The sequence below is a fragment of the Puia sp. genome, from assembly GCF_035546395.1.
Classification (GTDB): Bacteria; Bacteroidota; Bacteroidia; order Chitinophagales; family Chitinophagaceae; genus Puia.
This window is the reverse complement of the sequence record NZ_DASZXR010000006.1, coordinates 459,192-516,862: the sequence shown is the minus strand read 5'-3', so window position 1 is coordinate 516,862 and position 57,671 is coordinate 459,192. Positions and strand designations below refer to the sequence as shown.

Here is a 57,671-nt window from a genome sequence, read left to right as displayed (position 1 = left end):
TGTATGATTTGGAGGCGGCTCAGAGTTTTGATGATAGTGTGAAGAGGGCGAAGAAGGCCGAGGCGGATAGTTTGGCGAAGGTCAAGCCTGATACTGCGAAGAAGAGTGATAGTACTAAAAAGAGTGATAGTGCCAAGGCCAAGAAGAAGGAACCGGCGTATGAGGCGATGGAGACGGCCGTAAAGGTGTATTACCAGCGTGATATACCGCAGGGAGTGGTGTTGCTGAAGGGGGCGAGGATCATTACGATGGAGGGCGACCAGGTGATCGAGAATGGGGATATACTTGTTGAAAATAACCGGATCAAGGGGGTCGGTGCGTCGGGGTCGTTGACGGTGCCGGCGGGCGCCAAGGTGGTCGATGTGGCGGGGAAGACGATCGTACCGGGTTTTGTGGATACCCATTCGCATATGTGGCCGCAGTGGGGGATCCATAAGAGCCAGGTTTGGAAGTATGCGATGAACCTCGCCTATGGCGTCACTACGACCCGTGATCCGCAGACGGCGACGACGGATGTGCTGACCTATGGCGACGAGGTGGATGCGGGGATGGTCGAGGGGCCGAGGATCTATAGCACGGGGCCGGGTGTGGGTTTCTGGGATTATAACGTGAAGGATTCCGCGCAGGCCGAGGACATTCTGCGCCAGTACAGCAAGTACTACAACACCCACTACATAAAGATGTACCTGACGGGTAACCGGCAGCAAAGGGAGTGGATCATCATGGCGGCGCGGAATCAAAAGCTGATGCCGACGACGGAAGGCGGGCTGAACACGAAGCTGAACATCACCAACCTGTTGGACGGGTATCCGGGTCATGAGCATGCCATACCGATCTATCCCTTGTATACCGATCTTGTGAAGTCGATCGCCGTTTCGCAGATGTGCGTCACCCCGACGCTGATCGTAGCCTATGGAGGGCCGTTTGCGGAGAATTACTGGTGGGAGACCGAGAACCCGTATCACGACGCCAAGGTGCAGTACTTCATGCCTTACCAGGAAATGGCGGCCAAGACGCGGCGGGACAAGGCGGGTTGGTTCATGCCGGAGGAGCAGGTGTTTCCCAAGCATGCCAAGTCGATGAAGGCGATGGTCGAGGCCGGCGCCCTGGCGGGGATCGGCAGTCATGGGGAGTTCAACGGAATCGGGTATCACTGGGAGATGTGGGCCATGGGTTCCGGCGGGATGAAGCCAATGGATGTGTTGCGTGCCGCTACCATCCTTGGCGCGACGGGGCTTGGGCTTGACCAGGACCTGGGTAGTCTGAAGGCCGGTAAGCTGGCCGACCTGGTGATCCTCGACAAGAATCCGCTGGAAAATCTGCGCAACACCAATACCGTGAAGTATGTGATGAAGAATGGCCGGTTGTACGACGGGAATAACGGCGGTGAGATCTATCCTGTGCAGCGGCCGCTGGACAGGAGTGACTGGCTGTTTGCGAAACCCAGTAATACCACGGGCGTAGTGGAATAATTGGAATTGTGGCCAGAATTGGTCTAAAATTCTCTTTTTGGGAATAAAGTATTCTTAAGAACTATAATAAAACACTTATTGTCAAATAGATAGAAATTGGAATAATAATAGATGCCCAGGTAGAAGTTAAAATTCAAATCCGATGAAAGGAATTGTACTTGCCTTCTGCCTGGGCATTGTCGTGCATGCCCAATCCCAAACCTCCTATACCTGGAAAGGGACGATATCCAGCGCCTGGGATGTAGCCGGTAACTGGCTGCCGAGCGGCGTGCCTGGACCGGCGGATAATGTTACGATCGTAACGGGCGGCAATATCTGCGTACTGCCTGCGGCAACCAGCATCAACAATCTTACGGTGACGAGCGGCGTGCTCGATCTTGGCGGCCTTCAGCTTACGGTCAGTGGCGCCACTGCGAGCTTTGGCGGCGGTACCGTGCAAAACGGCCGGCTGTGGATGAAGGATGTTGGCAATACGAACTTTGGGAGCGGTGCGACGACGCTGAATTGCAAAGTATATATCAATTCTTCGACGGTAAATGTGCGGAACGCTACGTTCCAGGATTCGCTGGTGCTGACCAAGACCGGGACCAGCAATGACGCCAGCGCCGGTGGGAATGTGTTCAATGGGCCGGTGGTGATGACCAATACGGGCGCCGGTTATCTCTTGATGGGTAATGGCAGCGCGGACCACTTCAATGCCAGTGCCCAATTCACCGATTCGGGGTCGGCCAATCTTTATGTCGCCTATAACAGCAGCAATAATGTATTTGCGGGACCGGTGACCTTCAACAGCTATTCGTCCGTCAATGGCGGAATTTTTGTAAGCTCCTATTCGGCGGGTACCAGTTTTGGGGGGAATATCACGGTGAACAGCAATGCCGGGCTGGGTGTGCAATTTTGTACCGGTAATTCGACGGCGACGGCGGCCCTTGCGGCGGGGATGACCCTGACCGTGGGTGCGGGTGGTTTTTCCGCGGGTTCCCTCGTGCTGCGGCAGTTTACCCAGGCAGGGGCTACCGCGCAGAATTTCCTGCTGACGGGTACTGCTTCCCTGTATTTCGGGCCTTCTTCTTCCTTTGACGGGAATATCGTGAGTTCGAGTCCGGGGCTGTTGCTTAACGGATGCACGTTCAATGGTTCGACGGATCTGACCAAGACCGGATCCAGCGGCGACTGGGGACAGGGCGGGAATGTGTATAACGGGGTGTGTAGCATTACCAATTCCGGCAGTAACTACCTTTTGATGGGAAGCACCAACCCCGACATCTGGAACAGTGATGTGACTTTTACCGATAACGGGTCCGAGCGACTGCTACCCGGATGGGGAAGTACCGGTAACCAATTCAACGGGAACATCTACATCAATACATCGGGTAGCGCCACGGGTGTGCAGTTCTGCGGCGGTAACACGACGGCAACGGCTGTGTTGGCGACGGGCAAGACCATCCAGGCCGGTAGCGGGGGCATCACGGCGGGCTATCTTTACCTGAAGCAGTTCACGCAGGTGGGCGCTACGCCGGTAACGCTGACGGGTAGTGGCAGCAGCAGTATCTATCTCGGTCCTTCGAGCAGCTTTGATGCTGCGGTCACTGTGACGGCGCCCAATATCTGGGCGCAGGGTGCGACCTATAACAGTCCCGTGGTGTTTACGAAGACGGGTGGCGGGAACAATCACAACAATCAATACCCAAATGTTTTCAATGCGAGCTGTACGATAAACCAACAGAGCAGTGGCGGTTATTTTATGCTGGGGTACAATTCGAATGATCTTTTTAATGACAATATTATCGTGAGTTCGACCGGTACCGGCGGGATTCTGCTTGGATATACTTCGGGCACGGGTACGCCGACCATGGCAGCGGGCAGGACCATCAGTGTCGGTGCGGCTGGTTTCAGCTCGGGGTATCTGCAGCTCAACACTTTTACCCAGCTGGGGAACGCGCCGATGAACTTTGCGTTTACGGGAACGAATACGTCGATCACGTTTGCCAGGGGGTCCGTGATTGGCGGGGATGTGACGGTGACCTCACCCGATATCCTGCTGAGCGGTTGTACGTTCAATGGGGCGTTGACGGCTACCAAGACTGGTGCGGGAGGGGACTGGGGCCAGGGTGGGAATGTGTTCAACGGGGTATGTAACCTGACCAATTCCGGTGCGGGCTATTTCTTATTGGGCGGCACCAACCCCGACACCTGGAACAACGATGTGACCTTTACCGACAATGGAACCGAGCGGCTGCTGCCTTGCTACTACAGTACGGGAAATCAATTCAACGGCAATATCTATGTGAATACAGCGGGCAGTGCGACGGGTATCCAGTTCTGCGGTGGTAACACTACGGCAACGGCTTCGCTGGCGGCGGGCATGACCATCCAGGCGGGGAGCGGCGGGCTTACGGCAGGGTATCTCTACCTGAAGCAGTTCAGCCAGGCGGGGAGTGCGCCGATTACGCTGACGGCGACGGGCACCAGTTCGGTGTACCTGGGTCCCTCCAGTAATTTTGGCGGTGCGGTCACGGTGACGGCCCCCAATATCTGGGCGCAGGGTGCGACCTACGCCAGTCCGGTTGTATTCACCAAGACGGGCGGTGGCAGCAACCACAACAATCAATACCAAAACATCTTCAACGGGACCTGTACGATCAACCAGCAGAGCAGTGGTGGTTATTTTATGCTGGGATATAATTCGAACGATCTGTTCAATGACGATATTATCCTGACATCGACCGGCACCGGGGGCATTTACCTTGGGTGGGTCTCGGGAACGGGAACCCCGACGTTGGCGGCGGGTAAGACCATCAGTGTCGGGGCGGCGGGCTTCAGCTCGGGTTATCTGCAGTTCAATACCTTTACTCAACTGGGGAATGCGCCGATTAACCTGCTGTTCACGGGTACAAACACTTCGATGACGTTTGCAAGGGCGTCGGTGTTTGGCGGAGATGTCACGGTGAGCACCCCCGATATCTATCTGAACGGCGCTACGTTCAATGGGCAGTTCAATGCGACCAAGACCGGCGCCAACGGTGATTACAGCCAGGGTGGGAATGTGTTCAACGGCCTCACTCTCCTGACGAATTCGGGAAGTGGCTACTTCCTGTTGGGAAATACCAGTCCGGATACCTGGAACAATGATGTGATCTTTGCTGATAATGGATCGGAACGGCTGTTGCCTTGTTGGGGGAGCGCCGGTAACCAATTCAACGGGAATATCTTTGTCAGTACCGGTGGGAGTGCGCAGGGCATCCAGTTCTGCGGTGGCAATGGAACTGCCACGGCGACGCTGGCGGCGGGTAAGACGATCCAGGCCGGGGCGGCGGGACTGAATGCCGGGTATCTTATCCTGCGGCAGTTTACTTCCCTGGGCACGGCCGCCATCAACCTGACATTGGCTTCGACGGCCACTTATCTTCAGTATGGACCGGCTTCCAGCTTTGCAGGAAATGTTACCAGTTCGAGCCCGGGTTTATATTTCAACGGCAGCACGTTTGGCGGCACGGTGAATTGTATAAAGACGGGGGCATCGAGTGATGCGTCGGTTGGCAACAACGTCTTTAATGGCGTAACCACCCTTACCAACAATGGCGCCGGTAATTTCTTCATGGGCAATGGGAACCTGGATCAGTTCAATGCCGATGCGACTTTTATCAATACCGGCGGAGCGAATATCTATGTGGCATACAACAGCGTGAACAATGTATTTGGCGGAACGACGACCTTTGTCAATCTGCCTACGGGCAATACCGGCATCTATGTGAGCCACTATTCCGCCGGGACCAGCTTTACGGGGAACATCGTCGTCAACAGCTCCGGCGGCCAGGGAGTTCAGTTCTGCGCCGGTAATTCGACGGCTACGGCGACCCTGGCCGGCGGCAGGACGATCGCAGTGGGTTCCGCGGGCTTCAGCGGGGGCACTCTTTTGTTGCGGCATTTTACGCAGACTGGTGCGACGGCTCAGAACCTGGTGTTGACGGGGAACGGCAATCTGACAATCGGCCCGTCGTCTTCTTTTGATGGGGACGTCACCGGTTCGAGCCCTGCTTTGTATCTGAACGGTGCGACCTTCAATGGGATAAGCAATTTTAGCAAGACGGGTGCGACGGGAGACCAGAGCCAGGGCGGAAATGTGTTCAACGGGGTGAGCAGTGTGACCAATTCGGGATCGGGATACCTGCTGCTGGGCGCCAGTCTCCCGGACATTTGGAACAACGATGTGACGTTTACCGACAACGGGTCCGAGCGATTGTTACCCGGTTGGTCGACCACGGGGAATCAATTTAACGGGAATGTCTATGTCAATACATCGGGTAGTGCGACCGGCATTCAGTTCTGTGGGGGGAACAATACGGCGACGGCATTGCTGGCAGCGGGCAAGACGATCCTGGCGGGTGGTGTGGGGCTTAACGCGGGTTATCTGCAATTGCGACAGATCATCCAGGCGGGGAGTGCACCGATCAACCTTACGGTGGCGAGCACCGGCTCTTATATTCAATATGGACCTTTGTCCACGTTCGGCGGGAATATCGTGTCGAGCAGTCCCGGGTTGTATTTTGTCAGCAGCACGTTCAATGGATCCGTGAACTGCACCAAGACGGGGAACAGCAATGACAACAGTGCCGGGGGGAATATCTTTAATGGCGCCTTGACGCTGACCAACAATGGGAGTGGTTATCTATTGCTGGCGAACACGGCGGGTGATGCATACAACAACAGTGTGCGGCTGGTCAAGAGCAGTTCCGGGTTGATCTATCCGAATTACAATGCTCCCTGTACTTATGCCGGCAATCTCAGTGTGAGCTCGGCTTCCACCATAACCTTCGGCAGCGCCGTGAATGGGGTGGCCAGCTTTACCGGTAGCGGTGCGCAGAGTATCGGCACCGATCCCGGGACTCCTGCGCCGGTGTTTACGAGATTTGTGATTGCCAATACGGGGAGTGGCGTCACGCTGAACAACCCGGTGAATGTGTCGAGCGTGATGACGTTGACCTCGGGTCTGTTGAATACCAGTACGGCGGGTTTGCTGACCTTGTTGAACGGGGCGAATACGGCGGCGGGGACGGCATTGTCGACAAGCTATGTCAACGGGCCGATGTGTTTCCAGAAATCCACATCGGGGGTAACGACCCTCAATTTCCCTGTCGGATCGTCGCCCGATTGCCGGCCTGTTGTACTGACGGTGAACCATTCCAACGGCACGCTGTACAACTACACGGTGCAGGTGTACAATATTGCTCCTGCGACCCTGGGATATACCCTGCCGCCGACAATCACCTCGCTTCCGACCTCTCACTATTATACTATCAGCCGGACCAATGCAGCCGGTACGAGCCAGCCCAATCAAAACCTCAACGGCAACCAGACGGTGCAGGTGTTCTTTGGGGCCAACGACAATATTGTGGATGGAACGGGGATATCGGTGGTAAAAAACACTTATACGGCTACAACCGCGTGGATCGATATCGGCGGAACGGGTGGGCCGAGCTATAGCGGCGGCACTAACCTGACGGGTAGCGTCACATCCACCTCTGCCCCGAGCTCCTTCAATTCCTTTTCGACCTTTGCATTGGGCATCAATCACTTCTATCTCTTGCCGACAAAGCTCCTGTACTTCAAGGCCCAGCCGGATGGCGGCAAGGTGGATTTGAGCTGGTCGACCTCGATGGAGGCCAATTGCAGCGGGTTTACGGTCGAGAAGAGCCGGGATGGGGCGGCTTTTGCGCCACTGACCTGGGTGGCGTCGCAGGCCGATGGAGGGAACAGCAGTGTTCCGCTGGACTATTCCGCGGTGGATCCTTCGCCGTATACCGGGGTTACTTATTACCGGCTTGCGCAAACCGATCGTGACGGGAAGGTCAATTATTCGCAAGTTGTAACCGTGCATTTCGATGTGGCTGCGGCTATCTCGGTGTATCCCAACCCTTCACGTGGGACGTTGTGGATCAGCGGGCTGGAGGGCAGCTTGTCTACGGTGGCCGTCACCCTTTATGATCTGGGTGGTAAGCCTGTGCTGGAGACCAATGCGGCGGTGCAGGGCGGGATGGTGCGGTTGGATACGCGGTTGAACAATGGGGTGTACGTGCTGAGATTGCAGTATACGGGTGGGGCGCCGGTTGTGCGAAATATCGTTATTTTGCGGTAGGTGCTGCTTTTTGCGATGGCTTCGGCTTGCGATGTTTCGTGACGGCGTAGCCTTGCGATGTTTTGCGGTAGCCTCTGATTGCGATGAGAACAATTGTGCTATTGTGCCTGCTAATGGCGGCCCGGATGGCGGCTGCGCAGACCTGTACCGGCGGGTTGGGTGACGCGATCGTGAATATCACGTTTGGCGCCGGGCCGGGTTTCGGCAAGCCGTTGCCGTGGGTGTCGGATTTGAATTATCAGGCGGCGGACTGTCCCGAAGATGGGTATTACACGATCACGAGTCATTCGGACGGCTGTTTCGGCCGGACCTGGTGGGATATTCCGCAGGATCATACCGGTGACCCGCAGGGTTATTTTATGCTGATCAATGCTTCCTATCAACCCAGTACTTTTTATTTTCAGACCATCAGCGGGCTTTGCGGTAGTACGAGCTACCAGTTTGCCGCGTGGGTGATGAATGTCGGGATCCGCACCGACCAGATAAAGCCCAATATTACCTTTACTATTTCGAGTGCCGACGGTACAGTCCTGAATTCCGGTACAACGGGAGATATTCCCGGGGGTATCCGGGATAACTGGCAGCAGTATGCCTTTTATTTTACCACACCGCCGGGGGTGAACTCGGTGGTACTCAAGATGGTCAATAATGCGCCGGGCGGGATCGGCAATGATATCGCCATCGATGATATCACGTTTCGGACCGCGGGATCGTCGGTGGGGCTAAGTGTCCAGGGATATACCGGCGACACCCTGCAGGTGTGTGACTATGCACAGACGAATATGTCTTTCAATGCCGCTGTGGAGAGCTGTTATCCTTCGCAGGAAGTGCAGTGGCAGACGAGCGCCGACAGTGGGGTCAGTTGGCAGGATATTGCCGGAGCGAGCACCGCCAGCCTAACCCGGGGTCCGACGGCGGCGGGTCAATATGAATACCGGTTGTTGGTCGCTCAGCGAGGTAATCTCGGCATCAGCAGCTGCGAGATCGCCTCCAAGCCGATTGTAGTGAATGTGGTAATGAAGCCGGCGCCGGCGGTTTCGATAGCCGGCCCCAGTTTGGAAGCCTGCATCGGGGTGCCGACCCATTTTACGGCTACGCCGGTCGATGGAGGGAAGATGCCGGCGTATCAGTGGAGGGTGAACGGTGCGCCGGCGGGGCAGGATTCGGCGGGGTTAACCGTTGTTTCGCCGCCCGGGGGGCTGGTCGTCAATTGTACGATGACCAGTGACGCGGTTTGTGTGCTGGGTCCGGTTGTGGTTTCGAATACGTTAACGTTGCCACCGGTGCCTGTGCCGGTGCAAAGCGTCGGGATCGATGCTTCGGCGACGGCGATCTGTAAGGACAGTCTTGTGCGGTTTGTCGCCAAGCCGGTGAATAGCGGGTCCGCCCCTGCCATTCAGTGGCAGGTGAATTGGTTGAATGTGGGCAGTGGCGATGCTTATAGTACGAGTGGTTTGAACGATGGGGACATGGTGAACTGTATCATGACCGGGAGTCTTGTCTGCAGTCAGCCGACGAGTGCCGATGCAGCGATCAGGATGACGGTGTATCCTTTGCCGGCGGTCGAATTGGATTCGGTGGTGGTCATAGTGTCCGGGTCTACGGTGCGGTTGCGGCCGACGGTCACGGGGAATATCCGGGATTTTTTCTGGACCCCTGTGACGGGGATCGATGCTCCGTCGGCGGCTGAACCGGTGGCGAGCCCGTCGGTTACGACGACCTACCGGTTGTATGTGGTGACGGATGATGGATGTCATGCTGAGGCCTCGGAGCGGGTGGAGGTGTATTATCCGTTGCAGATGCCGGAGGCTTTTACGCCGAATGGGGATGGGAGGAATGATGTGTTTCGGGTGCCGGCGGCGGCGCCGGTGACGATCCGGTCGCTGGCGGTTTTTAACCGGCACGGGGAACGGGTGTTTTATACGACGGATGTGGGGAAGGGGTGGGATGGAAGGTTCGGTGGGACGGATCAGCCTCCGGGCACTTATGTATGGGAGCTGGTGTTTGTGAACCCTGTTACACATAAGACTGAGGATCGAAAGGGCACGGTCATACTAATCAGGTGATCTAAGGTTTTCAACGGGGTTTTGGCGGGCGGCCTTTATGACGCGGGCGGCGACGGTCAGGCCGGTGATGCCCAGGAGGGTGATGGCAGCAAGCGCGAAAATCGATACCGAGAGGGTCGTTCGATAGGCGTAGTTCTCGAGCCAGCGGTGGAGGCCATAGGCGGCGATGGGTATGGCGATGCCGAAGGCGATGGTCAGCAGGAGAACGAATTCTTTTGTCAGCAGCAGTATTATATTGGATATCCCGGCGCCGAGCACTTTTCGGATGGCGATCTCTTTTTTTCTTTGTTCGGCGGTGAAGGCTGCGAGGCCGATCAATCCGATACAAGATATAAAGATGGCGATGGCTGTGGCGGCTTGTACGAGCCAGCCCAGTCGTTGGTCCTGTTGATAGAGTTTTGCGATGGACTCATCGAGGAAGGTATAGCTGAAGGGTTGGTTTTTGACGATGCTTTCCCAGGTGGATCCCAGGCGGGGCAGGGTTTGGAGGATGTTCGCGAGGTGGAGGGCGATGGTGTTCTCGAAGGTGGACCAATGGCCGATGAGGAGGGGAACGATGGCGTCGTGGAGGGAATTCTCGTGGTAATCGGCGATCACGCCGACAATGGGCCAGCTGGGTTGATCGACGATGTTGAGGGAGTGGCCGATGGCGTCGGCTGGGTTTTTGAAGCCAAGTCCCCGGCAATAGGTGGCGTTGATGAGGAATCCGTTGAGGCTGTCGCTGGGGGAGAGGTTGTGACCGGCGAGGAGTTTCAGGTGATAGAAAGGGAGGAAGTTTTCATCGGCGCCCTGCAGGCGGACGAACATATTTGTCCTTTCCTGGCCGTCGAGGCGGACCGGCCGTTCGACGGTGGCGGATCCGGCGGGGGCGTAGCTTTGAAGGGTCCACCCGGTTACGTCCGGGAGCTGTGCGGCTTTTTGAGCAAACTGGTGTAGCTCGCCTGGGGTTGCGCTGAAGGCGTTGACGGTGACGACTGCGTCGGTAGCGAAGCCCATGTCGGCGTCGAGCATGTAGTGGATCTGGCGGCTTGCGGTGATGGAACCGATGATAAAGATGCCGGAGATGACGAACTGGAAGACGATGAGGCCTTTCCGGATGGAGCCATGCCGGTCTTTTGGGTTGTTCTTAAGGGTCGTGGCCGGGTTGTATGAGGCGAGGACCCGGGCTGGATAGAAGCCGGCCAGCAGGGTGGTGGTAGTGATGACGGTAATGGTGAAGAGCAGGGTTTGGGTCGATAGGGGGTGAAACCGGATGCCTTCGAAGAGGTAGGACCGGAAGAGGTGCAAGACGGGTTGAACCAAGGCCATGCCCAGGAGGGCGGCGAGGGTGGTGATGAGGGCCGTTTCCGTGAGGAAGCGGAGGGTCAATTGGTTTTTGCTGCCGCCGAGGACCTTGCGAACGCCGATCTCTTTTGTGCGACGGAGGGAATGGGCGGTGGAGAGGTTGATAAAATTCACGATGGCCAGCAGCAGGATGAATGCGGCGATCCCTATCAGACCATAGAGGGCGGGGCGGTGCGCTTTTCGCAATCCGTCGTGGGAATAGGCTTCGTTGAAATGGATATCGGCCAGTGGTTGGAGGATGAGGTCGAGCCGGATGATGTTGCTCAGACCGCCCGTGGCGGCTTTGTCATAGCGGCCCCTGATGCCGGCAATCTGTTTTTGGATTTTTACCGGATCGCTGTGGGGTTTTATTTTTACCAGGGTAACGGGCCAGGGGTTGTTTGGGCCGGGCGCCCAATTATCGGGATGGAACCGGTTGTGCAGGAAGGTATGGGCGATGGTTGAGAACGAGATGAATTCGGTTTGCGGAAAATCGGTGTTGCCTGTCCAGTCTTTTAGGATACCGGTGACCTGGAGATGAAGGGAGTCGTCGAGGGTCAGTGGTTTGCCTATTACGGCGTCAGGAGTTTGGCGGCCAAACAGTTTGAGTGCCTGGGATTCGGTGAGGACGATGGAGCCCGGGGTGGTGAGGGCCGTCTTTTTGTTTCCGGCGAGCCAGTCATATTGAAGGATGTCGAAATAGTCGTTGGTGGTGAGGATGGCCGTGTCATTGTAGCGATAGGCAGGAGCGACAGTCTCGATACCGGGGATATCGGCACGGATGTGGCCGGGGGCGGGTGGGGGAATGTGTTCGACGAAGAATTCCGAAGCGAACTTTTGCGTACCAAAGTTTTGGGAGACCTTGCCACCGACGCGGTAAATGCGCTGTCGATCCGGGTGGAAGTCGTCGAAGCTGAACTCGTAGTGGGTTATCGTGTATATCGCGATGCAGGCGCAGAGGCCCAGGGCGAGGCCGAGGATATTGATGGCGGTGGTGGCCGGGTGGCGGGTGAGGGTCCGCCAGGCGAATTGGAGGTGATTTTTATCCATTTGTTTTTTTGGGATGCGGGACCGGGAGGATTCCATAAAAAATTGTAGATTAGGAACCATGAAAAAAATAACCTTTCCTGCTGTTTTATCCTTGCTGGTATTTGTGGCTGCCTTTGACGTGAGCGTCTTTGCGCAGACCGGCGGACTGCGTGTGGCGTCGGGAGTGCGATTGCCTGAGGGGGATTCCGTGCTTGTTGACGGCTTGCGTGGATGGCTGGAAGCGGTGAGCGGACCGGATAGTCTTAACCGGTATGTGGCCGAGGAAGACCGGCCGGCGATGGCGGTGTTGACGGGTCAGCTTCGGAGGTTAAAGGGACAGTGCTGGCTGGGTGGGGTGACGCCGTTAGACAGTGTGCACTGGCAGATCCAGTTGAATTATATGAGTATTCATAAGGATACGCCGTCCCTGGAGGCCTGTTGTACGGTGCTGGCGCGGCGGGAGGGGGGCCGGTGCCTTGTCTCGTCGCCGCTGGCGGAGCATACGGCGAGCTGGAAACAAAAGACGATCGGTTGCTGCACTTTTCATTACCCGTCGACCATCAATTTCCGGAAGGCGGCCGAGTTCGAGCGGTTGGTGGAGTCGTATGACCAGCGGCTGAAGATCGCGAAGCCGGTGATCGATTTTTATTGTTGCGGGAATTTCATGGAGGCGGCGAAGCTGGTGGGGATCGATTATATGTCCAGCTTTGGCGGGTTTGGGTATGCGGATGTTTCCAATGACTATGGTTTGCACCAGGTGATCGTTTGCGGGAATGTGTGGAAGGATGGGTTTTCCACGATCAGCATGCATGATATGTGGCATGGGGAGCTGCATCGGGCGGTGTCGACCAAGGTGATCAACCGGCCGGTGGATGAGGGGATGGCCTATTTGTATGGCGGGAGCTGGGTCACTTACGATTGGAAAGATATTTTGAAGCTGATGAAGGATTACCGGGCTTCTCATCCTGACGCGGACTGGCTGGCCTTATATAAGGACGGGACCAACGTGATCCCGCCGCCGAAGATCATCAAGATCTCCTATATCATCAATGCGCTCATCGTGCAGCGGCTGGAGAAGGAGCATGGGTTTGCTGCTTCACTTCCGCTGTTGTGTTGTGGGCCGAAACAGGCCGGGGATGCCAATTATTTCGCTGCGCTACGGACAGTCACGGGTGTCGATGAGGCACATTTTAACGCCTACATCGACGGTTTGGTCAAGGATGCTTTATGAGCCGCTGGAAGCGGCTCGCCCGAAGGGCAGACGTTAGCGGTTTGCGCGAAAAAGCCTAGTTTTTGAGGAAGGCTTTTTCGCGGCCATTTTGACGTTCGAGTTCGTTTATTTGTAACAGCAGCTGGTAGCTGGACAGGATATCCTGCGCGAATTCGATCTGTTTGTCCGATAAATTATTTTGTTTTCCTTGTAGCGCCTGTTGGGCGCTGATGGCCAGCCGTTCGTCGGTCATGCTTTCTCCTCTCGACTGGTAGTATCGCATTTGTTGCTGCAAATCTTTTTTGAGTTCACCTGCGACCTTTGCGGCGAGTGTTGGGTCATCGGCTGCATAGCAGGTCTGGAGGAAGTAGAGCGAGTAAGAGTTGTCGAGGTTTCCCGAGTTGCCGGTGATGCCATAGGGGAAATTCTTGCTATCTACATTGTGGTCATAGTGTTCGAGCACCTGGCGGGCTTCTGTTTTCCGGCCGGCGGCGACGAGGCTTCCGGCGATCTCCGCGTGGGTGAGCTTGATGAGATTTAGCTCGCGGCGGTTGTCGCCGTCAAAATAGACGCCGGGCGTGCCGGCGTGTCCGTATTGAAAGTTCGTCATGATGTGTTTGAAGGCGACGTCGTTATCGACGCGGCTGTTCTCCACGGGGGTCAGTTCGTAGGCGAGACCGCGGTTGCGGACGTATTTGCCGAGGCCGAGGGCGTTGATCTCTCCGGGCATGGTGAAGCAGATGGGCCGTTGCCAGCGGTTGGCGGCGATGATCGCCAGCATGGTCAATTCGTTCTTGAGGAGGTAGTTCTTTTGTGGAGAGACGTCGAGATGGAGCTCGGGAGAGATAGTCTCGCCGGGGTGGGCGGCGCCATTGGCCAGCGCGAGGCGGGCGTCGACGGGGACTGTGAATTTGCGGGTGGGCAGGGTGTTCAGCTGCATGCCGCTTTCGGCTTGAACCATATAACGGGGATCGTCGTTTGCGAGGACTGTTTTAAACGTATCGTAGAGATCGTAGTATTTGTCTTTATTGAATCCGGGATCGCGATCGGTGAAATAGACGATCTCCTTTTTTGAGCCTGCGATCTGGCCGGCGGTGAAGAGTGGGTCGACGGGCGCTGCGTTGTTGATCTTATACCGTAGGGAATTGATCAGCCAGTCGGTGCCGGAGAGCGTGTTGATGATCACGCGCACATCGGGGCGGACATGTTCCACCTCCTGGGCGTACCAGATGGGGTAGGTGTCGTTATCGGCGAAGGAAAAGAGGATGGCGTTGGGCGGGCAGGACTCGAGGTAGTCGACGGCGAGGTCGCGGGCGAGGGTCTTTTTGCTGCGGTCGTGGTCGTCCCATTCCTGGGAGGCCATGAGGACGGGAACGGCCATCCCGCAGAGGGCTGCGGCAGACCAGGCTGTTGCGGTATGGGGGAGACGGATTGCGAATTTTTTGATCAGCTGCTGGATGCCGATGACGCCGAGGCCGATCCACATGGCGAAGACGTAACAGCTGCCGGCGAAGGCATAGTCCCGTTCGCGGGGTTGAAGGCCTGCCTGGTTGAGGTAGAGGACGATGGCCCAGCCGGTGAAGAAGAAGAGGAGGCCGGTGACGATGGCGTCGCGGCGATTGCGGCGATATTGCATGAAGAGGCCGAGGAATCCCAGCAGGAGGGGCAACAGGAAGAGCCGGTTGTAGGATTTGTTGTTCTTGTGGATGGAGTCGGGCATCTTGCTTTGGTCGCCATAGAGGAGGTTGTCTACGAAACCGATGCCGCTGACCCAGTTGCTGTCGCGGGCGTTGCCGTAGCCCTGGACGTCGTTTTGTTTACCGGCGAAGTTCCACATAAAATACCGGAGATACATCCAGTTCGTCTGGTAGTTAAGGAAGTATTTGATATTATCCGCCATGGTGGGGTTGTCGCCGTCGCTCATGCCGGAGAAGCGTTTGTAGGTGTCGATCTCGTTGCGGGTGTTGTCGCTGCTGTACATGCGGGGGAAGAAGTGGGCGTTTGGAGCGTGGGACCAGTCCTGGGCATATTTCTTGCCGGCGATATCGTAATGGTGATCTCCTTTTTCGTACTGGTTACCGGCCTCTACGGTGGGGGCGGGGTCGGTGAAATCGGGGCCGTAGAGGATGGGCCAGTCGCCATAGGTTTCGCGGCCGAGATAGCCGGCGAGGGCGATGGGGTTGTCGACATTGTACATGTCGACGGGCGTGTCGGCGTTGCTGCGGATCATAGTGGTGATATAGGTGGAATAGCCGAGCAGCATAAAGGCGACGCCCCAGAGGCCAATTTTTATATAATATTTGTTTCTTTTCACGGCCCAGCGGATACCGAATACGATGCCGGCGGCGAGGAGGACGAAGAACGTGGTGAAGCCGCTGAAGAAGGGCAGGTTGAGCGAGTTGACGAAGAAGACGTCGAAGGCGCCGGCGCCTTTGATGGTATATTGGATGACGAATACCTGGACGAAGCCGGTGATGGTGCAGCCGATGAGGAAGGCTGCGATGGCGCCCCATAGGGTGGGCCGGTAGCGTTTGAAATAGTAGACCATGACGATGGCGGGGATGGTCAGGAGATTGAGCAGGTGGACGCCGATGGAGAGGCCCATCATATAGAAGATGAAGATGAGCCATTTGTCGGCTCCCGGCTTGCCCGCTTGTTGTTCCCATTTGAGGATGGCCCAGAAGACGATGGCGGTGAAGAAGGCGGAGGAGGCGTATACTTCGCCTTCGACGGCGCTGTACCAGAAGGAGTCGCAAAAGGTGTAGGCGAGGGCGCCGACGGCGCCGGCGCTGAGGATGGTGATGGTTTGGTGATTGTTGGGTTCTGCGGCAGTTGCATTTGGGTTGGCGGCGGTGTTTGCGGGTTGCATTACGAGTTTGCGGGCGAAGTGTGTGATGGTCCAGAAGAGGAAGAGGATGGAAAGGCCGCTGGCGAGCGCGCTCATGCAGTTAACGGCGCGGGCGGCGGTGTGGGGGTTATCGCCGAAGAGGATGATGAAGAAGCGGCCCATGAGGATGAAGAGTGGTGCGCCGGGGGGGTGAGGGATCTCGAGCCGGTTGCAACTGGTGATGAACTCGCCGCAGTCCCAAAGGCTGCCGGTGGGTTCCATGGTGAGGATGAATACGGTGCAGGCGATGAGGCCGACGATCCAGCCGGTGATGAGGTTTACCCGTTGGAAGTTGTTTCTGGCGATGAGTCCCTTCATAAGAATTTGTTGTGCAGAGATTTGCACCAAAGAAGGTGCCGGTTGCCAGTGGGTGGAGGATCAACGGTTTAGGATGCGCGCGGGTTGGGGGTTGTACGGTTTTGATACAGTGATTGTATTGAATGACTACAGGGTGATCAGTAGACGAACTTTACGATGTTGCTGGGTTTGCTGAGATTGGGGTAGACATATTTGCCGGTGGCAGGATCGATATAGTAACTGCTGCTGCCGTAACCGCCGAAGCCGTTGCTTTGTGGGTTATTCCGGTCGTGTACCCAGGGGTTGTAGGTGTATGCTACAGCATAGAGGGTATCCCCCGGCGTGACTGGAGTCGTAGGGGTTGGAACATTCGACTTATTAAAATTTATGGTGTAGCCGCCGATGCCGTCGGGATTGGCTATAATGAACTGATTCGCCATGGTAGTCATGTAGTCTGTAGGGCCGACCGTTTTGTTCTTACTGATGAATACGATCATATTCTCACTGAATTGCTGATAAGTCAGGGAGGAGGTGTCGAGGCGCAGGTCGAAGCCGGCGGTGGTAGGACTGTTTGAGACGAGGATAAAGGTATCGGGTGCTGTTTTTACCGGAATCTGCTCCAGGAGTACATATCCTGCCTGGGTGCCGAGCGTGCCGCCCCCAAAATGAGACAGCCCGAAAATTTTCATTGTGCCGTAACCGGGTTTTGCAAAGGAGAGATCATAGGTTCCCGTAGTTATCCCCGGAAAAATGTAATGGCCAGTTGCATCGGTCGTTTGTGTTTGTTGTTGTGAGCCGCTGCTGAGTGTAATCACGACGTGGGAGCCATCGTTTTGAAAAACAGAAAATTCGTCGACCAGATCCAGTTTTCCGAAGATGGAGGCTGTATCTGTGGCCGACCCTTTGCCGGTTGCGCCGGCTGGGCCTTGTAGTCCGGCGGGACCGGGTACGCCCTGGTCTTTTGTACAGGACAGGAAGGTAAGAAGAAGGACCGGGTAAAATATGTTGTTTTTCATTTTTCGTGGGTTATGGCATTTGAAACCAGTTTAATGTGGAATCCCCGAGAAAAGGGTATCGTACACCGATGTTGTTGGTATAATCGAAATAATAGGATTCGATGGAAAATGGGTGATAGATAATGCTTTTGAGCCAAACGGTGTCGCCCGTATGAAAGGGTTTGGTTGCATTTTGCGTGAGGTTGATGAGAGGATAGCTTTCCATGAGCTGGTTGCCGATGACCCCCTGACCCGATCCCGATGCATAATCGAAGTTCCTGCTGGACACGGTTTTGGAATGAGAGAAGTAGTAGAAGAAATCCCGTTCGTGGTACCCGCTGCTGGCGCCGGGATCAAGGGTGAAGCTGGTTGTGATCATGAGGTTGGTATTACCTTGAACGGTCAGGGTCTGGCCGGTGATCTTTGTGGAAAGGGTTTGGATGAGGTTTGTAGAGCCGATGAACTTGGCCTCGTCGCCGCCGCTGTGCTGGACGAAGATCTCCAGTGAGTCGAAGCCGGTTTTTGTCACGTGAATACTATAGTTGCCGGGAGGGAGTGCCGGGAGGGAGAATTTGCCGGTGCTGTCCGTGGTTGTTCTCAGGAAGGAATCGCCTTTTTGAACGGATATAGCGACGTTCGGAGAGTATGGGTAGGGATTTCCGTATGGGTCAAGCAGGGCGATATACCCGGTGATGGCGCTGGATTTGACACCTATGCCATTGGCGCCTGCCTGGCCTGCGGCTCCTGTGGCTCCGGGAATACCCTCGGCTTGTTTCGTACAACCTGCGGCTACAGCCAGGAGCAAAGTAAGGAAAAGGAGTTTGGGGAAAGGATTGCGGTGCATACTAGAATTTGTGTTGGGCGTTGTTTACGATCACTTCGGGCGATGCTTTGGCGGCGCTTGAGGCGACTGAATTACCCTGTTCATCGACGTAAATGTTGAATGCCGGATTTATTATTGCGACACTAAAATAGAGATTGGAGGTGTTTGTGAACTTTCCGGAGAGTTGGGCCAATTCCCATGGGTACGATGCGTATGTAAGGATAGAATCGTTGATTTGGGTCCATGTATCTATCCATGCGAATTTGTTGTGGCCGCTGGCGACGCCAGTGGAATCATTCATATAGATGATCAGCAGATCGCTGCCCAGGTGGCGGGGATTTGCGAGGAATGCCGTGAAGTTGAGGTAGGGCTGGCCGAATTGGATGCTGCTATCAATCTTCAGGGACTTGATGTCGTAGCCAGAGGGCATGAGTTGGGACGCCGAGATGGCGCCGAGCTTTGTTGGTGTTGGTGTGCCGGTGTTGAGGATGCGAAGATAACGCATGGTCCCAAACCCTTGCTTCTGGATGGAGAGATTGTAATAGCCTTCGTTGGCCACGATGGTGAAGCTGCCGTCGGCTGCGCTGGTGGCCTGAACAAGGGGATTGGTATTTTCGAGAGTTATGGTGGCGCCACTATTATCTGCCAGGGGTTTGCCCAGAGTATCGTACAGGATCACGGTTCCCTGGAGGGGGCCTTTTTGAAGATTATCGGCTCCGTTGGCGCCGGCGGGGCCCTGGGGGCCGGCGGGACCGGGGATATTCTTTTTTTGACAGCTAAGGGCAAACAGGATCAGGCAGCCCAGGGATAACCGGAATAGGGTCATAAGAGACAGGTTAGGGATTTGGCGAGGGAAGTTAAGGAGATGTGTGTGAAATGGGGGCGAGATTTAATAGGCGTGTGTATTCCCGGATAGGCGTGTTGTTAGCGGGTAAGATCGTGCAGGTGGAAGATGGGTTCGAGGTCGGCGAAGTTGGTCTCTTTGAGGATGCGGTTGATGGTTTCGAAGGGTTTTTGGTTGTCGGCGAGGTTTGAGAAGAAGACGATGCTGAGCTCATCGGCGGGGAGTTGGATGACGAAGTTGGAAAAGCCGCAGGTGCTGCCGGAGTGGAAGAGGATGAGGGGAGGGTTGGCGTATTCGAACCAGCCGGCGGCATAGTAGCTAGTCGGATTGATGGGGAAGCGGAGGCGTTTGAGGGTGGTTGGGAGGTTGATGAGTTTGTTTTGCTGTAGCGCCCGGGTCCATTTTGCATAGTCATTCAGAGACGTGTAGACGCCGCCGTCGCCTTTTGTGGCGCTGGTGACGCTTTGGTCATTGGGATATCCCATGGCGCGGCGGGGGATGTGGGCGCCGGGGATATAGACGGCGCTGCTGTCCATGTGCAGGGGGAGGAAGATATTTGTTGCGACGAAGTTGGAAAATGAGGTGTGGGCTACGCGTTGGATGATGAGAGCGAGGAGGCAGTAGCCGGAGTTGCTATAGCGGAAGCGGCTGCCTGGCGGGAAGAGGGTGGAGTCGTGGGTGGAGAGGAGGCGGAGGACATCGGCGTCGAGGACCTGGGTTGTTTGGGTTACGGGGATGAGGTTTTCATAGTCGAGCAGGCCGGAGGAATGGGTGAGCAGGTGGCGGATGAGGATGGTCTTGCCGACGTGGAGGGGAAGTTCGGGGAGCCAGCGGCCGATGGGATCGTCGACGCTGAGGGCACCTTGTTTTTCCAGCAGGAGGATGGCCATGGCGGTGAATTGTTTGGTCACTGAGGCCATGCGGAAGTTGGTGGTGGAATCGAGGCCATGCCCCGTGGTGTTGTAGTAGAGGGGTTGGCCGTGTTTTTCGATGGACAGGACGAAGCCGGGTTGTGCGGGGGACTGCTGGTGGAAAAACGAATCCAGCCGGCTTTCGAGGGCCGGCTGGGGGTATGCAAAATGTGTCGTAAGTAAGAGGATGAGGGCCGAAATGGTTCTCATACTCTGAAGATAGTACTATTTTATAATGCTTCGATCGAGAGGCGAGTGGTTTTTTCTTTTTTATTGAATTCGTAGACCATCACATAACCCTCTTTTGCCGGGAAGACCGCGACCCTATTGTTTCCTTCTTTATGGGGGATCGTGCGCGCCACTTTTTTCTCATTGATATTATAGATGTCGATATCCTTTGCCTTATCGATGATGAGGTATTGGGTGCGGGTGTCGGAGTTCTTTACCGTATAGTAGGTGTTCGGGTTGTAGGTGGAAACGGGGGAGGTGGCGAATCCGTAGCTGCTGCGGGGAGCGGGGACGGTCGTTGCAAGGTCGAGCTTTCCGGAGGCATCCTGTCTGAAGAGGAGGACATCGCGTGTAGCGAACTTATTCGTTCCTCCATACAGGAAGGCGGGAGCGCCATAGATCGTCCACACGGTGAGTACGGCGCCTGCAATCGAGCCCCAGCGGACCTGGCTTTTCAGACCGCAGGCGGCGAAGATCGTATTGCCCTGGTAGTCCTTAAAGGCCCGCTCGATGTACGCGTATTCATGGGCTTGCGGGAGGTAGCCCGTTTTGTCGATGAAGGATTGAGAGCCGTCGTTCCAGTAGGAGAAGGAGGCCTGGATATCTTTTCTTGTATGACCGTTGAGACTGATCGAGAAGACCCCCGTGTAGGGACCGTGCCTGACGGCGCGGCCGGTGCCATAGTGGTTGCCCCGCTGGGGATCGATCACGAGGCCGGCCAGGTAGGGTTTGCCGCTGACGGGGTCATTATCGAAGGCCAGGACCTTGAGGGCGTTCCCTTTTTTGTCTTTGAGCAAAAATTTGGGATAGGCGGTAGAGTCGACGGAGTTGTAGCTAAGGACCTGGAATCCGCCCTCTTTCATTTCCTCTTTCATTTTTACGAGGAGGGAGATCTCGGTCCCGGAGGTAAGCAGGGTGAAGTCATCGGCATTCTCCTTTACCTGTTTTTGCCAAAGGAGCTTTCCTGAGGCGCCAAAGACCAGCAGGTCGTTCTTGCTGTCGTCGCCATAGAAGCAGGCGAATCCTTTGCCGCTGATGTTGCGCAGTTGGATATTGTGTTTCAGCCGGCCGTTGCCGATCACCCTGCGGTTGCTGTTTGCGGCATAGGCGAAATCCGGCTCGATATTCATCGGCGTGCTGATGGAGCTGAGGATCTTGCCGTTGAGACCGAGGAACTGGCTGAAGAGGGCAGCCTTGCAATCATACCGGAAGTTGCGGAATTCCTTTTCATTCTTGAATTCCCTGCCGACGAAATTCGTCTTTACATAGGCCAGGAAAAGAACGTCCTGGTCGAAGGAGACGGCTTTGAGGTTAAGCTTCTCTTCGCGGAATTTGACCGAGCCGATGTCGTTGAGATTCTCGTCCATGATCTCGATGCGGTAGTTGAAGGAGTCGGCGCTGGCCCGTTCCAGCTGGGTGAAGACGAGGTAGCCGACGAGGTTGCCGTCCTGTATAATGGGTTCGAAGTCCTGGGACATGTCGTCCGTGACGGCTTTAAACACTTTTGTCTGGGCCTGTGCGGCCGTGGTGGTCAGCAGGGCCAGGGCCAGGATCCGGAGTAAGGGATTCATAGTTATTTCTTTTCGAAGTTTTGAGCGAGTTCGTTGTACATGCTGTTGGCGTTGCCGCTGGTGAAGAGATGGGCGGCGCGGGACTTGTTCTTGTCCGAGTCGTCGGGGTCGAGGGCGAGAGTGAACACAAAGGATTTAAGATCTTTCTCAACGGAAGGCATATTCTTCCAGAATCCACCGTCCTGTAGCGTCTGGCAGGCTTGTTTCAGGTTGTCGCGGGGGATCTGTTCGAGCAGGGTCTGGAGGGCGTAATATTGTTTCGAGATGACCTCTTTTGGGACGACGCCGATGGCGTTGAAGCGATTGAGCATACGATCGGAGTAGTAGAGGCCGGCGAAGATGTTGCTGAGCATGAAGTCGTACCAGAGGTCGGTGTTGCCTTTATCCTTTATCAGCAGGATGCGATAGAGGCAGGGCGTGAGGTCGACGTTGGAGTACATATTCCACAGGAGCATTTTGTTGGCCTTATCCTGGATGGCGGCTGGGATGGCGGTGTAATGCGCGTTGGGGGTGGTAAGGCTTTTTGTTTTTGCGTAGCGATCGACGCAGTCGGGGTGTGTCTTCAGGGAGTCGGCGAGCTTGCCCGTGTCCGAGAAGGAATAGGCTTTTGTCGAGAGACCGTGGCCCCGCCGCTGCGTCCAGGTCTCCTCATAGGGAAGATGATAGGCTGTGAAGAAGGCTGCGATGGGATGTTTCAGCGGCTGCTGGTATTCGAGGTCGGCGCTGTCGAGGTGGAGGAAATAGTTGGCCTGGAAAGCGATGTTGCTTTTCCTGAGCAGGATGATCGCCAGGGAATCGGCCTCGCTTTCGTGATAACGCTGGTGGCGGCTGCGGCTGAAAGTGTATCCTTCAAGGACCTTCTTCAGGCGGGAGAGGCGTTCGTATTTCGAATCCAGGACGGCGTTGAGCGACTGCCTGTAATCGTCGGAGCTGAGCCATTCCGCCTTTTGGTACATGGCGTTCTCCACATGATGGAGGATGTTATGGGACATCTCATGGGCGATGGCGAGGGCCAGTTCTTCGCGGGTGGTCGAGAAGGTGATCAGGCCGAGGTTGACGGCCAGGAGGTTGCCGCCGACGGCGTAGGCGTTGACCGAATAGCTGCGATCGATGAGGAGGAAGGGTTTTTCGGGAACGAGCTGGCGGTTGGCTTCGGCGATCTGGCGGACGATGGCATCGACGTAGTCATACACTTCGTTGTCATGGACATAATCGTCGTTGTTGATGGCGCCGGTGATGCCGTCGGTCCTGGCGTCCCAGATCTCCTTGTATTTTTTCTGGGCGGCTTTGTCCTTGAACGAGGAGGGGCATACCCAGGCCTTTTTGAGGGAGTCGCGTTGCTTGCCGTAGTAGAAGTGGGAGAGATCCTGATAGGAGTACAGGGATTGGGAATGGGCACCGATGGCCAGCAGCAGGGTGATGGCGCAGGCGGATAAGTGGATTTTGGCGCGGAACATCGAGTTTACAGATAGGTTCGATGGATAACGGCAAAATGGGGAAAATATTGAGCGTGGCTGCGGGAGGGGTGCGGGGATGCTGGCTAAATTGAGAAAACGTTTGCTTTATGACATTCAAAACTAAAATCCCGGGGATTTCCCGGGTAGGATTCTGCTTACTTTTGATCACAGGTATGATCGCCTGTAAGAAAAATTTGCGCTCATCTTCCGGCGACGCGGGGGTAGCCACGACCCAGCGGGCGACCACGTATTCCCTTGTGTGGGATGAGGAATTCAACGGTACCAGTGTGAATACGGCCAACTGGAACGTCGATGTCGGTAACCCGGGTGTCAATCATGAGCTGGAGTATTACCAGGCGTCCAATGCGACGGTAAGCAATGGGAGCCTGGCGATCACAGCCCGGCAGCAGTCGGTCGGCGGGCAGCCTTATACCTCGGCCAAACTGGAGACCTATGGAAAGTTCAGTATTACGTACGGCCGCGTGGAGGCCAGGATCCAACTTCCGATGGTGAACGGCACCTGGCCGGCTTTCTGGATGCTGGGGACCAGTATCAACCAGGGGACGCCCTGGCCGGATTGCGGGGAGATCGACATCATGGAGCATGTCAATACCACCAATACGATCCTTGGGACGATGCACTGGAATGGCGGGAGCGGGCATGTCCAATATGGCAGCAGCACCACCACCACGCCCGGCGTCTATCATGTATATGCCGTGGAGTGGGATGCCAACAGCATTCGCTGGTATGTGGATAACAGTCTTTATGTGACCGGTAATATCGCCAACAATATCAATAATACGGGGGCTTTCCATCATCCGTTCTACATCATCCTGAACCTGGCGATGGGCGGGGATCTTCCCGGGAATAATATCGACAACGGCAGTCTGCCGACGCAGATGCTGGTCGATTATGTCCGGGTATACAGCATGACCCCCAATTCGGGACCGCCCATTGGGCAGACCATTTCGATCATGGGGAACAATAACGACTTTGTGAGCAGCAATAATGGGGCAAGCGCCATTACCTGTGACCGGACGGTGGCCCAGGGCTGGGAGCAATGGACGGTTGTGGACGCCGGGAACGGGAAGATCGCGTTGCGGGGGAATAACGGCGACTATATGTCCTCGGAGAACGGGGTGCAGGCGATGACCTGTAACCGGGCGACGTTCCAGGCCTGGGAAACGTTTACCTGGATCGATAATGCGGACGGATCTTTCTCGCTGAAAGGTAATAATGGAGATTTTGTTTCTTCGGAAAATGGAGCGCAGGGGATGACCTGTAACCGAACTACGGCAAGCCTATGGGAAGATTTTCGGGTAGTGCATTAATATCCGCGTTGTTGCTGATCGGTCAGTGGGCCAGTGGTCAGGGACCGGAGGCTGCCGTCGCGGGTGGTTTTCAGTCGATGAACCTGCGCTGGTCCATTGCCGGCAACAGCGCCGGGCGATGGCCGAATGTGTATTCTGAGCTCAGGTGGCGGCGGGTTGGCGGGGTTTCTGCCGATGCTGTTTTGCGGTATGGGGTGGGGCGACGATGGGTGTTGTTTGGAGAAGGGTTGCGGTTGTTTACATCGACGGGGCGGGTTTCGGACCGGGATTATTCGCAGGACAACAGGAATGGTGTCCAATATTCGGGGGACTTTTCGGGTGGCGGTGGGTATGGGTATTCGATTGGGGCTGGGGCGGGTTACCGGTTGTGGCCGGGTTCGCGATTCGAGCTTGTTCCCGCGGTGGGCTACGGGGTTAGTGGCCAGCATCTCACTATTACCGACCCTGGTGGATTGTACGATTTTCTGAATAGTTATTATCAGACATCCTGGTATGGACCATTTTTTCGGGCATTGGCTTTGTGGAGCTCCGGCCGGTGGCGGGTGTCGGGGATGGTTACGTATCACCAGGTGAGCTACCGGGCGAAGGCCGATTGGAATCTGATCGCGGATTTTGATCATCCCGTCAGTTTCCGGCACCGGGCGGATGGATTTGGCATCGAGGGCGAGTGTCGTGCTGGTTACCGGGTTTGTACGGGGTTGGAGGTCTTTGCTGCGATGAGCGGGAATGTGTGGGAGACGGGGATTGGGATCGATGAACTTTATCGATCGGGCGGGGCGACGCAACAGACGCAATTAAATGAGGTGATCATGACGGGGTTCGGGCTTCGCGCCGGTGTTCGCGTTGGGCTTTCTTCCATTGCTGGTAAAGGGGCTTTTGATCGGCGGTGAGGAGGGCATTTATCTTTTGATCGGCGTCGTGGTTGATGCTGCGGCGGGCGTGGCTGTTGGAGCGGCGGTCGCCGGAGGGGTCATTGCGGAGGCTGTCGAGGGCGACATCGCGTTGGATGAGGATCACCTGCATTTGAGTCACCTGGTCTTCGGTGAGGTTCAGCTGTTGCTGCAACATTTTCAGCTGGCGGACGGCTTGTTTGTTGGGGTTCGGTTTTTTTACGGCTGACGTATCGGTGGACTGGGCGTGGAGGGTCAAGCCGAGGCTTAGCGTGAAAATGAGAAGGCTGAGCGATCGCTTCATGTGTATTGTTGGGTTTGGTGTTGGACTTCAATCCAGTGAAAAGGTTTAATATCCTTTTAAACCTTTTGCTGATGGCGGCTTCCAACCGGAAATTCCTTGTACATGAAATTTGTGATAAAAGTGATCGCTGTTGCTCTTGTTGTGACGGGGGGATGGGCATTCGTCGGGTCGGGTGTCGCGCCGGCGGCGCGGTTTCCATATGCAAAGGCGGGGTTAACGGAGCGGCAGGCGGCGGCGCATCTGATCAGCCGGTTTACGTTTGGCGCGAGGCCGGGGCAGGTGGACACCGTGGTGCGGATGGGGTTGGAGAACTGGTTTGCGAAGCAGCTCGTGGGGCTGTTGCCGGATGACTCACTGGAGGAAAGGCTCAGCCATTATGATGCGTTGGAGCTGAGCAACGAGCAGGTTGCCAATACTTATCCGCGAAACGGGCAGGTGGTGCGGATGGCGATCCAGGACGGGGTGATCAACAAGGATTCGGTCAAAACGGACCGCAAGGAATACCGGGAGATGTTACAGGCTTATATGGCGCAGAGGGGGTTGAAGCAGGAGCAGGACCTGTTCCGGCAGCTATTCTGTCAGAAGGTGTTGCGGGCGGCTTATTCCGAGAACCAGCTGCGGGAGGTGATGACCGATTTCTGGTTCAATCATTTCAATGTTTCCCTTACGAAGAATGACTGTTCGCCATTCATCCCGGCGTATGAGCGGGATGTGATACGGCCGAATGCGTTAGGGCGATTTACGGAGTTGTTGTTGAAGACGGCGAAATCGCCCGCGATGTTGTACTACCTTGATAATTTTCAAAGCAGTGGGCCGCCGAAGGGGTTGAACGAGAACTATGCGCGGGAGGTGATGGAGCTGCATACGCTTGGCGTAGACGGCGGCTATACTCAGCAGGATGTGACGGAGGCGGCGAGAGTGTTGACGGGATGGGGCGTCTACCCGATGGGGCAATTTGCGCGAGGTGGGATGGCACGGCTGGCGAAATTCACGGATGCGCAGATCGCGCAACGGGGTTTTGTGCATGATGGGGATTTCTTTTTCAACAGCAACCGGCATGATAAGGGAGAGAAGACGGTGTTGGGGCATGTTTTTCCGGCGGGTGGCGGGTATGAAGAAGGGGTGACCCTGTTGAGTCTGCTGGCGCATCAGCCGGCGACTGCGCGATTTGTGTGCCGGAAGATCGCAGTCCGGTTTGTCAGCGATGACCCGCCCGCGTCGCTGGTGGAGAAGATGGCCAAGACCTTTCTGGAAAAGAACGGGGATATCCGGCAGGTGCTGCTGACGATGGTGCAGTCGCCGGAGTTCTGGAGTCCTGTGGCGTTGAGGGAGAAGACCAAGTCGCCCTTTGAGTTGGCTATCGGCGCGGTGCGGGCATTGAATGGGGATATCCGGCAGCCGTTGCCGTTGTTCAACTGGGTGGCGAGGATGGGGGAGAAGAAATATTACTACCAGGCGCCGACGGGATTTCCGGATCGGGGAACCTATTGGATCAATACGGGTTCGTTGTTGAACCGCATGAATTTTGGATTGGCGTTGGCGGCGGGAAGGGTCGCGGGGGTGCAGATCGATCTTTTGGCGTTGAATAATGGGCATGAGCCGGAGAGTGCGATGGCGGCTTTGACTATTTATGGGAAGATACTATTACCGGAAAGAGACCTTGCGGCGACGGAGAAGCGGTTGACGCCGTTATTGACCGATCCAGGGCTTGTGCAAAAGGTTAATGCGGCGGCTGGAGATGGTTTTGCCATGGTGCAGGATCGTGGGATGTTGGCGCAGGCGGTTGGAATCATTATTGGGTCACCTGAATTTCAAAGGAGGTAAGCGATGGTTTCGAGAAGAGGTTTTTTGAAAGGGAGCGGGCTTGCGTTGTTTGGCGTGGGCCTGATGGGGGGTATCCCGGCCTTTATGGCGGAGGCTGCGGCGAGCGAGAAGCTGAGTCTGCCGTATAAGCGGAAGCGGGTGCTGGTATGTATCTTCCAGCGGGGGGCGATGGATGGGCTGATGGCCGTCACGCCATTTACGGACGAGTATCTGCAGGTTGCGCGGCCGAACCTACTGGTGCCGGCTGTCGCGAACGGGAAAGGGAATGTGCTGATCGACCTCGACGGCCGGTGGGGTTTGCATCCCAACATGAAGGCCTTCGAGCCGTTGTTCCGGGAGGGTAGACTGGCGGTGGTGCATGGGATCGGGAGTCCCAATACTACCCGCAGTCATTTCGATGCGCAGGACTATATGGAGTCGGGTACTCCTTTCAATAAGGGGACGGCCAGCGGTTGGCTGAACAGGGCCGTCGGGCTGCTTGGGCATGATGCCGTTACGCCTTTTACGGCGGTGAGTCTTACTTCGGCTTTGCCGCGATCGTTCTATGGGGATCATCCGTCGGTTGCGATCAGCAATCTACAGGATTTTGCGATCCAAATGCGGGGCAATCCGGCGGTGGTCAATACAACGGCGAAGAGTTTCGAAGAGCTGTATGACCAGACCTCGGCGGGACTGCTGCGTGATACGGGTAAGGAGAGCTTCGAGGCGATGAAGGTGTTGCAGCAGGCGGACCTCAGGGGCTACCGGCCCGCGGGCGGGGCAGTCTACCCGGGGAGCCCACTGGGTAATTCCCTGCGGCAGATCGCGCAGCTGATCAAGATGGATGTCGGGCTGGAGGTAGCCTTCACTGAGTCGAACGGCTGGGACACCCATTTCAACCAGGGCACGGATAACGGCATTTTTGCGCGGAATGTCGGGGACCTGAGCAATAGTATTGCTGCCTTTTGGACTGATCTGGACGCTTACCAGGACGATGTAACGGTGATGACTATGACCGAGTTTGGGCGGACGGTGCATCAGAATGGGACGGGAGGCACGGACCATGGGCGGGGAAGTTGTAACTTTATCCTTGGGAATAACGTCCTAGGGGGGAAGGTGCATGGAAATGTGGCCGAGCTGGCGGTGGAGAACCTGGAGGATGGAAGGGATCTGCCTGTGACGACGGATTTTCGGGGGGTGTTCAGTGCGGTGGCGGATGGGCATTTGAGGATCTCCGACGATAATACCCTTTTTCCCGAGTGGACGGGAACGAGGGCTGCCGTGATGAAAATTTAATACGATATGTTCCAAAACTACCTCAAAACGGCTCTCCGGAATCTCCGGATGAACAGCAAATTTTCCGCGATCAATATTGTGGGTCTTTCGCTTGGCATGGCTTGCAGCCTGCTGATACTGCTTTGGGTACTGGACGAGTGGAACCGGGATGTGCCTCCGGCAAATGCGGACCGGTTGTATGCGGCAGTGCTCCGGGTGACGGCCAATGGAAAGACCGATGCAGGGTATTCAACGCAGGGTTTGCTGGCGAGGGAGATCGCCCGCAAGATCCCCGATGTGGAGGCTACCAGCAGTTATTTCTGGACCATGCCGCAGACCTTTTCGGCCGGGGACAAGGTCCTGAAGATGCCTGCCAATTATGCGGGGGCGGACTATTTCCGGATGTTCGGCTATCCTTTGCTGGAAGGCAGTGTCATGGGGGCGCTTTCCGGGCCATTGAACCTGGCGATCTCGCGAAAGATGGCGGTGGAATTCTTTGGGAGTCCGGCTGCCGCGATGGGGAAGACGGTGCGCGTGGATAACCGGAAGGACCTGCGGGTAACGGCAGTCTTTGCCGATCTGCCGGCCAATGTCACCGATCGTTTCGAGTGCCTGATGAATTGGGATGGTTTTTTGGCGGAGAACGACTGGCTGCTGGGTTGGGGGAATACGACCCCGGTCACGCTGGTGTTGTTGCGGAAGGGTGCGGATGTGGCCAGGGTGAATCGTGAGCTCACTCATTTCCTGGAGGCTTATATCCCCTCCAGTCCTGATCTTAAGCGGGAGCTGGGCTTACAGCTGCAGCGTGACCGGTATCTGTATTCGCGTTTTGAAAATGGGATGCCTGCGGGCGGCAGGATCGAATATGTGCGGCTGTTCGGCCTGGTGGCCGCCTTTATCCTGCTGATCGCCTGTATCAATTTTATGAATTTGTCGACGGCCCGGTCTGCCCGGCGGGCCAAGGAGATCGGGGTGCGCAAGGTGCTTGGCGCCGAACGCCGGTCGCTGGTATTCCAGTTTATCGGGGAGTCGGTCCTGATGGCTTTTCTGGCGGGGGTGCTTGCGCTGGCGGTGGTGTTTATTGCGCTGCCTCCGTTCAATGGACTTACGGGTAAGGAGATCCACTTGCCTGTCGGGCACTATTATTTCTGGCTTGCCGCGGGCGGGCTGGTACTTGTGACCGGGGTGGTCAGCGGCAGTTATCCGGCTTTGTTCCTATCCGGTTTCCAGCCTATCCGCGTACTGAAGGGGATATTACCAGCGGGAGTTGGAACGGGCTGGCTTCGGAAGGGGCTTGTCGTCTTCCAGTTCACGCTTTCGATCATGCTGATCCTTGGAACCATCCTTATCTCGCAGCAGGTGAACTATGTACTTCATAAGAACCTTGGGTATGACCGGGAAAACCTGCTGTATGTTCAGCTGGAGGGCGATCTTCCCGCCAAATATGCGGTTTTCAAAACTTCGGCGTTGAATATGCCTGGGGTTGGGGCGGTCAGTGAGCTGTCCGAGCCCTTTACCAATCTCGGGAACGATTCGCGGGACCTGGACTGGGAAGGAAAGGCGAAAGGAGTATCTGTTCCCATCGCCGTGGAGAATGCCGGGTTGGATCTTGTCAAGACGATGCGGCTGCAAATGGCGATGGGGAGGGATTTCTCGGCTGATTTTCCTTCGGACAGCAATGCTTTTATTTTGAATGAGGCGGCTGTGGCGAAGATCGGTTTTACCGATCCGATCGGGAAGGTGCTTTCGTTTTGGGGAAAGAAGGGACCGATCGTCGGGGTGATGAAGGATTTTCATTTTCAGTCGCTGCATGAGGCGATCCGGCCGATCATTCTTCGGCGGGATGTTGCCGAGGCGTATGGGGTGGCGGTGATCCGGACCCGGCCGGGAAAGACGGCCGAAGTGCTTGCGGGGCTTGAGAAGCTGTGCAAGCAGTTGAATCCGAAATTCCCTTTTACGTATCAGTTCCCGGATGAGGAATATGCGAAACTGTATAAGAGCGAGCAGACGACGGGGAAGCTTGGGGTTGTTTTTGCATTCCTGGCTGTGTCGATCTCCTGTCTTGGATTGCTTGGTTTGTCGATGTTCGCTGCGGAGCAGCGGCTAAAAGAGGTGGGTATCCGAAAGGTGTTGGGTGCGGGGATGGGATCTTTATTTTCACTCCTATCGAGGGAGCTGTTGCTATTGGTTGGTCTCGCCTTTTTGATCGCGGCGCCGTTGGGGCGGTGGGTGATGCAATATTGGCGGGATCAGTTTGCGTATAAGGCGCCGGTGCCGTGGTGGGTTTTTGTGGCGACGGGGTTATTGGCGTTGGTGGTGAGTCTGCTGACGATCGGCTGGCAGGTTGGACGCGCCGTAAGGGCTAATCCTGCCGAGGTGTTGCGGACTGAATGATTTGCGCTTCGGGCTTAGAGGGGAGATACGCCCTTGCGCAAATCGGCTAATGATGGGCCTTCCGCCAGCCGGCCTGTGACCGTCTCGATGACAAAAGAATTGCTATATGAGCGGATGCGGACGCATCGGCTCGGGGTGTTGGCGACGGTGACCGATGCGGTGACGGGGCAGCCTGAGGCTGCGGTGGTGGGGATCGACGTTACGCCGGATTGTGAGATCGTCTTTGATACGGTGCGGTCGGCCCGTAAGTATCGTAATCTCGTGGATCGGCCGAGGGTGGCGCTGGTGATCGGCTGGAAGCAGGAGACGACGATCCAGTATGAGGGTGTTGCCCGGGAGCTGGGGGGGCCGGAGGACGATCGCTACCGGGAAGTGTATTATTCGATATATCCCGACGGGCGCGAGCGGGCCGCCAGCTGGGAGGGGTTGGTGCATTTTGTCGTCAAGCCCACCTGGGTCCGATACAGTAATTACAATGAGCCTGTAGAGATCTCCGAGTTGTGTTTTTAATTGAGCTTTCCCTTTTGTTTGTAGTGTTCTTCGCGTTGTTCCTTCTCGTCGTCCATGTCGGGTCCCTTCTCTATTTTCCGCCAATCGATCGTTTTATTGTACCGTTTCATGGCCATTTGCGGGTCGAAGACCTCTGTGGAGGGGAAGACCAGGTCGTAGGGGCGGAAGTCGGGCTTATCGGTAAAGAAGTCCTGTAAGAGGCTGGCCGTTGCGTCATATTGGTTGACGTAGGGGACATCGAGGATGGTATAGATCGTTTTCAGGATGGACCCGAAATTAGCGTGCACGTGCGAGGTATAGCCGTGTTTTACGTAGGGGCCTGCCATCAGCAGGATGCTGCGATGTGCGTCGATATGGTCTACGCCGCCCTGGGGGTCGTCCTCGGTGATGATCACCAACATCTTTTTCCAGTACGGTGTCCGGGAGAGGAAGTGGAGGATGCGGCCGATAGCGAGGTCGTTGTCGGCGACGTAGGAGTGGATGAACGGATAGCCATCGCCGGGCCGGGGATGGGCAGTATGATCGTTGGGTACCTGCATCGTGATGAGGTGTGGCATCTTATGCTTCCCATCGAGCCACATTTTTTTGAACTCCGATTCGAACTGTTCCATCCGGAACTGGTCGGGGACGTTGGTGTTGAAGCCTGCATAGTTGTGGCTGGTGCGGGGCCAGAGCGCTTTCTGCATCGGCACCATCACCGCGTGAGACGCGCCGGTGGCGGTGTCCATCCATTCTTCTCGAACGTGCGCCGTCTCATTCGCTTCCCCGAAATTATAAAAAGAGACATGGCTGCGTTCGAAGGCTTCCCAGAGTCCGCCGCGTTCCGCATAGTCTTCCGGGTCCATGCTGCCGGTGGAGCCGGGGAAGCGGCGGCCGGAAGCTTTGGAGAAGATCTTTGCCGTTTTGTCGACGCTGGAATTCGTCTCCACCCATTCGTTGGGGATGACCCCGAGCATCCAGTGGTGGCCGTGGATGGAGGCGTCGCTGTCACAATAATAATTATCGGAGTAGCTGAACTGACCCGCCATTTTAAGATGGTTGGGGGCGATGTTCATATGATATAGCGTCTTGTCCTTTGCGATGAGGTTGACCCCGACACCGAATCGGGCCAAAGTCGAATCGCCTTTGCCCGTGGGCATCTGGCCGAGCACCTCGTCATAGGTACGGTTCTCTTTTGTGATATAGACGATGTATTCGATGGGGCTTTTGCGGAGATGTTGCAGGGGTGGGAGCGGGTTGCGGCCATCGTCGGTGACGGTCGTTTCGGTGAAGGTATTGTTGATGGCTTTTTGCGTGTAGGTTGTCAGCTGTGCTGCATCGGGTACCGGGACCTTCTGGAAGGTGCCCAGCTGGATATCGCCGATATAGGTTCCCTGGACGGGGCTGACGAAGTGTGCGCCGCCGTTAGGGCCTGCGCCGTAGCCTCGGCAGGAGATGACATAGATATCCTGTTCGTCTTTGCTAAGAAGGACGCGGCTGGGTCCCCAGCCGGTTGGGATGAGGCCGGTCGTCGTGCCCGTGGGCAGGTGGATGACGGCGATAGCGTTGAAGCCCAGGAGGGCCACGTAGAGCGTTCTTTCATCTTTACTTAGCGTGAGGCCGAAGGGCAGGAGGCCGCGGTAGCGGTCTATTGCGGGATCGACTTTTATGGGGATGGTGTTGACGATACGGTGGTTGCGGTAGTCGATGACCGAGATATTATCGTTCGTCGCATTCGTGACATAGGCGTATTGACTGCCAACCGCCAGGGAGTTGGGACTTGCGCCGCCCACTACTTCGGCGCCTTCGACCATCTGGCCGATCTGGTGGCCCGGCTTGTAGCGATCCGTGACGGTGTTGGTGGACAGGTCGATCTCGTATACGCTCATTGCTTCGGGGGCGAGCGGATCGCCGACGCCGGGGATCTTCCGGCCGTTGAGCGTGTAACCATGTTTTGATTGCGGGGTATTGTCGCCGTAGGGGTGGAAGGGGATCACCTTGCTGTTGTAGTTCGCCGGGGTGATATCGGGAAGGAGGGGATAGTCATACAACCCTACGTTGGCTTCGAAAACGGTTTTGTGATCGGGGCTGATGGCGAGGCCGAAGGGCTGGCGGCCGGTGCGGATGGAGGCGGTGATCTTTTTCGTCGCCAGGTCGATGCGGACCAGGCGGAAATTGCCTCTGTCGAGGACCAGCAGCTCGTTCTTGTCGCCGTTATAGAGCAGGTCGGAAGTGAAGCTATCCTGGTAGTCGACGGTATCGGAGGGGTTGTGGCCGTCGAGGGAGATGGAATCGATGCGTTGGAGGGTAGCGATATCATAACCAATGACGGCGCCGTTGTCGCCGCCGCTGAGGTAGACCGTTTTTGAATCGGGGAGGAACGCCACTCCGAGGAAGGAGCCTTTCGAGAGGGGGGAGCGGATGGCGCCGTCGTAGGAGGGGACGCGGGTGTTGGTGAGGGTCTTATTATCGATGATGGTGAATACCCCGTCGTGGAGCGTTACGGTTGTGGCGCCGTCGGGGGAGACCGCCATGCCGAAGGGGTCGTGGGTGATCGTGATTGTCTGGCCCGCGGGTGTGCAGAGGCGGCCACTGGGGAGGACGCTGGTTCCCGCGGCGTCGATGTGGGTGTAATCGGCGGCGCCGGGCACGGAGAGGACGGGATAGGTGTGCTGTGACTGGGCGGTGAGGGCGAGCAACAGCGAGACAGGCAGTAGGAGGCGGGTGAACATTGCTATAATATTTAATTTTGGGTCTTCGGCCAAAGGGCCCGGGGCCCTTTTGAGGGTTAAAAGTAGTGTACAATTATTACCTTAGGATTAAATCGAAAAATTGGACGGCGTTTGGCAGGTATTGATCGACAATTTTACGGTGCTGCGGAAGCGGGACATGCGGGTGTATCTCACCGGCAACGGCGTCAGTCTTATCGGGGACTGGATGCAGCAGACGGCCCAGGCCTGGGTGGTCTGGCAGCTGACGCATAGCGCCACCGCATTGGGGGGCGTCGCATTTTATTCACAGCTCCCCTTTTTTCTTTTTGGGCCCTGGGTGGGAGTTCTTTCCGACCGGTATGACCGGCGGCGGATCCTGCTGGTGACGCAGGTGCTGATCATGGCCTGTGCATTTATCCTTGCTTTATTGGTGGAAAGCTCGTTGTTGCGGCTCTGGCATGTCTACGCGCTGGCTTTTTTTCTTGGCGTAGTATCCGCGTTCGATGTGACGGCCGAGCAGGCTTTTATTGCGGATATTGCCGGGGAGGGGAATATCCGGAAGGCGATCGCGCTGAACAATTCGCTGACCCAGCTGACCCGGCTGGTGGGGCCGGCGCTGTCGGGTTACCTGATCGCTACCGTGGGGGTGGCGACCTCGTTCTGGCTCAATGGGGTCAGTCTCATCGTGTGTATCATCTGCCTGCTGGCGGTGCATTCGAAGGCGACGAAGGAGCCGGTGACGGGGAAGGGGCTGCAGCAATTCAGGGAAGGGTGGAAATTCTTTACGCGGCATCCTTTTTTGCGGCTGATCGTCGTCTTTGCGGCGGTTCAGGCCTTTTTCGGGCTTTCCACGATCCAGCTGTTACCTGCTGTCTCGTCGGAAGTGCTAAAAGGCGATGCAAGAACTCTTGGACGGCTGCTGGGGGCTGCAGGGGGCGGGGCGTTGATCGGTATCTTAATCGTGTTGCCTTTTCTGCAACAGATGAAGCGCTCGTGCATCGCTATTGGGGGAGCGCTGATGTGGAGCGGAGCCTGGTATGCCGCCTTTTCCTTTACGCATAGTCTGTGGGTGGCGATGGTTTGTCAATGTATGACGAGTCTTGGGGCGGCGAATGTGGTGACTTTATCCATCGGGCTTGCGCAGGAGATGACCCCGCCGGGCATGCGGGCGCGGATCGTGAGCGTCTTTCTGATGATCATTTTTGGGTTGCAGCCTGTGGCATCCTACCTGATCGGCGCCGGGGCAGACCGGATCGGTCTGCAGACCATGATCCTGATCAATGGCGTGCTGATGGTGGTGATCCCGGCGCTGTTGTTAGCCGTTCCCCGGTTACGGCGGTACCGGCGTGGGGCCAATGACGCCTCGGTTAAGGAGCATTGTGTGGGTTTTTAGGGGAAATTGTCCTAAATTTTCGGCTAAAAAGATGCGGGAGCGGATCCAGCTCATTCTCAAATTCCTTCTTCTTGTTTTCCTGATAGCCTTTCTTGTTCTTATCTGGGAGAGCCTGCCTATCATCAGCGGTTATGCGGCGAAGGTAGCCTGCTCGGCGGTGTTTGCCGCGGGACGGCCTGCCAACCAGGTGTTGAAGCAGGACCTTGGCTCTTTTCCCGTGGATCTTGCTTCCTGCGCCATCGATGCGCAGGACAGCAGCGTGACGGCTTCCGTGCTGGGGCTTGCCAGCCGGAAGGCGATCTACCGGTGGAAGCTGGGGGCCACGCTGGTGACGGGGGATGTGAGTGAGGAGGCTTTGCGGGAGCAGCATATTCCGCGATGGGCCCCGCCGGCGATCAATCCCGATACGGTGGACTGGCCGATGGGCGACCGTGTGACGGCGGGTGGTGGGATGGAGGGGGTGGATACGGTGAAGCTGCGTACTGCGCTTGGGTTTGCGTTTGGTGAAGGGGGTGCGCCGGTGACGGGGACCAGGGCCGTGGTGATCGTTTATCATGGGCGATTGGTCGCCGAGGAATATGCCCCCGGTTTTGACCGGCATACCCGATTGACCGGCTGGTCGATGACGAAGGGGATCACCAGTGCGTTGGTCGGCATCCTTGTCGGGCAGAAGAAGTTTGCGCTCGATACGCCGGCGCCGGTTGCCGGATGGGTGCATGATGACCGGCATTCGATCACGCCGGCCGAGCTGATGCATATGAACAGCGGGCTGCGGTGGTGGGAATTCTATGCAGGCCCGAGCGATGCCACGCGAATGCTTTTCAAGGAATCCAATATGGGTGAGTATGCGATGCGGAGCAGTCTGCGGAATACGCCGGGTGCGGTCTTCAACTATTCCAGCGGTACGACGAATATCCTTTCCGTCCTCATTCGAAAGGCGGTGGGTGATGGGGAATACTATCATTTCCCCTATCAGCAGCTGTTCGAACGGGTGGGGATGTATAGCGCTTTGATGGAACTGGACGGATCGGGGACCTATGTGGGGTCGTCGTATTGTTATGCGAATGCCAGGGACTGGGCGCGGTTTGGCCTGTTATACCTGTATGACGGGGTTTGGAACGGGCAGCGGGTATTGCCGGAGGGGTGGGTGCGATGGACGACTACGGGGGAGAGTTATGGGGGGATGTGGTGGTTGAATCATGGTGTTGGCGGGAAAAGGCGGCATCCTGAGTTGCCGGAGGACTGTTTTGCCTGTGAGGGGTATGAGGGGCAGTATCTTTGGGTGATACCGTCGAAAGACCTGGTGATGGTACGGCTGGCTTGCGAGCAGGGGAGTAAGCTGAATCCTGATACGTTTGTTCCTGAAGTACTTAGAGCTTTACACTAGGCAAAAAAAACCGACCAGGACAGCAACGGAGATGGTCCGGAGCATCCCAGCCGGTATGGGTCGGGGTAAAATGCGTTCGGTTAGACCCTGGGGTCCAGGGGCAGAGGAAGCGATAAGAATGATAAGGAGAAAACACTTATTCGAGCGGACGTACTAAGATAGCTTTTTTTTTGAAATGCGAAGGTATCGTCATGAATTTTAATGTAGTTCGATCCGGCGGCCTTCTTTGGCGGATTGTGAGGCCGCTTCGAGGATGCGAACGACGATGAGGTTGTTGGGCAGAGAGGAGAGATCGTTGCCCGGATCGGTCTTGCCGGCGAGGACGTCGGCGAGGTAGGGGATATTGTCCCGATAGAGTGCGGGGTGGACTGCGACGCTGTCGTAAGAATTCTTTTCGCGTTTGACCAGCTGGCGGCCGTTCAGCGCATGCAGGTAGCCGGTAGTTCCGAACACTTCCCAGTCTTTTATGCTAAAGGGCCAGTTCCAGGAGGCTTCGATGATGCCGGTTGCGTCGGCGTATTCCAGCAGGATGGTGGCGTCGTCATCTACTTTTGGATAGATGGAGGGTTTTATGTGGTGGGTGACGGCGGTGACTGCGATGGGGGCTTTGCCGTGCATGAGCCAGGTCATGAGGTTGGCGCCATAGCAGCCGAAGTCACGGATGGCTCCGCCGCCGTTCTTAACCGGGTCGGTGAGCCAGTTCAGGAAGTCGGGGCTGCAGCCGATCTCTTTGGGGCCTTCGTGACCATCGTGGACGATGATTTTACGGGGGATGCCGATGGCGCCCTGGTTGACCATTTCGAAGATCTGCTGGTTGGTGTCGTACCAGGTGGTTTCGTAGTTTACGAGCACCTGGATGTGATATTGTGCGGCGAGGGCGGCGATGCGATCGGCGTCTTTTACCGTTGTGGCCAGCGGCTTTTCGACCATGACGGGGATGTGTTTGGGCGCGCAGCCTTCGACGACGGCGAGATGTTCGGAGATGGCGTTGTAGGCGAGCACTGCGTCGGGGTGGGTGTGGCTGAGGAGGGTTTGAAGATCGGGATAGAAGAGGGAATCGGGAAGCTGATATGACTTTTTATAACGGGCGATGAGTTGTGGGTCGGATTCGGCGATACCGGCGATGATGACTTCGCCGCGTTTGGATTGGTGCATGATATTGTGGACATGGTCGTGTGTGAGACCGACTACTCCTACGTGTAGAACTTTTTGCCCATAGACGGTAAACGTTGTGAGTATTAACATAAGGTTTACAACGTAGTACGAAATTTTCTTCATGTCTGGCTGTGTTATTGTATTAACTATTGTGGTTCAAATTTAAATATATGAAAAAGACCGTTCTATCACTCACTTTATTGTTAGCCGTCAGCTTGATGGCGATACAAGTGGATGCACAAGTAAGTGTCGGCATATCCGTACGGGTTGCGCCTCCTGCAATTCCGGTATACGTACAGCCACCTTGCCCGGTGGAGGGATATCTTTGGATACCCGGTTACTGGGCCTGGGATGAGGATGCCGGTGACTATTATTGGGTGCCGGGTTATTGGTCGGCGCCTCCCTCGGTTGGTTTGTATTGGACGCCTGGATACTGGGGTTGGAATGGTGGCGTGTATTCCTGGCATGTGGGATATTGGGGACCGCATGTGGGATATTACGGTGGCATCAATTATGGTTGCGGGTATGGCGGTACGGGATATTATGGCGGGGAATGGTATGGTGGTCGCTTCCGGTATAATACGGCGGTGACTCGTGTGAATACGACGGTGATCCATAATACTTATGTCAACCGGAGGGTGGTCAACAATGTCACGGTGAACCGCGTGAGTTATAATGGGGGACCTGGCGGGGTGAATTACCGGCCGAATTCGCGGGAGCAGGCGGCGATGAATGAGCGGCATGTTGAGCGGACGCCTGTGCAGATGCAGCATCAGCAGGCGGCGATGCGGGATCGGGGTGGATTTGCGAGTTTGAATCATGGGAGGCCGGCTACGCCGGCTGTGAGTCGGCCGGTGGTGAATCGACCGGTTGTGAATCGACCGGTGGTGAATCGACCGGCTGTGAATCGACCGGTGGTGAATCGGCCGACTGATAATCGCCCGGTGATGAATCGGCCTGGGGCTGCGCCCGGCAGGCCGGTCAATCGTCCGCAGCCGCAGATGAACAGACCGCAGGCGCGGCCGATGCCACAGCAAGCAAGGCCGATGCCGCAGCAGCGTCAGCAGCAGCCTCAGCCCAGGCCGATGCCGCAGGCCCGGCCGGGTGGGCAGCCGCATGGTGGGGGTGAGCGGGAGCATCATCATCGTTAACAGGCGCATGGCGCCTTTTTTTTGTGGTTGAATTATCTTTGAGTTAAGCCTAACGGAGGTGCGAGTGCTAAAATTGAAATGCCGCAATTTGCGGCGGTTATGGAAATTCCTGCTTCTTTCCGCGAAGGCGATCATGCTGTGTTCATTGAGGTGTATAAGTTGTTTCATGCGAGATTATTCCGATGGTTCCTCAAACGGGTGTATTTTCACGATACGGCGATGGATCTTACGCAACAGTCCTTTATGCGGCTTTGGCAATACCGGGAGTCCCTTTCTCTTGATCATGAGCTGGAGAAGCGAGTATTCATTGTTGGCCGTAGCGTGCTGATCAATCATTTGAAGAAGGAGGCTACGCAGAAGAAGCTGAAAGCGGAGGCGGGCCGGCATTTGCCCGTCGGGAGCGAACCGGTGAACGATTTGTACCAGGAGCGTGCCGGGGAAGTGAATGCAGCCATCCAGACCCTGCCCTCCGTCCGGAAACGGGTGATCACTTTAAAAGCCTTTCATGGGTTCTCCAATAAAGAGATCGCGCAGCAGCTGCATATTTCCGTCAAAACTGTCGAGGATCATGTGACGAAGGCCTTTCGTCATATCCGGCAGGTGGTCGCCCTTTTTTAATTTAAACCGGGGAGGTGGTTTGTGATGGACCAATTTATCTTATATTCGAAGGGTCCGTTTATGCGGATCCTTTTTTTATGCTTGACAGAAGAAGATTTATACGTAATGCGGGGATGGGTGCCCTTGGGCTACGGCTTCCGGCCCTTTCGCCGGCGGCTTCGCCGGCGTTGCCTTTGAAGCTTGGGATCGCAGGGTATAGTTTTTTGCATGTGCCGATGGACCAGGGGATTGCGATGATGAAGCGGGTGGGGATCGAGGCCTTGTCGATCAAGGATTTTTATTTGCCGCTGGATAGTTCTGCGGATGTGATCAAGGGGGTGGCGGCCAAATTTTCGGCGGCGGGCATCCGCATCTATGCCGCGGGCGTTATTTATATGAAGAGTCAGGCCCAGGTGGACAGGGCGTTCGAATATGCGAAGATGCTGGGGGTGGACCTGATCGTGGGGGTGCCGAACCCCGAGTTGCTGCCGTACGCCGAAGGGAAGGTGAAGACCCATAATATCCGGTTGGCGATACATAATCATGGGCCGGACGATGTGTTTCCGACGCCGGCGGAGGTCTATGAGCACATCAAGGGACTCGATCCGCGGATCGGGCTTTGCGTGGATATCGGGCATACGGCCCGGGCGGGCGGTGATCCGGTGAAGATGGTGCGGGATTATTCGACCCGGGTGTTGGACTTGCATATGAAGGACCTGTCGGTGATCGCTAAGGAGGAGCATGCGATCGACCTGGGGATGGGCGTATTGGACATCGTTGGACTTATAAAAGCACTTATGCATATCCGGTACAGTGGATATTGCAGTATCGAGCACGAGCTGGATATGAACGACCCGTTGCCGGGGATTGCCGAGTCGGCGGGGTATTTCCGGGGTGTGGTCCGGACCTTGCAGTAGGCCCCGGGCGATACAATAGTGGAAAATGGTGATTGTATTCTGACAGTTGCGGTACAGGCAACTGCCTTCAAGGAAATTCCGTTCGTTTTTTGTTTCCCACCGTAGAATGGGCCGGCCGGCCGGTTGACTGACTATCGCTACCGCGCGAAGGGATTCTTCGTGTATCAAATCCATTCTAACTTTAAAAAATTGCTGATTATGAAAAGCTTTCAAGGATTGCTGATCTTAACGCTGCTGTTTGGGATCTCCTGTCATAAAAGAGTGATCGACAAGGACGACCTGCGGAATTTCGAGCAGGTGAATCTCGTTGCCAATAAGGCTATGTACGGACCGAAGCTGGTGGACACGACCTTGCAAAACGCCTGGGGACTGGCCTGGTCGCCGACGGGTATTGCCTGGGTGAACTCCAATGGGTGTCATGTCAGTGAGTTGTATACGGCGGAAGGCGCTATTGTCCGGACGCCGGTGCGTATCCCGTCGCCTACCGACACGATGGGCGGTGAGCCGAGTGGGATCGTTTTTAGTGGTGGTAAGGGCTTTACGCTGGCCAATCGTGCGGGCTCCAATTTCCTGTTTGTCGGTGAGGATGGGGTATTATCGGGGTGGAATGGCGCGGCGGGGAATAACGCACTGCGGATCAAGGATGAATCGGCGAATGCGATCTATAAGGGGCTGGCGTTGGCTTCGACCGGCGGGGGCAACTTTATCTATGCCGCCAATTTCAAGAGTGGCAAGATCGATGTTTGGGACACCACTTTTACCCCGGTGTCGATGCCGTTCCATGATGGCGCGATCCCTGCGGGATATGCGCCTTTCAATATCCAGGCGATCGGGAGCTGGTTGTTCGTGAGTTTTGCCAAGCAGGGGCAGGATGGGGATGAAGCCGATGGTCCGGGTCTTGGGTTTGTGGATATTTTCAACCCGGATGGTTCCTTTGTCCGGCGGTTCGCCTCCCGTGGGACTTTGAATGCGCCCTGGGGTATGGCGATGGCGCCGGCCGGGTTCCTGGAAGAGAACGATATGGGTGATGACGGCGGCAAGGGGCATATGGGCAAGGGGGAAGGGAAGGATGATGTTTCCGCGCCGGTGATCCTGATCGGAAATTTTGGAGATGGGCGGATCAATGTGTTTGCGCAGGATGGGCAGTATTTGGGGCAGTTGAAGAGTCATAACAAAACGATTGTTATCGATGGGCTTTGGGCGATCGGGTTTGCGCCGACGACGGCGACGACTGTCGACCCGAAGCGGTTGTATTTTACTGCGGGGCCTGCGGGTGAAAGTGACGGATTGTTTGGGTATTTGTTAAAGCAGTAGAGTATAGGGGCCGCGGGCGGCCCCTATACTTTTTCGAGGAAGGTGCTTTTTATCTGGCTTGACTTGAGAACATAGGTGACGCAGATGGCTGCGTAGAGGATGGTGCGGATGAAATGGGCCGTCAATTCGTAGCGATAGGTGTTCAGGACCGAGGGAATGGGGATGAAGGTATAGAGGAGGATGAGCAGGAGGCGGCCTGAAAGCAGGATGCCAATGTACCAGAGGAACATGCGGGGGAAAATATCCCGTTTCTTTATAAACCAGAACAGGACCACGGCGCCGCCGGCGATGAAGGTGAGGTGCAGGGCCAGTTCCGAGAGGAAAAGATATTGAAGATTGAGTCCGCCGGTGTTTCCGAAGAGGACCCAATTGTCATTGCTGTAATAGTTCTCCCGGAAGAGGTTAAGTCCTTCGATGAAGAGATTTATCGCGATGCTGATCCCGAGCAGGACGATCCAGCCGCCGAGGGGGTAGCCGGTGCCGGGGGCATAGAGGGTTTCTTCCGCGCGGGCGTTGAGCCAGGCGAAGAGACGGAAGAAGAAGAGGGAGAAGAAGAAGGTGAGCCATATGGCGGGCCAGCCAACCTTCCATGTCCGGGAGACGGTGGCCGCTGCGGTTTCCTTTTGTGTGGACGTCTCTTCGGAAGCGGAGCCATCGGGTGTGCTGTTCTTGTACAGCTGGAAAGAGATCTTGGCGAGCATATTCTTGTAGTCCTCTTTATACTGGCCGATGGAGGCTGCAGGGATATTGTCTTTGAAAGTCCTGAGGGTATAGGTGAGGGTCATTTCATTGCCTTTGACGACAGGCGTGAAATCGAACTGGTAGGAGTCGTTCTTTATATGGAGCTCGCCGCCACCGAAGTCCCAGTCTTCGGGAAGGGTCAGGTGGAGCGTGTAATGTACATTGTAGGGATAGTCCAGTGCGAGGGGTTCGCCTTCGCCGGCATCGGCGGGATCGGGGAGGGCCTGATCCAGTATCCTGGCGGAAAATTCGAAATATTTCTTGCCCTTTTTATCGGTGTTCCAGAGCTGTGGGATCGCGTACTGCTTGTGGACCGAAAATTTGTTCCCGGTACTGTCATCATCGAAGGTGATGGGCGTGGTCTGGCGAATGCCTTCGAAAAGGGATGCATAATATTTGCGGTATCTGTCTTCGATATCCTTAAGACTGCTCTCCGCATAAGAGCCGCGGACATCGTCGGCTGCGCCGCCGGTGTAGACGGAAGTGACGTCGAACCGCGACGTGTCATAGTATTTTGCGACGAGGCGTTCGGTGATGGTATAGTCGTTGGTCCGGCCCGGGGTAACGGGTTCGAGGCCGGTCTCGCCGTCTTCCAGCACGAGAGCGTAGCCGTAGGCGGGGATGAAAAGGTCGGCAAGTTCTCCGCGCTGTCCCGAGTTTGTCGGATCGACATAGGTATATACCCCTTTTGCCCGGCGGATGGCGACGATGGCGTGATCGAAGTCGCGGGGTGAGGGGGCGATATCGGTGAGTTTGCCGCGGGTGTCGGTGCTGACGAGGGCGACGGAGGCGGGGATGCCTTCCTGCCGGAGGATCGCGGTGAGGAGGAAGGCCTTGTCCTTACAGTCCCCAAAACGCTGGTTGAATACATCGGCCGGATCGTGGGGTTGGTGGGTATTGACGCCGATCTCCATGGCGAGATAGCGAATCTCGTTCTGTACGAAGCGATTGGCTATATTGGCAAAGAGGTCTTTGTCGCCCTTTGCCTGTCCGCGCCAGGCGTCGATCTTTTGATGGAGAGAGGCGGGGAGAGAGAACCGATAATTCTTGAATGTTTTGATGCCCCAATCGATGACTTCTGCCCAATTTTTGTACTCTGTAATATAGATGGCAGGCGACTTATCAAACCAGGAGGGAACATCCGCGTCGGTATCATAGGACCGGAGTGAAGGGTTGGTCCAGACGTAGGAGATGGTGTTTCCCTGGCGCTGTTCGACGGGTGCGGGGGCGTTATTGACCGGCAAGATATGAAGGGGACGGTCAGCGGGGGTGAGAATAGTCTTATAGTAGTTACAAACGGCGGTGGATGTGCTGAACGAAAAGTCGTCGGAATATTTGTTCCCAAAAACGGGGTTGAAGCCAATAACCGAGTAAGCCACATCGATCCGGTCTCCTTTGCGAACATCTTTCAGGGTAAGGAATGCCCTTTTTAATCCGTTGTATTCAAATTCGTCCGATCCTTTTTCTTCTTCGATGACCTTGATGCGGGAGAGGTTCAGCTGATCGAGGGTGGCTCCTTCGCGGATAATAGCGACGCGGTGGAAAACGACGTGCTGGAATTCGGGGGCGAAGGTGACGGACACCTCGGATGCATTCTGGATGCCGGATTCATTGGCGATAGTAATAATATAGTGGGTATACCTGGTCTTGTTGAGGAGATTGGTTTGGAGATCGAAGAGCTGATAATAATAACCGTCGCCGATGTCATCGGAAGCCGGAGCTTTGGCCAGGTCGGGGTGTATGGTGTATAGCCATGTGGGGAGCGGGCCGGATGTAACGGCGGGGTGGGCGGATAAAGGGAGAAAGAAGAACGAGCTTAGGATGATGGACAATGCGATACGCATCATGTAAAATAATAAAAAGGGGGGCAATAAAAAAGGGCCAGGATAGAAATCCAGCCCCGTTTTTAAATCCAATATCCTATGAAAAACCGAAGTATATAAGGCAACCCGCGTGCCGGAAGGCGTGTCAGGACCCCGGGGTTAAAAAAAGTTTTTTACCCGTTTGATTTTTAGGCATTTATGGGTTCAATTACAACCTTATGCGAAATCGTAAAAATGAAACGATGGCTGTTTTTCTCCCAAGAAAGGAAATTTTTTCCCAATGCAGGAACGGTGCTTGGGCATATTAAAAATATTGTTAACTTCAAAAAGAAGGAGTTGGTATGGGATGGCGCATGACGATAACACTACACACTTATTTCTTACTGAGTTGTCTTTCACTTTCTGCACAAACGGTGTCGTATTGTGAGCCTTACAGTGACCGGTTCACCCTGCGACAGGAAATGCTGGGAAAGGTAGGGGATTACTATTGGGTGTCTGCGATCAATCGCAAGAAGGCGGTTCGTCATGCGGATGCGTTTACCAGTACAGAAGAACGTGATTTCGTGGTCTATGATTCGAAAATGGGGATGAGGAGCGTGATCGAGGACCCGTTGTATACCATGAATTCCGTGCGGGAGTATCTCGTGGTGGCCGATGAGCATTTCGACCGGATCAACCTGTTAAGGAGTGGGAAGGAGACGGAGGTGCGGCTTCAGCGATACGAGGCGACGGGTGAAGCGCCGGAGCCGGATCATACGATCGGCGTCTTTCCTTTTGCGGAGCCGGGGACGAGCTTTATGCTGGTTCGCAGTCTGGACCGGCGGCGGAGCCTCCTGCTGGGTTTTGAATTCATGCCGTCGGGTTCGCCGTGGTTGCATGCCTTTTTATATGACCAGGACTGGCATGTCCTTTCCAAGCGGGTTTACCGGCATCCCTACCTGACGCAGCCGATCATCCAGGACGACTATTCCACCTATCCGCTGGAGGATTTTACGAAGGCGCCGATCAAGCTGGCCGATGACGGGCAATGGTTGATGTTGAGTCCGTCGCGGGTGAATAGTAATTTCCTGCTTTTTCATTTTGGTGCGGTAGATACGGTTGTTTCCTGCCGGGAGGTGATGCTTCCGGGGACGGCGCTGATGGAAGATGTCTGTTTGTCGATCGACAATTCCACGGGGGAAGCGGTCGGCGGGATCCTGTCGACCTTTCATTATTCGCCGCTGAAAAATGTGCAGGTGGTGCATTATTCGATGAAGACAAGGACTTTCAGCTTCGATTCGTCGTACCGGCTGAATACGCTTGGCGGGCGGCGTATCCGGAACGATAACCTGGTAAAAGAGAATTTTGTCGCGGTGCCGGGCCGGGGATTCCTGCTGTTGAAGGAATATGGCCGGGCGTATGAGCCCGAAAACGATGAGGTGAACTATGATGAAGGTTGGGACCCGGCTTTTCTTTTTGCTTCCAACGATATTCCCGAGGCCAGTGCGATGGGGCCTTCGGCCGTGCGGATGCGATTGCCGGCGCCGAAGTACGGCTATGCGCGGTACCGGGAGCGGACGAGCCCGGAGTATCATGACAGGGGCGACCTGAGCCTTTATTATTTCCCGGGGAGCCGCAAGGACAGTTGCTGGAGCGGGATGATCAGCCAGCAGCAGGTGACCGAGCTGAATTCGCCGAACCTTTCCTATATGTTCCTGCCGATGCAGGACCGGATCGTGTTCCTGTACAATAGTTTCGTACACGGGGAAAAGGTTTATGCCTCCACTACCGTGATCGATCCGCGCGGCGAGCAGGTGACCAGCGAGGGTATTCTTTTCTGGGGGCTGAGGAATACGCTCGATTTCCAGAATTCGCGACAGATCGCTCCCGACCAGGTGGTGATCCCCTATGACATCTATGTCAATGGGAACGCAAACGGGAAGGTCGGCTTTGCGGTTGTGCTATTTCGATGAAGGCTCGCTGGCTGCCAGCAATTCCTTCAGGTAATCCCCCCAGATGGTGGGGTTGGAGTGTGTGCCGTGACCGGAGGTCTTTTCGGTGATCGGCAGCAGGATATATCTTCCTTTTGGCACTTTTTTTATCGCGGGTTCCATGATGTTCATTTCGGGCGGGTTGCATTCGTCGTCTGCGGAATTGACGGCATAGAAGACGCATTTTATCTTTTCCAGATTGGGTTCGGGGTTATAGAGACGTGAGGCGTCAAAGGCATAGATCATGTCGTTCGCGTCCTGGTGTTTGATGAAGTTCTCCGAGCCGAAGGTGTATGCCCGTTCGGCCTGTTCGCGGGTGCCGGAGCGGCGTTGCATCTGCCAGGGGCTGCTTGTCATCCACATCATGGAGGTGTATGCGCCGCGAAGGCCGGCGGCGGGTGGTTCGGTGTATTCGCCGCCTTTCCAGGCGGGGTCCGATTCGACGCATTGGATGGCTGCGTAGCGGGACATGCGGTTGCGGCCGGCAATCTCGACGGGTTCGCTGGCGTTTGCCATACAGGCGTCCATGAAGTCGGGATAGGTTTCGGCCCATACCCAGCAATGCATGGCTCCCATGGATGTCCCCAGGATGAGGCGGAGATGGTTGATGCCCATCTGTTCGGTGAGGACGGTGTAGTCCGCCCTGATCATATCATCGTAGGTATATTTTGGAAATTTCATGTGCAGGCCGTCGCTGGGCTTGCTGGACTTGCCGTGGCCGATGCCGTCGGGAAGGATGATGAAATATTTCGAGGCGTCGAGGAGCTGACCGGGCTGGAAAAGATTGCCGGCGAAGAGGCGGTTGGTGAAGTTGTGGCTGTTGCCGGTGGTTCCGTGCATGATATAGACGGCGTTGATGACCTGTCCTTTGGCGTTCTTCACGGGTTTGCCGAAGGTGGTATAGTGCAGTCTGAGCACGGGCAGGGTTTCCCCGCTGACGAATTTGAAATTTTTCAATTCGTGGTCGACTTCCGTGGAGTCGGGGAGTTGTGCACGCAGGCGGGCGGCGCCGACGAGCATCAGCACTAAGAGAGGCAGGAGCTTTTTCATGTAATGAATGTAAGAATTTTATTAAATTCAGACTTTCTACGATCTTGACGGATGGTCACCGGATTTTACCCTTTCGCCATTACTACGCTAAAAATGAGTCTTATGAGATATTGCTTTTTATCAGCCCTGGTGTTGTTTTGTCTGAGCCGTTGTGCTTCACCTACGGTCGACTATTTTGCGAAACAGGATTCGGGGGTACAGACCGGGAACATCAAAATGGTGGAGATCAGCACGCCGAAGGGCAAATTTCATGTGTGGACGAAGCGTTTTGGGAACAACCCGAAGATAAAGGTCTTGTTGTTGCATGGAGGTCCGGGGGGTACCCATGAGTATTTCGAGTGTTTCGAGAATTTCCTGCCGAAGGAGGGGATCGAGTTCATCTATTATGATCAGCTGGATTCCTGGTACAGTGACCGGCCTAATGACAGCAGCCTATGGACGACCGATCATTTTGTGGAGGAGGTGGAGCAGGTGCGGCGGGCGCTGGGACTGAATAAGGACAATTTTTACCTGCTGGGTCATAGCTGGGGTGGGATATTGGCGATGGAGTACGCGTTGAAATACCAGGCCAATCTGAAGGGGTTGATCATTTCGAATATGATGGCCAGCATGCCGGAGTATGAGAAATATAATGGCACGCTGCGTTCGAAGATGCGGAAGTCGTTGGTGGATTCGCTGAAGGGATATGAGGACAGGGGATTGTACAAGGACAGTGTCTACCAGGCGCTGGTGATAAAGGAGTATTATCATGAGCATTTGTGCCGGCTTGCGGAGTGGCCGGATCCGGTGACCCGGATGTTCAATCATCTGAGCGAGGGCATCTATGTGACGATGCAGGGGCCGAGCGAGTTCAAGACGGGAGGGAGGCTGATCACCTGGGACCGGAGCAAGGATCTGGGGCAGATCACGGTGCCAACCTTGATGATCGGCGGGGAGTACGATACCATGGATCCCAGGTATATGGAGTGGATGAGCAAGCAGGTAAGGAAGGGGTCGTATGTGTATTGTCCGGAGGGAAGTCATTGTGATATGTGGGACGATCAGGCGCATTATTTTCCTGGACTTATAAAATTTCTGAAAGATGGCGACCAAACTAACTAAGACCGCTATTGCGGCGCTGCTGCTTATTTCTTTATCGGGCGAGGCCCAGCCTACACAGAAGCCGCCGTTGCACGGCAATCACTGGATGGCCGTTACGGGTAAGCCGTTGGCGGCGGAGGCGGGGGCGCAGATATTCCAGAAGGGGGGGAATGCAATAGATGCCGCATGTGGGATGTTGGGTGCGGTGTGTACCATGTGGGACGTGCTGAGCTGGGGTGGGGAGACGCAGGCGCTGATCTATAACCCCAAGACGGGGAAGGTTATCGCCATCGATGCGCTGGGTTGGGCGCCAACGGGGGCGACGCCGGCCTTCTTCCGGAGCAAGGGATATAATTTCCCACCGGAGTACGGTCCGCTGGCGGCCGTCACGCCGGGCACGCCGGGCGGGCTTTGCTATATGCTGGCGAAGTATGGAACGATGAGCCTCAAGGAGGTGCTTGCGCCTGCGATGGAGATGGCGAAGGGGTATGCGATCGAGGCGCAGACAGCGAACAGCTTCGAGGCGCAGAAACGGCGGCTGAAAGAGTGGCCGTACAGCAAGGCGTTGTTCCTGCCGCATTTGGGGGAGAAGCGGGAAGCGCCCGAGGCAGGCGAGGTGTTTGTACAGAAGGATCTGCTCGAGACCCTTACGAAGATGGTCGAGACCGAGCAGGACGCGCTGAAGCATAAGAAGACGAGGGAGGAAGCCATTATGGCGGCCTGTGACCGGTTTTACAAGGGGGATATCGCCAGGGAGTTTGTGCGGGGCTGCCAGGAGCAGGGCGGGCTGATCACGATGGAGGACCTGGCTGCGTGGAAGCCGATAGAAGAGGAGCCGATGCATGTCGACTATAAGGGGATCGAAGTCTACAAGCTGCAGCAGTGGACGCAGGGTCCGGCGATGTTGCAGGCGTTGAATATCCTCGAGAATTTCGATCTGAAGGGGATGGGCTATAACAGCAGCAAGTATATTCATACGATCTACCAGGCGATGAACCTGGCCTTTGCGGACCGGGACTTTTATTATGGCGATCCGTACTGTTCGACGGGACAACCCATGAAGGGTTTGCTGAGTAAAGAATATGCTAAGGAGCGGGCGAAGATGATCAATTTCGAGCGCAATGACGCGACAGTGGGGCCGGGTGATCCTTATCCTTTTGAAGGCAGGACGAATCCTTTTACGGAGTTGTTGAAGCAGCGGGCGAAGCTGACCGGGCCTACAAGGGGAGCTTCCGGCGCCAGTGGGGCGATGAATGAGACTGCGATGGTGGATGAGGCGTTGTACCACGACCGGCTTTGGCGGGGAACGACGAGCATCGAGGCTGCGGACAAGGATGGCTGGGTGATCTCCGTGACGCCGAGCGGCGGCTGGAACCCCGCCTGTGTCGCGGGGCATACCGGGGTGGGGATGAGTCAGCGGATGCAGAGCTTTGTGCTGGATTCCATCATCGATCCGTTCAATGTCGTCAAGCCGCATCAGCGGCCGAGGGTAACGTTGACGCCCAGCCTGGCGTTAAAGGAAAATAAGCCTTATCTCTGTTTCAGCGTGCAAGGTGGGGATACGCAGGATCAGAATCTGTTGCAGTTCTTCCTCGATATGGTGGTATTCGGGATGACGGTGCAGGAGGCGACAGAGGCGCCCAATATCAATTCCGATCAGCTGTGGCTGTCCCTTGGCGGGGAGCGGATGGAGGACCGGCGGCCGAGGCCGGGGCGCATCCTGTTGGGGAATGTGACGCCGCCGTACGTGCGGCAGGAGTTGAGGAAGATGGGGTATTTTGCAACGTTTGGGGATCGGACGAGCGGGCCGATCAATGCGATCATGGTGGATTCGAAGCATGGTACGTTTTGGGGCGGCAGCAGTAATAACGGGGAGGACTATGGGATTGGGTGGTGAGGTTTAACGGTGAATTGCGTGTATGTGACGCCCGCGCGGCCATCGGCGGAGAGCCCCTGGACGACGACGAGGTAGTCGCCGGGGACATCGGAGGTGAAGAATTCCACGGGTGCGGCGGTTGTTCCAGGGCGAAGATCGGGGGACCAATACAAGAGATTGCGAAAATCCGGCAGGCGTGTTTGCGCCTGCCGGTTTGTATTGTATGCCGGGGCGTAGAATTGCCGACGGTATTGCATTCCATCGTATTCGATCTGGAGGGAATTGGGGTCCAGATCCAGGCCTTCATAGTCGCCCCTGAAGGTGGTGAAGCTGGCTATGCCGCTAAAGTGCGCGGGACCCAGAATATATTCGCGGGGTATAACGTCGAGTTTTTTTATTTTGAGTGCGTCATAGGAGAAGATGCGGTCATCAGGAACTGGCACGCCGTCGAGGAGAACGAGGGTTTTGTTGTCGCTGAAGACCGAGTGCATGGGTTCGTTGAGCATGGTGAGATGCAGGTGGCCCTGTTGGTGGGTGACGTTAATCTCTCTTATGTATTCCCGGAGGATCTCCTCGATGCTTGTGAAGCGGGTGTAGTTGTCCATGAGGTAGGTGTAGGCGCCTTTTGAGAAGAACGGGATCGTGTCGATGGGAGGGGTGATGAAGTGGTTGAGGCTGTCGCCGGAGTATACGTTCAGGACCTGCATAGCGATGCTGTGGCGTGTCAGGAGGGGGAGCAGGGAGGAGGAGAGAGAGAGGGGGGGGACGGGGGCGCCTGCATATTGTTCCGAAAAGGGTGATGTGATTTGCACTTTGGCAGGGGTTTCGGTATGGACGACGATGCCATCGCTGCCGAAGAAATCCTTTATGTCGAACAGGAATTTGCCAGTGGAGTCGGTTTGGGTGGCGCCGAACTGGAAGGTGAGGCCGGGAGTGGAGATCCAGGTGTCCGTTGCCTTCAGCGCTAAGCCGGTTTGCGGATCGGATAGGCGGCCGGTGATGAATTGCCCACGGATCTCGGGTGCGAAGAGGCGGGGGCCGGAGGGGTGAGAGAGTACATCGGTCCAGCGAAATCTTGTCCAGCCGTGTGTGAGGGCATACAGGTGTGCGAGTTCGGGGTCGTCGAAGATCCGGTTTACGGGTATCGTGCCAGTCCATTCCGAGGAAGTCCATAGGTAGCGGAGGATATCGGTTTGGGGATAACCCTGGAGGGAATCCAGGCGATAGACGGCGATGGAGAGGTGATTGCCGGAGGTATCGGGGTTGGAGATGCCGATGTCGAGATGAACTTTTTGACGGGTGGTATAATTTGCCTGCTTGGTGGCAGCGGTTATGTTCAGTTTCGTGTGGGGGGGGATGAAAAATAGACGTTCCGCCTGCGGGCGGCCGGCGGCGTCAAAGAGTGTGAAGCGGGTGTTACCTTCCGGCAGTGTATTTTTTTCGATGATGAAAGAGGCCGAATCGCCCGAGAGGGTGGGTGGTTGGCCGGTGAAGGAGGATCTTGTTCGCGAGTGAATGAAGAGCCGGCAATTTTGGGGGGCGAGGCCTTCACTTGCGCGTACGATCAGCTTGAGGTTGGGTCCACCGTCGTCCGCCAGATGGAGAGTGTAGCCGTGCGGGAGGATCTGTGGGATAGGCCAGGTGCGGGTTTTGCCATCGGGGCAGTTCAGGATGGCCTTATACGTCAGGCCGGGTTTGGGTGTGAATAAAAGGAAGCCCATGCCCTCCTGTTGCGGATGGAGAGTCGCGATGGTATCGTTGTTGGAGGTGAGCAGGGCGCCATCGGCGACCAGTCCATTGCCTTGTTCATCGAGCGCTTCGAAAGCGAGAGTGGATGGCAGATTGGCGACCAGGTCACCGCCTTCCGGGAAGAAGGAGAGTGTGTAGTGGCTGCCTGTCGTGTCCGGGTGTTCGAGTGCGGCCGTGTCGACCCCTTTTATCGTATTTATGACCGAAACGGTCTGGGTGAAGAATGTTTCCGGGCCGAAGTTCTTCATCCAGTTGGTGTAGGCCCGGAGCCGGTATATGCCGGTGGGGATGGAAGGCGGGATATGGAGGCAGCCGTCGCCGAAGCCTTTTGCCAGGGCTATTTTGACCTGGAGCAGCGGTTTGTTATCCCGGTCCAGCAATTCCACATAAGCCAGTTTGCTCACGTCGGACGGGCGGTGCGAATCTCCGTCCACGCAGTAGAGGCGGCACCAGAGGAGTTCGCCGGCGAGGTAGAAGGAGCGGTCAGCGTGGAGGAAGATTTTTTCCTGCAGGACGACGTTTCTCCAGGTATCCGCGCGGGTTTGCACCGAGGTTAGCGCGTCGGATTGTGCGAGGGCCGGTATGGAGCGGAGGGACAGCAGGAGGAGCAAGGGGATGGTTCTCATTTCTTTCTTTTACCAGAATGATGGACGAATATTTGATGGTCACCACCAGTAGGGGCGTTGATTGGTTCCGGAGAGTGTGCAATCTACGCAGCGGCCCGGAGCCATGTGCGTGAGGGGCGGATTGAAGTCGGCTTTCCAGGGGAGGTAGCCGATGCTATAATAAAAGGCGATGCTGTCCGGGATGGGCGGCACTTTATAGTCGGCGCATTCGGGGTCATAGAACCAGGGTCTGACCTGGTCGATGGTAATGAAAGTGCGCAGGGATTGAACGGAGCCGCCGCTGACGAATCCGAGGACCTGTTCGGCGGTATCCGTCAGGCAGTGCATATTCCCTTTGTTCGCCGAGGGTTGGACGCCGAAGATGGAGCCGATCTGTTCGGAATTTTTTTGGAGGATCTGCCACCAGTCGAAGGCGGCTTGCGGAAGTGCGTACTGTTTGACCAGGATACTATAGCGGACGCTGATCTGTTGGGAGTTGAGGGGTATTTGGAGTAGTGGTGCTTCGTGGATGACATCCGAGGCGAGTTGGGTCGACGTGCCCAGGATGATGCTGGTGGAATTATCGTTATGCCAGCAGGTGGAAATGGTGTTGGGGGAGTAGTTAGCGGTCATGCCGCGGGGGACGTATTGAATGTTAGCGAAGTACGCGGAATGGAATTCCCAGGTCTCTTCGTATTCCCAGCGATAGAACCTGGTCTTGTTCTGCGGGTCGTGGGTGTTGGCGTAGACGGTGACTCCCTTGTGATCGTCGTCATCCATGCGTTTGAAGCTGATGCTGTCGATGGGGGGAGAGGCTATGAGGGGGAAATAGTCCGAGGCGTATTGCTTGCCGGTGGCGGTGACGATATGCAGCCGATAGCTGGTGTTGTAGTTGAGCGTGGAAAGGGAGGCGGTATAGGCGCCGTTTCCCGATTCGTCGAACTTGTAGAGGGTGTTGTCCGCGCCTTCCACGGTGACGGTGGCGCCCTGTTCCGGGGAAATGAGGGGGGTATCGAGTTTGACGGTATGTGAAAGGCGGATAACGGTGTTTTCGCCGGCATTGGTATTGAGGAATGCTTCCACGACGAGGTAGTTGGGCGGGTTGGCGATGGCCGGCGGCAGGTAAGACTGTTTGCATCCAAGAATGGAGATGATCGCGATCAGTAGGAATGATATGCCTGTCTTCATCAAAAACGGATGTTAAAGTTAATGAATGGGATTGCGCTGCCGAAGATGGAGAGTTTATAGCCGTTGATCCCTCCGTTCTCGGACAGGAAGTACACGTTATAAGGATTTTTTCTGCCTGTGAGATTGTAGACGCCGATGGTCCAGGAGTTGTGTGTACGTTGGTGGACTTTGTAGTTACCATCGAGGTTGAGGGAAAGGTCGGTGCGGAAGTAATCGGGGATGCGATAGGCGTTTCGATCGGAATAGAGGACCCTCGCCGAGTTGGCATAATAATATTCGGCGATCGGCAGTGTGATCGGTCTGCCTGTGTAGTAGAGGAAGTTGCCCGAAATGCTGAAGCGGTGGTTGAGCCTATAGTTGATTGCGGCGCTGAAGTCGTTTGGGATGTCGAAGTCGGCGGGGTACCAATTACCATGATTGACTATTTCACCGGCGGTGGGGTCGTCAGTTTTCAGGAAAGTGCGGGACCACGTATAGCTGAGCCAGCCGGTGAGGTGGCCGGCCGTTTTGCGGATGCTCAGTTCTACGCCGTAGGCTTTTCCTTTGGAGTTCAGGACGTCGGTCTCGATATGAGGGTTGAGGATCAATGTGGCGCCGGACCGGTAGTCCAGATAATCGTGAAGGTGCTTGTAATAGACCTCTACAGATGTTTCGATGGTGTTTGACGCCATGTTCTTATACAGGCCGAGGGACAGTTGGTCGCCGAGTTGCGGGCGGATGTGCGGATCGCTGAGTTTCCAGATGTCCGTTGGGGCCATGGAGGTGGTGTTAGAGAGCATGTGCGTATATTGGCGAAGGGAGTTGTAGCCGGCTTTTATGGAGAATGAGTTTGTGAGGGCATAGCGGGCGGAGAGGCGGTATTCGGGGCCCTGATAGGTTTTTATTAATTTTCCGCCCGCGAAGTAAGCGGTGCCGATTTGGTCGAGGACCGTTTTCGGTTGGCCCTCCGGGTAGAGGTTTTCGGTATGGGGGCCGAGGTAGCCGAACAATGAATACCGGATGCCGGCGACGACAGAGAAAACCGGGTTGACGGTGATCCTGTCGGAGACATAGATAGCGTTCTCCTGGCCATATTCCGGCTGCATTTTATTCGGGGTGACCAGGGAGCTCGTGTCATAGGGTTCGTAGTTGCCCGGATGAAGGATATAGCGGATGCTGTTGAGGCCGAAATCGACGGTATTGCGGGCGTTGAGATACCAGGTGTGATCCGCCTTGAGGTTGAATTGGTTGATGTCGAAGCTCAGTTTGAATCCGTTGACGGGGTTCCCGTCACTGCTGATATTGTATTGGTAGCGATCGTAGCCGAGGGTATAGGCGCCTGTGACCTTATTGCTGAAGGTATGTTTCCATTTTATGTTCAGGTCGCGGTTGCCGTACTTGTAAAAGGTGTCGCTATTGAGGTTGAACCGGTCGTTGCTGAGATAGCCGCTGAGGTAGAGGTTGTTTTTTTCGTTGATGTTATGGCTGATGAGGAGGTTAAAATCACTGAAGGAAGCCTTGCTGTGTTTGTATTCCTGCGGTAGGAGGTTGAGGAGCCAGTCTGCGTAGGTTGCGCGGCCGCCGGCGATGAAGGAAGTCTTGTCTTTGTCGAGAGGCCCTTCGATGGTTACGCGGCTGGTAAGCAGGCCGATGCCCGCGCTACCCGTGAATTCCTTTTTATTTCCTTCGCGGGCGGTGACATCAAGGACGGAGGCCACGCGGCCGCCGTATTGGGCGGGGATGCTGCTTTTGTAGAGTTCTACGCCTTTTACCACTTCGGGGTTGAAAGCCGAGAAGAAGCCGAAGAAGTGGGAGGGGTTGTAGATGGTGGCGTCGTTGAAGAGGATCAGGTTTTGGTCGGCGGAGCTGCCGCGGACGTTGAGTCCGGTGCTGGCTTCGCCGACACTTTTGACGCCCGGGAGGGTCAGGACAACGCGAAGGATATCGGCTTCGCCCATGACGGTGGGCACCTGTTTTATCTGTTGGATATTGAGTTGTTCGACGCCCAGTTGGACTCGGTTGACGTTGAGCGTTTTTTGAGAGGAGACGATGACTTCGCGGAGCGTGGTGACCTGTTCACGGAGATCCATATCCATCTTTCCATCGGAGTAGAGCATAAGTTGGAAGTGGCTGTCACGGAGGCCCAGGCCCTGGACGTTGAGGGTGTGGTGGCCGCGGGGAAGGGAGATTGAGTAGTAGCCATAGCGGTCGGTGACGGTAGCCATGCCGGGTGGTTCGGGGCTGATGACGACGTTGGCGATGGGTTCGCCGGTCCGGGCGTTGCGGACGACGCCGGATATCACGGCTTTCCCGGGGGCGAAGGTATTGGTTCTTGGGCCGATATCGTACAATTTGCTTTCGGAGCTTTCTTTGTGGCGGGCGTTCTTCTCTTCGCCGAAGCGGATCGAAGTACGGCGTGCCGAGTCCAGTTGGTTGGAGACGGCCGGAGCCAGGCCGGTTTGGATCGTCCATCCTTTTGTGAGGAAGACGTTGCCATCTGCGTCGATGGCGTAGTGAAAGGCGGTGTTCCTGAAGAGTTGGTCCAGGAGTTGGTCGAGGGGTATGTTGGAGACATTGAGGTCGACGTCGAGGCTATCGAAGCTGGTTGCGTCGTAGTAGAACCTGACCGGGATTTGGGCTTCGATGCGGGACACGAGAGAGTCAAGGCGGGCATGGCTGAGGGACAGGGACAGGCGATTTTCAGCCGCTTTCTGTTGGGCATAAGCTGCGGAAAGGGCAGCGAGAAAGACCGCGAGAAGGGTCAGTAGGGACCGGCGCATGATCAATGGGGTAATTGGTTATAGTGATCGACGATGGCCTGCATCGCGGCAGCGGGATCTTTTTTGAAGCGGATGTGCTGAGCGTGCTGGAATTGCCGGAGCTGTTGTTTTTTGTCAGAGAGGAGGGTAAGCAGGTGATTTGCGGATGGTACCGGGTAATAGTGCTCCTGTTTGAAGAGGATATAGTCATCGTGGCTGGAGATAAAGCGGAGGAGTTGGGCGGATTCCAGTTTTTCCTCGATTTTCTTTTTATGGCGGACATAAAGGGACGCGTAGCCGGAGGAGAGGCGTTCGTAGAACCCCGGGGTCCTGTTCGCCGGCTGATAGATGAAGGTGTGGTTTCCGAGGGTGAATTGTTGAACTTTTTCCGGCGCCAGGATGAGGGTTTGGCCTTTGGGGTCGGCGATGACCAGGTCGTCGAGGACCAGATCGTACATCAGGGGTATGTGGGTATAGGTCAGATCTTCGTA

37 protein-coding genes (2 of these 37 cut by a window edge) are annotated in these 57,671 nt (G+C 55.9%); 20 read left to right on the top strand and 17 right to left on the bottom strand.

What is annotated here, in order from left to right; translation table 11 throughout:
- The 3 genes from VHE34_RS08335 to VHE34_RS08325 form a co-directional block, all read left to right on the top strand.
- Window positions 1-1,472, top strand: partial view of an amidohydrolase family protein gene (locus VHE34_RS08335; RefSeq protein ID WP_325586639.1) — the end only. The gene continues 1,954 nt to the left of window position 1, outside the view; 1,472 of the gene's 3,426 nt are visible here — the last part of the coding sequence; the start codon falls outside the window, past its left edge; the stop codon is at window positions 1,470-1,472.
- Between the two features lie 142 nt (window positions 1,473-1,614).
- The gene (locus tag VHE34_RS08330; protein ID WP_325586637.1) at window positions 1,615-7,608 is read left to right on the top strand and encodes a T9SS type A sorting domain-containing protein; all 5,994 of its coding nucleotides are present in this window, start codon (window positions 1,615-1,617) and stop codon (window positions 7,606-7,608) included.
- Between the two features lie 83 nt (window positions 7,609-7,691).
- On the top strand, window positions 7,692-9,674 hold the full coding sequence (locus VHE34_RS08325; protein ID WP_325586635.1) for a gliding motility-associated C-terminal domain-containing protein: 1,983 nt from the start codon (window positions 7,692-7,694) through the stop codon (window positions 9,672-9,674).
- On the opposite strand, the gene VHE34_RS08320 is transcribed toward VHE34_RS08325, so the two are convergent.
- A complete protein-coding gene (locus VHE34_RS08320) occupies window positions 9,663-12,047 on the bottom strand; it encodes an ABC transporter permease (RefSeq protein ID WP_325586633.1) in 2,385 nt (794 codons plus the stop codon). The genes VHE34_RS08325 and VHE34_RS08320 overlap by 12 nt on opposite strands.
- Before the next feature lie 58 nt (window positions 12,048-12,105).
- On the opposite strand from VHE34_RS08320, the gene VHE34_RS08315 reads away from it, so the two are divergent.
- Entirely contained in the window at window positions 12,106-13,257 is a 1,152-nt protein-coding gene (locus VHE34_RS08315) for a hypothetical protein (RefSeq protein ID WP_325586631.1), read from the top strand.
- 55 nt (window positions 13,258-13,312) lie between these two features.
- On the opposite strand, the gene VHE34_RS08310 is transcribed toward VHE34_RS08315, so the two are convergent.
- The 7 genes from VHE34_RS08310 to VHE34_RS08280 all read right to left on the bottom strand — a co-directional run bounded on the left by VHE34_RS08310 (window position 13,313) and on the right by VHE34_RS08280 (window position 23,249).
- The gene (locus VHE34_RS08310) at window positions 13,313-16,441 is read right to left on the bottom strand and encodes a DUF2723 domain-containing protein (protein WP_325586629.1); all 3,129 of its coding nucleotides are present in this window, start codon (window positions 16,439-16,441) and stop codon (window positions 13,313-13,315) included.
- Between the two features lie 137 nt (window positions 16,442-16,578).
- On the bottom strand, window positions 16,579-17,436 hold the full coding sequence (locus VHE34_RS08305; protein ID WP_325586627.1) for a carboxypeptidase-like regulatory domain-containing protein: 858 nt from the start codon (window positions 17,434-17,436) through the stop codon (window positions 16,579-16,581).
- Between the two features lie 10 nt (window positions 17,437-17,446).
- Window positions 17,447-18,259 (bottom strand): carboxypeptidase-like regulatory domain-containing protein, encoded by an 813-nt coding sequence (locus VHE34_RS08300; protein WP_325586626.1) that lies wholly within the window; start codon window positions 18,257-18,259, stop codon window positions 17,447-17,449.
- Window position 18,260: 1 nt separating this feature from the next.
- A complete protein-coding gene (locus tag VHE34_RS08295; RefSeq protein WP_325586624.1) occupies window positions 18,261-19,064 on the bottom strand; it encodes a carboxypeptidase-like regulatory domain-containing protein in 804 nt (267 codons plus the stop codon).
- A gap of 98 nt (window positions 19,065-19,162) precedes the next feature.
- On the bottom strand, window positions 19,163-20,203 hold the full coding sequence (locus VHE34_RS08290; RefSeq protein WP_325586622.1) for a serine hydrolase domain-containing protein: 1,041 nt from the start codon (window positions 20,201-20,203) through the stop codon (window positions 19,163-19,165).
- 20 nt (window positions 20,204-20,223) lie between these two features.
- A complete protein-coding gene (locus VHE34_RS08285) occupies window positions 20,224-21,792 on the bottom strand; it encodes a DUF6770 family protein (RefSeq protein ID WP_325586620.1) in 1,569 nt (522 codons plus the stop codon).
- A 2-nt stretch (window positions 21,793-21,794) separates the two neighbouring features.
- The gene (locus VHE34_RS08280) at window positions 21,795-23,249 is read right to left on the bottom strand and encodes a M48 family metalloprotease (protein WP_325586617.1); all 1,455 of its coding nucleotides are present in this window, start codon (window positions 23,247-23,249) and stop codon (window positions 21,795-21,797) included.
- Between the two features lie 194 nt (window positions 23,250-23,443).
- On the opposite strand from VHE34_RS08280, the gene VHE34_RS08275 reads away from it, so the two are divergent.
- Complete coding sequence (locus VHE34_RS08275; protein ID WP_325586615.1) at window positions 23,444-24,580, top strand: family 16 glycosylhydrolase; 1,137 nt, start codon at window positions 23,444-23,446, stop codon at window positions 24,578-24,580.
- Window positions 24,553-25,470 (top strand): hypothetical protein, encoded by a 918-nt coding sequence (locus tag VHE34_RS08270; protein ID WP_325586613.1) that lies wholly within the window; start codon window positions 24,553-24,555, stop codon window positions 25,468-25,470. Before VHE34_RS08275 ends, VHE34_RS08270 begins: the two co-directional genes overlap by 28 nt.
- Here VHE34_RS08270 and VHE34_RS08265 read toward each other — a convergent pair.
- Entirely contained in the window at window positions 25,388-25,774 is a 387-nt protein-coding gene (locus tag VHE34_RS08265; protein ID WP_325586611.1) for a hypothetical protein, read from the bottom strand. The two genes, VHE34_RS08270 and VHE34_RS08265, sit on opposite strands and share 83 nt — an antisense overlap.
- 102 nt (window positions 25,775-25,876) lie before the next feature.
- Here VHE34_RS08265 and VHE34_RS08260 point away from each other — a divergent pair, with 102 nt between their 5' ends.
- The 4 genes from VHE34_RS08260 to VHE34_RS08245 all read left to right on the top strand — a co-directional run bounded on the left by VHE34_RS08260 (window position 25,877) and on the right by VHE34_RS08245 (window position 31,756).
- Window positions 25,877-27,598 (top strand): DUF1800 domain-containing protein, encoded by a 1,722-nt coding sequence (locus VHE34_RS08260; protein WP_325586609.1) that lies wholly within the window; start codon window positions 25,877-25,879, stop codon window positions 27,596-27,598.
- 3 nt (window positions 27,599-27,601) lie between these two features.
- Window positions 27,602-28,873, top strand: a complete 1,272-nt coding sequence (locus VHE34_RS08255) for a DUF1501 domain-containing protein (protein WP_325586607.1) — start codon at window positions 27,602-27,604, stop codon at window positions 28,871-28,873.
- A 6-nt stretch (window positions 28,874-28,879) separates the two neighbouring features.
- Window positions 28,880-31,246, top strand: a complete 2,367-nt coding sequence (locus VHE34_RS08250) for an FtsX-like permease family protein (protein WP_325586605.1) — start codon at window positions 28,880-28,882, stop codon at window positions 31,244-31,246.
- An 87-nt stretch (window positions 31,247-31,333) separates the two neighbouring features.
- Entirely contained in the window at window positions 31,334-31,756 is a 423-nt protein-coding gene (locus VHE34_RS08245) for a pyridoxamine 5'-phosphate oxidase family protein (protein WP_325586603.1), read from the top strand.
- Here the strand turns inward: VHE34_RS08245 and VHE34_RS08240 are convergent.
- On the bottom strand, window positions 31,753-34,467 hold the full coding sequence (locus VHE34_RS08240) for a bifunctional YncE family protein/alkaline phosphatase family protein (protein WP_325586601.1): 2,715 nt from the start codon (window positions 34,465-34,467) through the stop codon (window positions 31,753-31,755). The genes VHE34_RS08245 and VHE34_RS08240 overlap by 4 nt on opposite strands.
- Before the next feature lie 100 nt (window positions 34,468-34,567).
- Between VHE34_RS08240 and VHE34_RS08235 the strand changes: the two genes are divergently transcribed.
- The gene (locus VHE34_RS08235; RefSeq protein WP_325586599.1) at window positions 34,568-35,839 is read left to right on the top strand and encodes an MFS transporter; all 1,272 of its coding nucleotides are present in this window, start codon (window positions 34,568-34,570) and stop codon (window positions 35,837-35,839) included.
- Window positions 35,840-35,870: 31 nt separating this feature from the next.
- The gene (locus VHE34_RS08230; protein ID WP_325586597.1) at window positions 35,871-37,226 is read left to right on the top strand and encodes a serine hydrolase; all 1,356 of its coding nucleotides are present in this window, start codon (window positions 35,871-35,873) and stop codon (window positions 37,224-37,226) included.
- Between the two features lie 198 nt (window positions 37,227-37,424).
- On the opposite strand, the gene VHE34_RS08225 is transcribed toward VHE34_RS08230, so the two are convergent.
- Window positions 37,425-38,471 (bottom strand): Gfo/Idh/MocA family oxidoreductase, encoded by a 1,047-nt coding sequence (locus VHE34_RS08225; RefSeq protein ID WP_325586595.1) that lies wholly within the window; start codon window positions 38,469-38,471, stop codon window positions 37,425-37,427.
- An 80-nt stretch (window positions 38,472-38,551) separates the two neighbouring features.
- On the opposite strand from VHE34_RS08225, the gene VHE34_RS08220 reads away from it, so the two are divergent.
- From VHE34_RS08220 to VHE34_RS08205, 4 genes are all read left to right on the top strand, one after another.
- Complete coding sequence (locus VHE34_RS08220; protein ID WP_325586593.1) at window positions 38,552-39,532, top strand: hypothetical protein; 981 nt, start codon at window positions 38,552-38,554, stop codon at window positions 39,530-39,532.
- A 99-nt stretch (window positions 39,533-39,631) separates the two neighbouring features.
- Entirely contained in the window at window positions 39,632-40,150 is a 519-nt protein-coding gene (locus VHE34_RS08215) for an RNA polymerase sigma factor (RefSeq protein WP_325586591.1), read from the top strand.
- 77 nt (window positions 40,151-40,227) lie between these two features.
- A complete protein-coding gene (locus tag VHE34_RS08210) occupies window positions 40,228-41,046 on the top strand; it encodes a sugar phosphate isomerase/epimerase (protein ID WP_325586589.1) in 819 nt (272 codons plus the stop codon).
- A 198-nt stretch (window positions 41,047-41,244) separates the two neighbouring features.
- Window positions 41,245-42,360: a TIGR03118 family protein gene (locus tag VHE34_RS08205; protein ID WP_325586587.1), complete on the top strand. Its 1,116-nt coding sequence runs from the start codon at window positions 41,245-41,247 to the stop codon at window positions 42,358-42,360.
- A 23-nt stretch (window positions 42,361-42,383) separates the two neighbouring features.
- Here VHE34_RS08205 and VHE34_RS08200 read toward each other — a convergent pair whose 3' ends face one another.
- Window positions 42,384-44,948, bottom strand: a complete 2,565-nt coding sequence (locus VHE34_RS08200; RefSeq protein ID WP_325586585.1) for a DUF3857 domain-containing protein — start codon at window positions 44,946-44,948, stop codon at window positions 42,384-42,386.
- A gap of 210 nt (window positions 44,949-45,158) precedes the next feature.
- On the opposite strand from VHE34_RS08200, the gene VHE34_RS08195 reads away from it, so the two are divergent.
- The gene (locus VHE34_RS08195; protein WP_325586583.1) at window positions 45,159-45,281 is read left to right on the top strand and encodes a hypothetical protein; all 123 of its coding nucleotides are present in this window, start codon (window positions 45,159-45,161) and stop codon (window positions 45,279-45,281) included.
- Between the two features lie 56 nt (window positions 45,282-45,337).
- On the top strand, window positions 45,338-46,876 hold the full coding sequence (locus VHE34_RS08190) for a hypothetical protein (protein WP_325586581.1): 1,539 nt from the start codon (window positions 45,338-45,340) through the stop codon (window positions 46,874-46,876).
- On the opposite strand, the gene VHE34_RS08185 is transcribed toward VHE34_RS08190, so the two are convergent.
- Complete coding sequence (locus VHE34_RS08185; protein WP_325586579.1) at window positions 46,865-47,944, bottom strand: alpha/beta fold hydrolase; 1,080 nt, start codon at window positions 47,942-47,944, stop codon at window positions 46,865-46,867. The genes VHE34_RS08190 and VHE34_RS08185 overlap by 12 nt on opposite strands.
- A gap of 102 nt (window positions 47,945-48,046) precedes the next feature.
- Between VHE34_RS08185 and VHE34_RS08180 the strand changes: the two genes are divergently transcribed.
- Window positions 48,047-49,045, top strand: a complete 999-nt coding sequence (locus VHE34_RS08180; RefSeq protein WP_325586577.1) for a proline iminopeptidase-family hydrolase — start codon at window positions 48,047-48,049, stop codon at window positions 49,043-49,045.
- Entirely contained in the window at window positions 49,026-50,921 is a 1,896-nt protein-coding gene (locus VHE34_RS08175) for a gamma-glutamyltransferase family protein (RefSeq protein ID WP_325586575.1), read from the top strand. The genes VHE34_RS08180 and VHE34_RS08175 overlap by 20 nt, the downstream gene beginning before the upstream one ends.
- On the opposite strand, the gene VHE34_RS08170 is transcribed toward VHE34_RS08175, so the two are convergent.
- The 4 genes in view from VHE34_RS08170 to VHE34_RS08155 are tightly spaced (at most 39 nt apart) and all read right to left on the bottom strand, a layout consistent with a single transcriptional unit that may run on beyond the window.
- A complete protein-coding gene (locus VHE34_RS08170; protein WP_325586573.1) occupies window positions 50,903-53,275 on the bottom strand; it encodes a hypothetical protein in 2,373 nt (790 codons plus the stop codon). The two genes, VHE34_RS08175 and VHE34_RS08170, sit on opposite strands and share 19 nt — an antisense overlap.
- Window positions 53,276-53,314: 39 nt before the next feature.
- Entirely contained in the window at window positions 53,315-54,442 is a 1,128-nt protein-coding gene (locus tag VHE34_RS08165; protein WP_325586571.1) for a DUF4249 domain-containing protein, read from the bottom strand.
- The gene (locus VHE34_RS08160; protein WP_325586569.1) at window positions 54,442-57,201 is read right to left on the bottom strand and encodes a TonB-dependent receptor; all 2,760 of its coding nucleotides are present in this window, start codon (window positions 57,199-57,201) and stop codon (window positions 54,442-54,444) included. The genes VHE34_RS08165 and VHE34_RS08160 overlap by 1 nt, the downstream gene beginning before the upstream one ends.
- 2 nt (window positions 57,202-57,203) lie before the next feature.
- On the bottom strand, window positions 57,204-57,671 hold the 3' portion of the coding sequence (locus tag VHE34_RS08155) for a hypothetical protein (protein WP_325586567.1). It continues 252 nt past the right edge of the window; only the last 468 of its 720 coding nucleotides appear in the window; its start codon lies off the right edge, out of view; the stop codon is at window positions 57,204-57,206.

Coding starts and splice junctions, on each gene's coding strand:
- VHE34_RS08165 (WP_325586571.1), bottom strand. CDS start 54,442: ATGAAGACAGGCATATCATTCCTACTGATCGCGATCATCTCCATTCTT.
- VHE34_RS08305 (WP_325586627.1), bottom strand. CDS start 17,436: ATGAAAAACAACATATTTTACCCGGTCCTTCTTCTTACCTTCCTGTCC.
- VHE34_RS08330 (WP_325586637.1), top strand. CDS start 1,615: ATGAAAGGAATTGTACTTGCCTTCTGCCTGGGCATTGTCGTGCATGCC.
- VHE34_RS08160 (WP_325586569.1), bottom strand. CDS start 57,201: ATGCGCCGGTCCCTACTGACCCTTCTCGCGGTCTTTCTCGCTGCCCTT.
- VHE34_RS08250 (WP_325586605.1), top strand. CDS start 28,880: ATGTTCCAAAACTACCTCAAAACGGCTCTCCGGAATCTCCGGATGAAC.
- VHE34_RS08255 (WP_325586607.1), top strand. CDS start 27,602: ATGGTTTCGAGAAGAGGTTTTTTGAAAGGGAGCGGGCTTGCGTTGTTT.
- VHE34_RS08325 (WP_325586635.1), top strand. CDS start 7,692: ATGAGAACAATTGTGCTATTGTGCCTGCTAATGGCGGCCCGGATGGCG.
- VHE34_RS08285 (WP_325586620.1), bottom strand. CDS start 21,792: ATGAATCCCTTACTCCGGATCCTGGCCCTGGCCCTGCTGACCACCACG.
- VHE34_RS08225 (WP_325586595.1), bottom strand. CDS start 38,471: ATGTTAATACTCACAACGTTTACCGTCTATGGGCAAAAAGTTCTACAC.
- VHE34_RS08195 (WP_325586583.1), top strand. CDS start 45,159: ATGAAACGATGGCTGTTTTTCTCCCAAGAAAGGAAATTTTTTCCCAAT.
- VHE34_RS08170 (WP_325586573.1), bottom strand. CDS start 53,275: ATGAGAACCATCCCCTTGCTCCTCCTGCTGTCCCTCCGCTCCATACCG.
- VHE34_RS08310 (WP_325586629.1), bottom strand. CDS start 16,441: ATGAAGGGACTCATCGCCAGAAACAACTTCCAACGGGTAAACCTCATC.
- VHE34_RS08230 (WP_325586597.1), top strand. CDS start 35,871: ATGCGGGAGCGGATCCAGCTCATTCTCAAATTCCTTCTTCTTGTTTTC.
- VHE34_RS08290 (WP_325586622.1), bottom strand. CDS start 20,203: ATGAGAACCATTTCGGCCCTCATCCTCTTACTTACGACACATTTTGCA.
- VHE34_RS08210 (WP_325586589.1), top strand. CDS start 40,228: ATGCTTGACAGAAGAAGATTTATACGTAATGCGGGGATGGGTGCCCTT.
- VHE34_RS08295 (WP_325586624.1), bottom strand. CDS start 19,064: ATGACCCTATTCCGGTTATCCCTGGGCTGCCTGATCCTGTTTGCCCTT.
- VHE34_RS08215 (WP_325586591.1), top strand. CDS start 39,632: ATGGAAATTCCTGCTTCTTTCCGCGAAGGCGATCATGCTGTGTTCATT.
- VHE34_RS08300 (WP_325586626.1), bottom strand. CDS start 18,259: ATGCACCGCAATCCTTTCCCCAAACTCCTTTTCCTTACTTTGCTCCTG.
- VHE34_RS08200 (WP_325586585.1), bottom strand. CDS start 44,948: ATGATGCGTATCGCATTGTCCATCATCCTAAGCTCGTTCTTCTTTCTC.
- VHE34_RS08280 (WP_325586617.1), bottom strand. CDS start 23,249: ATGTTCCGCGCCAAAATCCACTTATCCGCCTGCGCCATCACCCTGCTG.
- VHE34_RS08315 (WP_325586631.1), top strand. CDS start 12,106: ATGAAAAAAATAACCTTTCCTGCTGTTTTATCCTTGCTGGTATTTGTG.
- VHE34_RS08260 (WP_325586609.1), top strand. CDS start 25,877: ATGAAATTTGTGATAAAAGTGATCGCTGTTGCTCTTGTTGTGACGGGG.
- VHE34_RS08180 (WP_325586577.1), top strand. CDS start 48,047: ATGAGATATTGCTTTTTATCAGCCCTGGTGTTGTTTTGTCTGAGCCGT.
- VHE34_RS08240 (WP_325586601.1), bottom strand. CDS start 34,467: ATGTTCACCCGCCTCCTACTGCCTGTCTCGCTGTTGCTCGCCCTCACC.
- VHE34_RS08220 (WP_325586593.1), top strand. CDS start 38,552: ATGAAAAAGACCGTTCTATCACTCACTTTATTGTTAGCCGTCAGCTTG.
- VHE34_RS08270 (WP_325586613.1), top strand. CDS start 24,553: ATGGGAAGATTTTCGGGTAGTGCATTAATATCCGCGTTGTTGCTGATC.
- VHE34_RS08175 (WP_325586575.1), top strand. CDS start 49,026: ATGGCGACCAAACTAACTAAGACCGCTATTGCGGCGCTGCTGCTTATT.
- VHE34_RS08245 (WP_325586603.1), top strand. CDS start 31,334: ATGACAAAAGAATTGCTATATGAGCGGATGCGGACGCATCGGCTCGGG.
- VHE34_RS08205 (WP_325586587.1), top strand. CDS start 41,245: ATGAAAAGCTTTCAAGGATTGCTGATCTTAACGCTGCTGTTTGGGATC.
- VHE34_RS08320 (WP_325586633.1), bottom strand. CDS start 12,047: ATGGATAAAAATCACCTCCAATTCGCCTGGCGGACCCTCACCCGCCAC.
- VHE34_RS08185 (WP_325586579.1), bottom strand. CDS start 47,944: ATGAAAAAGCTCCTGCCTCTCTTAGTGCTGATGCTCGTCGGCGCCGCC.
- VHE34_RS08265 (WP_325586611.1), bottom strand. CDS start 25,774: ATGAAGCGATCGCTCAGCCTTCTCATTTTCACGCTAAGCCTCGGCTTG.